Consider the following 45,238-nt stretch of genomic DNA (forward strand, 5'->3'; position numbering starts at 1 on the left):
TTCCACCGCCCCAGCGATGACGCCCACATCGGAGTCGACCTGACGGAGGCCGGAAAGAAGAAGAGCCTGGCCATCTATGTGGTCAGGGATCCACAGGACGTCCCCGGCATAGCTACGCTCGGCCCCGAGCCGCTGAGTCCGGACTTCGATGGGGCCGCGTTCGCGGCGATCCTGAAGTCCAGTCCGCAGCAGATCAAGGGGCTGTTGCGCAGTCAAAGCGTCATCGCCGGAATCGGCAACGCCTACAGTGACGAGATCCTGCACGCCGCCAAGATCTCCCCCTTTGCCATTGCGAAGTCGCTCGATCCGGAGACAGTCGCTCGCTTGTACGACTCACTGCAGGAAATACTGGTCGGCGCCGTCAACGCCGCCGCCGGGAAACCTTCCAGCGAACTCAAGGACACCAAACGCAGCAACTTCCGGGTTCATGCCAGGACAGGATTGCCCTGCCCAGCGTGTGGAGAAACAGTAAGGGAGGTGTCCTTCGCGGACACCTCCCTCCAATACTGCCCCCACTGCCAGACAAACGGTAAGATCCTGGCCGACCGCCGGACCTCACGCTTCCTGAAGTAGCGCTGCAGGCTAGTTGAATTCAGGGCTCTCGGTGCGGCTGCGCTTGAGTTCGAAGAAGTGCGGGTATCCGGCCAACGTAACGGTCGCATCCCAGATCTTCCCGGCTTCTTCGCCGCGCGGAATGCGGGTAAGTACCGGTCCGAAGAACGCGGTCCCATTGACGGCTACCACAGGGGTACCGACGTCTTGTCCCACCAACGAGATACCGGCCTCGTGGCTGGCGCGCAGCTGGGTGTCGTACTCCTCGGACTGCGCAAAACGTGCCAGGTCAGCCGGAAGTCCGGTCTCAGCCAGGGCTTTCTGGATGACGGACGCGCGGTCCTTGTTGCCCTCGTGGTGGATCTGCTCCCCCATGGCGTCATAAAGGGGCTTGACGTAGCTGCTGCCGTGAAGCTCCTGTGCTGCGATGATCACGCGGACTGGGCCCCAGCTGTCGTCCATCATTGCCCGGTAGTCGGCGGGCAAGTCGCGGCCTTCGTTCAGGACCGAAAGGCTCATCACGTGCCACTCGGTCTCAATACCGCGCACCTGCTCCACCTCACCGATCCAACGTGAGGTGATCCACGCGAACGGGCACACAGGGTCGAACCAGAAATCTGCTTTATTGACGGTGTTTTCGGGCGCAGTAATTTCAGAAACAAGCTGTTCGGACACAGGGAACTCCTCGACAAGAGTGGAAACGTGGCAGTTACGGCGGCTCGTGACAGAACCGCTCCTTCTTAGGCCAACGGCGCCTTAGGCGGACTTATTCCTGCGCTTGGCTACCACATCATGGGCAATCATGGTCGGTTGGGCTTTCTTTGCCACAGCATCGGCCGTGATGACAACCGTGGCAATATCGTCCCGGCTGGGGAGATCGAACATGACCGGCAAAAGCACTTCTTCCATGATGGCCCGCAGGCCACGGGCACCAGTGCCGCGTTCAAGGGCCTGGTCCGCAATGGCGTCCAGGGCGTCCTGGTCGAACTGCAACTCCACGCCGTCCAGTTGGAACATCTTCTGGTACTGCTTCACCAGCGCATTCTTGGGCGTGGAGAGGATCTGGATCAGCGCCGGACGGTCAAGGCTGGATACGGTAGTAATAACGGGCAACCGGCCAATGAATTCAGGAATGAGCCCGAACTTCAACAGGTCCTCGGGCATGACCTCGCCGTAGGCATCCACGGTATCCCGGGCCTCGTTCAGTGGTGCGCCGAAGCCGATCCCCTTCCGCCCGGACCGCGAACCAATGATGTCCTCGAGTCCCGCGAAGGCGCCCGCCACGATGAAGAGCACATTGGTGGTGTCGATCTGGATGAACTCCTGGTGCGGGTGCTTCCGTCCGCCCTGGGGCGGAACAGATGCCACAGTGCCCTCAAGGATCTTCAGGAGTGCCTGCTGGACCCCCTCACCGGAGACATCCCGGGTAATCGACGGGTTCTCGCTCTTGCGGGAGATTTTATCGATCTCATCGATGTAGATGATGCCTTGCTCGGCTTTTTTGACGTCATAGTCAGCAGCCTGGATGAGCTTAAGCAGGATGTTCTCAACGTCCTCGCCGACGTAGCCTGCTTCAGTCAATGCGGTCGCGTCGGCGACGGCGAAAGGTACGTTGAGGCGGCGGGCCAGGGTCTGGGCCAGATAGGTCTTACCGCAGCCTGTGGGGCCGATCAGCAGGATATTGGACTTGGCGATCTCCACATCCTCGTGATGGGGTCCCTCGCCCAAGCTGCCGGTCTTGGGTGCGTGTCCGGCCTGGATGCGCTTGTAGTGGTTGTAAACGGCAACCGCAAGGGACCGCTTCGCGGGTTCCTGGCCAATGACGTATTCCTGCAGGAAGTCGAAGATTTCCCGCGGCTTTGGCAACTCGAAGCTGCCGAGATCGGAAACTTCAGCAAGCTCCTCTTCGATGATCTCGTTGCACAACTCGATGCATTCGTCGCAGATGTACACACCGGGCCCGGCAATCAGCTTCCGCACCTGCTTCTGGCTCTTTCCGCAGAAAGAACACTTCAGCAGATCCGTGCTCTCACCAATCCGAGCCATGTGGGAATCCCTTCGTTGCATGCGGGTGATGCGGCTCCGCGCCGTACTCAAGTGTGCGGCCAAGCCGCGGTTGGCACCACCGTGACACCATCCACTCTAGGTCACAATGGGCTGCTTGCGTGGAAACAGAACGCCGGTGCGGTCCATATTTCGCGAACCGCACCGGCGTCGTATTCCGTGTGCTACCGGGCGATTGCCTGTGGCTTGATCTTCCGGGAGTCCAGAACCTGGTCAATGAGACCGTAATTCATGGCTTCGGCCGCAGTGAGGATCTTGTCACGCTCGATGTCGTTGTTGACCTGCTCGGACGTACGGCCTGAGTGATGGGCCAGCGTGTCCTCCAGCCAGGTCCGCATGCGCATGACCTCTGCCGCCTGGATCTCCAGGTCCGAGGCCTGCCCACCCTGGCCGCCTGAGAGGGCCGGCTGGTGGATCAGCACGCGGGCGTTCGGCAGGGCCAGTCGCTTACCGGGGGTACCGGCTGCGAGCAGGACCGCGGCTGCGCTGGCAGCCTGGCCCAGGCATACCGTCTGGATCTCCGGACGGATGTACTGCATGGTGTCGTAGATTGCCGTCATCGCGGTGAAGGAACCACCCGGCGAGTTGATGTACAAGGTGATGTCGCGGTCCGGATCCGTGGACTCAAGGACCAGCAGCTGGGCCATGATGTCGTCGGCCGAGGCGTCGTCCACCTGCACACCAAGGAAGATGATGCGGTCCTCGAAGAGCTTGGTGTACGGGTCCTGGCGCTTGAAGCCGTAGGGCGTACGCTCTTCGAACTGGGGCAGGACGTAGCGGCTGGACGGGAGGTTACCGGCAGACCATCCGAAGTTGTAGTTCATGTTCTTACTCCTGGGTTTTCAGTGGTTCTTTGGTGCCGGATTAGTTTTCGGAGTTCGACTGGTTGGCCGTACCGCCGCCGCCAGCCACAGAACCGGCGTGTGCCGAGATCTTGTCGAAGAAGCCGTACTCCAGGGCCTCAGCGGCAGTGAACCACTTGTCGCGGTCGTTGTCCTTGAGGATGGTTTCAACGGTCTGTCCGGTCTGTTCCGCAGTAAGCTCCGCCATGACCTTCTTCATGTGCAGGATCAGTTCCGCCTGGATCTTGATGTCCGAGGCCGTTCCGCCGATGCCGCCGGAAGGCTGGTGCATCAGGATACGGGCGTTCGGGGTGGCGTACCGCTTGCCCTTGGTCCCGGAGGAAAGCAGGAACTGGCCCATGGAAGCGGCAAGGCCCGTGGCGACGGTAACAACATCGTTCGGAATGAACTGCATGGTGTCGTAGATGGCCATGCCGGCCGTCACGGATCCACCCGGCGAGTTGATGTAAAGGTAGATGTCCTTTTCCGGATCTTCGGCCGAGAGAAGGAGGAGCTGGGAGCAAATGGCGTTGGCGTTCTCGTCACGAACTTCAGAGCCGAGCCAAATAATGCGCTCTTTCAGCAGGCGGTTGTAGATGTAGTTGTCCTGGGCCGCGGGATCGACAGTTGCCATCCGGGGAGCCTCTGATTGCTGTGACATAAGTACTTACCTCTCGCTGGTGCCAGTGACCTCACTGAACTTCACTACTTGGACACTAACCGTTTTCCGGGGCGATTTGTTCGCCGGAATCGCACTGTTCGCTGACGGCGCACGTATGGGTCCGGCACCCACGGACAGCCTTAAAGAAAACCGCCCCCGGATCAACTGATCCGGGGGCGGTCTGCGTCGTGAATTAGAACTTCACTGCTGCGGGGTCATCGTTTGCGACGGTATCGGCTTCTTCCGTCGCCTCGACTGCTGCGGCCTCTTCGGCTGCTGCTTCACCGGCAGGGCGGACGAAGTCCGTCAGGTCAACCTTGTTGCCCTCGGAGTCGACTACCTCGGCCTGGCCCAGCACAACGGCCAGGGCCTTGCGGCGGCGGACCTCGGAAACCATCATGGGAACCTGGCCGCTCTGATCGATGATCTGGGCGAACTGGTTGGGGTCCATGCCGTACTGGCTTGCGGTGGTGACGATGTAGTCGATCAGCTCGTTCTGGCTGACCTCTACTTCTTCCTTGTCTGCAATGGCGTCAAGGATGATTTCGTTCTGGAACGCACGCTCGGTGTTGGCCTTGACCTCGGCGCGGTGCTCTTCGGTGTCGTGGTCACCTTCGCCGTGGGCGTTCTCCGGGTTGAAGTGGGCCTCGATCTGCTCTTCGACCACGGAGTCCGGAACAGGAACCTCTACGAGCTCAACGAGCTTGTCCAGGACCTTGTCGCGGGCCTCGACACCCTGCTCAACAACCTTGGAGTCGGCAGCCTGCTTGGCGAGGTCCTCGCGGAGCTCGGCAAGGGTGTCGAATTCGGAAGCGAGCTGGGCAAAGTCGTCGTCTGCTTCGGGGAGCTCGCGCTCCTTGACGGCCTTGACTACAACCTTCACCTGGGCAGCTTCGCCGGCGTGGTCGCCACCAACCAGCGTGGTGTCGAAGATTGCTTCTTCATCGGCGGACAGGCCGGTGACGGCTTCGTCGAGGCCTTCGAGCATGGTGCCTGCGCCCACCTGGTAGGACAGGCCGGCGGCGGAGTCGATCTCTTCGCCGTCGATCGTGGCGGTGATATCGATGGTGAGGAAGTCATCGTTCTTGGCAGGACGCTCAACGGACTTCAGCGTGCCGAAACGGCCGCGCAGTTCGTCGAGGGACTTGTCGACGTCGGCCTCGGAAGACTCGGCGGCAGCGACCTCAACCTTGATGCCGGCGTAGTCCGGCAGCTCGATCTCGGGGCGGACGTCGATCTCGACCTGGAACTTCAGCTCGCCGTCGGTTGCGGAAGGATCCGGCACCTCGGTGATTTCAACCTCGGGACGGCTCAGGGGGCGAACGCCCGTTTCCTGAACTGCAGCCTGGTACCAGCCGTTGAGGCCATCGTTGATGGCCGTCTCCAGGACGTAGCCGCGGCCAACGCGCTGGTCGATGAGCTTGGAGGGAACCTTGCCCTTGCGGAATCCGGGAACCTGGATCTGCGAAGCAACGGTCTTGTACGCGGCATCGATGCTCGGCTTCAGTTCCTCAAAGGGAACCTCAACGTTGAGCTTGACCCGCGTTGCGGTGAGGTTCTCGACAGCGCTCTTCACAGTCTAAGTACTCCTGATTTTGTGGGTATGGGGTTCTGTCGTGTCCCGGAAACGGACACAAAACACAGAGTCGGGGTGACAGGATTTGAACCTGCGACTTCCTGCTCCCAAAGCAGGCGCTCTAGCCAAGCTGAGCTACACCCCGAATGCACAGGACAGTCTACGGGCAAGCGGGCCGGGAATGCACATTTGACACCGCCGCCGTAATTAGGTTTAGTTGTACCCGGCTTGAACAGCCACCGGGAAGTTGTCCTGAAACAGGATGTTCCTCCTGGGGACGTAGCTTAATGGTAAAGCCTCAGTCTTCCAAACTGATTACGCGGGTTCGATTCCCGTCGTCCCCTCCACGGAAGGGCCCCGATCCACGGATCGGGGCCCTTCGTTTTGCAGTCGCATCCGGCACCGCCACCGGGCACCAAGGTTTTCTACACCTGGCAGCCAGGACACCAATAGAGCTTGCGCGCTCCTATTTCGGTAACCCCCACCAGCGTCCCGCAGGCGCGGCAGGGCATTCCTTGGCGCTTGTAGACAAAGTGGGCATCGGCGTCGGGCGCCAAGGCCTTGCCGCCAGTCCATAGTGACGGAGGCGTCGTAACAATCCGGCCGTCGCGGACGCCGTCGGACATGGTCACCACGGTGTCGTCCCACAAACGGCCGGCGGTTTCGACGTCGATGCCGCTTCCGGGGGTCCACGGATCGACCGCCTGCCTGAACAGCACTTCCGCCCGGTAGATATTTCCCACGCCGGCCAGCACGGACTGGTCCATCATCAGCAGTGCGACGGCGGTCTTGCGCCTGCGCAGCCGCCTGATGAACTCATCGCGGTCACCTGGCCGGTTATGGAGCGGATCAGGCCCCAGTCGATCAAGCACGGCCTCTGCCTCGGCAGCGGTGATCGCCGCGCACGTCGTGGCACCACGAAGATCAGCCCAGCCGTGCTCCGAAACGAGCCGGACACGGACGGCACCCACAGGCGCAGGCGGACCCGCGTATTGGCCGTCGTCCAGTGCCGTGCCGCTCTCCCGTTCACCCATCCGCCGCGGGGCTCCAATACTGGAAGCACCCGTAAAAGTACTGTCACCGCCAAAGCTCCAGGCGCCGTACAGGCCCAGATGGACATGCAGGTACAGCCCGTGGTCGAACCTGAGGAAGAACTGCTTCCCGTGGGCCGCGGCCTCCACCATGGCGTGCCCCGTCAACAGCTTTGCTCCGGCAACGAAACGCCCCTGGGGACTGGAGACTTCCAGGTTTTGCCCGCCAAAAACATCCTGGAATTGGCGGGCCAGCCTGTGGACCGAATGTCCCTCCGGCACTACTGGACGATTTCGCCGGTGGTCTCGTACACAGCGATCTTGCCGATGCGGCGGACATGGCGTTCATCGTTGCTGAAGGGTTCCTGCAGGAAGGCTTCGATGAGTTCCGTGGCTTCTTCCACTGAGTGCTGGCGGCCACCGACGGCGACGACGTTGGCGTCGTTGTGCTCACGGGCCAGTTTTGCGGTGGAGAGGTTCCAGACGAGAGCGGCGCGGACACCCTTCACTTTGTTGGCGGCAATCTGCTCGCCGTTTCCGGAGCCACCCAGGACGATGCCAAGGGCATGGACGCCTGCCTGCTGGTCCGCGACAACGGCCACGGCGGCATTGATGCAGAACGACGGGTAGTCATCCAGTGCGTCGTATTCCTTGGGCCCATGGTCCACCACTTCGTAGCCCTTCGCGGTGAGGTGGTTGACCAAGTGGGCACTCAGTTCCATGCCAGCGTGGTCCGTAGCGATGTGGACGCGGGGTGTTGTCACGGGAAGTCCATTCTTTTTCTGGCGCGCCTGTGCGGCACTGGGCAGCGGCACAGCACTTGCCGGGCGCGGCGTTGAGGGATGCGCTACCAAGGTTACCGCTACCGGGGTTGTTGGGCCTGCCCGTCGTCCTGCGCCCTGTGCGCGGCCCTGTTGAGGATGCCGGCAAGTTTGTCCGCCGAAGCACGGGTCCCGGCACTCAACGCGACCCGGCCACCATTAAGTTTCTTTACCACTACGGCAGGACCACTGCCCACCAGCATGGCAGTGGCGTCGTCGTGGTGCCGCCAACCCCAGCCGCCGTAGTCGGCTGCCTTGACCTCGGCCGCATCAGCGGCAGCGATCTCGACGGCGGGAACGGCCAGGACCCGCACGATGCCGCCGGCGAAGACCTGCAGGCCTCCCCTGTCAGCCCGAACCCTGGCAAACAGGAACCCTGCACCCACCAAGGCTGCCGCGGCTACCAGAGCCCCCAACCACGGGACAGCGACCGCGATCAGGGCAGCCGGAAAGAGTGCCGAGACGATGATCATGACGAACACCGAGCTGCGGGCGTGGACCCACATCCTGAGGCTGTCGCGGGCGAGGTCCGGATCCTCAAGGAGACGCAGTTCCTGCTGGAGTGCGACGTCGTCTTCGCGTGTCCACCGGGGGTCCGGTTTGAAGGCGAACATCATCACCACACCAAGCGCCAGGGCGGCTCCGCTGCCCATGGCGAGCACGATCGGGTCCACATGGGACTGCCGGGCATCTTCCACCCCGGTTTGGCCCACCAATCCAGCAGCCAGAACGGTGGTGACGAACAAGCTGACCATCAGGCCCACGCCCATCATGACCCGACGCATGACCACCGGCCGGGACAGTGGGACAGCCTGGAGGAACACCGCCCAGCCGCAGAAGGTGATGAGTGCTGCGCCGCCTGCCACATAGGCGCCGAAAGGCGCGAAGGACGTACCGCCGTCGGCACTCCACATCACGGCTACCGGGTTCGGAAGATCATTGCGCAGCATCTGGGCGCACACCACAAAGCCGAGCGCGAGCAGCAAGGGGAAGGCCACCGCGAACCTTAGGGCGCGGAAGTCGACGTTTTCCCGGATCTTTCCCATGCTCCAACGCTACTCCGTGGGAGCGACACTGTGGTGCGCGCTCCTTGCCTTCCGTCCTCGGAGTGAAAGAATAACTTCATACCAGCGGCCGGTGGACCGGCCGGTCATCCCGATCCCCGGAGGCACCACTTGCCAGGTTTGAACCTCACGCGCGATGAAGCCGCGAAGCGCGCCGAACTGCTCACCGTCGATTCCTACGACGTCACTCTGGATCTGACCAAGGGGGCGGATGTGTTCGGGTCCACCACCGTGGTTAAGTTCTCTGCCGTACCGGGATCATCGACGTTCATCGATGCCATCACCCACACGGTCCACAGCGTGACGTTGAACGGCACGGACCTCGATCCCGCAGAGGTGTCCGACGGCGTCCGCATCCAGCTGCCGGAGCTGGCGGCGGAGAACGAACTGACAGTCGTGGCCGACGCCCCCTACATGAACACCGGCGAAGGCCTCCACCGCTTCGTCGATCCCGTGGACGGGGAAGCCTACCTCTACACCCAGTTCGAAGTTCCGGATTCCCGGCGAATGTTCGCAGTCTTTGAGCAACCCGACCTGAAGGCCAGCTTCACGTTCAAGGTCACCGCGCCCTCGCACTGGGATGTTGTGTCCAACTCCCCCACCCCGGTTCCCGTCCAGGCTCCGGCGGCCGCGGACGGTGGCGCACGCTCGGTGTGGGAATTCGCTCCCACTCCCCGGCTATCCTCCTATGTCACTGCCTTGATTGCCGGGCCCTACCAGTCGGTCCGCTCGGAGGTCACCAGCTCGGACGGACGGGTCATCCCCCTGGGGGTGTTCGCGCGCAAATCCTTGATGCAATACCTCGACGCGGACAACATCTTCGAACTCACCCGTCAAGGTTTCGAGTTCTTCGAAGCGCAGTTCGGCTGCCCTTACCCCTTCGAAAAGTACGACCAACTCTTCGTCCCGGAATTCAACGCCGGAGCCATGGAAAACGCCGGTGCCGTGACCATCCTCGAAGGCTATGTCTTCCGTGGCAAGGTCACCGGCGCGCAGATCGAGCGGCGTGCCATCACTGTCCTGCACGAGCTGGCCCACATGTGGTTCGGCGACCTCGTCACCATGCGCTGGTGGAACGACCTTTGGCTCAATGAGTCCTTCGCCGAATACATGTCGCACCTGGCCGCTGTGGAAAACACGGAATTCGACCGCGCATGGACCACCTTTGCCTCCGTGGAGAAGTCCTGGGCTTACAAGCAGGACCAACTTCCCACCACCCATCCGATCTTCGCCGAGATCAACAACCTCGAAGACGTCGAGGTCAACTTTGACGGCATCACCTACGCAAAGGGCGCGTCCGTCCTGCGCCAGCTGGTGGCCTGGGTTGGCCCGGAGCAGTTCATGGCCGGTGTCCGGACCTACTTCGGCAAGCACGCCTGGAAGAACACCGAGCTCGCAGACCTCATGGTGGAACTGGAAGCAGCATCGGGCCGCGACCTTGACCAGTGGGGCAAGCTTTGGCTCGAAACGGCCGGGGTGAACACTCTTGCCCCTGAACTGAGCGTCGACGGCGACGGCACCATCACCGGGTTCGCCATCCTCCAGACTGCCATTGAGGAACAACCCACCCTGCGCCCGCACCGCCTCGCTGTGGGCTTCTACACTCTTTCCGGTGACGGCAAGCTTGAACGCACCCACCGCGAAGAACTCGACGTCGACGGACCCCGCACCGAGGTTCCTGCCCTGGTGGGCCTGGCCCGCCCGGACCTGATCCTCCTCAACGACGACGACCTCGCCTACGCCAAAGTCCGGCTCGACCCGGAGAGCCTGGCCACCGCCAAGGCACACCTGAAGGACTTCACGGCCAGCCTCCCCCGGACATTGGTGTGGGGTTCGGCCTGGGATGCTGCCCGCGATGGCGAAACACCCGCGCGTGGCTACGTGGACCTGGTCCTTTCCAACATCGCCCACGAAACCGACTCCTCAGTGATCCTTGTCCAGCTGCGCCAGCTCGCAACCACGTTGACCTACTACGTTGCGGCCGAACACAAGCTGGATACGACCGTTGCGGCCGCCGATAGGCTGTGGGAGCTCGCGTCCTCGGTGGAGGCCGGCTCGGATGCCCAGTTGCAGTTTGCGAAGTCCTACGCGCAGCTCGCCCGCAGCGGTGCGCAACTGGACCGCATCCAGGGGCTGTTGGAAGGAACGGACACACTCAATGGCCTCACCATCGACCAGGACATGCGCTGGGAGCTCCTGACGGCCCTGGTCGCCGGTGGACGTGAAGGCCAGGAACGGATTGACGCCGAGCTTGCCCGGGACAACACTTCAAATGGCCAGAACGCTGCGGCGCAGGCAAAGGCCGCCATCCCCACTGCGGAAGCCAAAGCGGCGGCTTGGGACTCGATCGTGGTCAAGGGAGACCTTTCCAACGCGCTGCAGGCCTCAGCCGTGGCGGGCTTCATGCGGGTGCCCGACACCGCCCTCCTGGAACCCTACGCGGAGAAGTACTTCCAGGCCGTGCCCGGCATCGTCAAGGAGAGGACACACGCCCTTGCCCAGCAGATCGTTGTGGGCCTCTACCCGGCCCAGCTAACAACCCAGGCCACGGTGGACCGGACCGATGAATTCCTTGCCGGGCTCCCGGAGGAAAGCGCGGCCCTTCGCCGCATGATGCTGGAAAACCGCGACGGCGTGGCCCGCGCGCTGCGTGCACGGGCAGCTGACGCCTAAGACGCGCTGCTTGACCCATGCGGACAGTCACTGGCCAGCGCCCGTAGGGCTCTGGCTAAACTGTCCGCATGGGCCTCAACGAACATCATTACGCGCTCACTGTCCGCTGGACCGGAAACCTCGGGGAGGGCACGGCCGGCTACCGGGCCTACTCACGGGACCACGACGTCGAAATTCCCGGCCTCCCAACCCTAAAGGGTTCTGCCGATCCGACGTTCCATGGAGACCGCGAACGTTACAACCCTGAGCAACTGCTGCTCGCCGCGCTCTCCCAATGCCACATGCTGTCCTTCCTCCATGTCGCGGTGAAGCACGGCGTGGTGGTCACGGAATACCAGGACAACGCCGAAGGCCTCATGAAGCTCAATCGGGACGGCAGCGGACAATTCGAAAGCGTCACGCTCAAACCGAACGTCACCATCGCGGATCCCTCGCACGCCTCCTTGATGACGCAACTGCATCATGAAGCCAACCAGGTCTGTTTCATCGCCCGAAGCGTCAACTTCCCTGTTCACCACGAACCAGTCACGACGGCGGCAGCCGCCTAACGCTGCTGCTCCCGCCAAAGTGCCCCGAGCTTCTGTTCGGTTCCGCGGCTGAGGCCGGCTTTGCGCTCCCTGCCCAATCCCCGCCTCCGCTCATCCTCAAGAGTGGCTTCAAGGGTTTCCTGCCACGGCCGCAAACGCATGCCCCGCTCCCGGGCTGCCCGGTTGGAGCGCGCCTGGAAGCCGCCATGGTCCGGCGGCAGCCATAGCGGCAACGAATCGGGACCAGCCCAGTAATTCACGCCTTGTTCGACGAGCCAGCCTGGATCGGGCTGGATGACACCTTCTCCGCCAAATCCTGCCGCAGCCTGGCTTTCGGCAATGTAGTCCCCGAACTTCACTACATCGCCAAGGGCGTTGTACGCCCCGGTGATCCCATCTTCCGCTGCCCGTAGAACCCACGCCGCCAGATCCCTGACATCAATGATCTGGGTGGGAGCGTCCGCGATATCCGGTACCAGCACTGTGCCGGAGCCCAGCGCGAAACGAGCCGGCCAATAGCCGTAGCGGTCACTGGAATCGCCCGGGCCGCCAATCAATCCCGCCCGGACCACATGGGCTTTATCCCCCACCATGGCCGTTGTCTGTTTCTCGATGGCCGACTTCGACTCCCCATATGTCTCCGGCGTGCCGTGCTGGCCCATTGGCAACGGTTCCAGCAGGGCAGCACCCTCATCTGCGCCGGGGGTTGAAGGGTCCGAATACACGGAGCAACTTGAAACGAACGTCCAATGCTTCGCTGCGGCTCCGAGTACTTCCAGGGCAGCCTGCGCCTGCAGAGGATCCCTGGCCACCTCCACCACCGCATCCCAGGCGCCGTCGAGGTCTGCGAAGGCCGCGGCACCCACGGCGCGATCGCCCCTGACCCAGGTGGCGCCGTCGGGCGGGGTGGCCGAAGTACCCCGGGCGAAACAGGTGACATCATGCCCGGCGGCCACAGCCTGCCGGGCGATTTCTGCTGACAGGAAGGCGGTACCGCCAAGGACCAGGATGCGCATACCGTCACGTTACGGCGCTAGGGTTAAAGGTGGACAGAGTGTTCCGCGCCCGGCGAACACGGGCCGACCCCAAGGAGTTATTCCACTTTGACCTTCATCCCCCTTGCGGAAGCCATCAACATCGAACCCGAAAAGATCGACCTCGTTTCAATCCTGATCACAGTGGGCGTAGGCCTGGCTGTGTGGATCGTGGCTCGTTTCATCATCCTGCGCATCACTCGGCGAGTGTCCGCGGGCAGCTCCTTCTTCAAGAAACCGCACTTCAAGTGGGTGCAACCAGCAATCCGCGCGCTGGACCACGAACGCCGCTCACAACGGGCCGAAACCATCGGCTCCCTGCTGACGAGCCTGGTGAGCGTCATTGTGGTGGTGATCGTGATCATCTACGTCCTGAAGTACATGAACGTGGACGTGGCTCCCCTGCTCACCAGCGTCGGAATCCTGGGTGTTGCCATAGGTTTCGGAGCCCAGCAGCTGATCCGCGATTTCCTCGCCGGCATCTTCATTACCATCGAAGACCAGTACGGAATCGGCGACGTGATCGTCACCAGCGAAGTCATTGGTACCGTTGAGTCCGTTGGCCTGCGCATCACCCGCGTCCGCGCCGAAGACGGAGCCATCTGGTACCTGCGGAACGGCGAAATCCTGAGGGTTGGAAACCGTTCCCAAGGGGACTACGTGCCGCTGGAGTCACCGGACGACAACAACGAACCCGGCGCCTCAGCCGCGCCGGTCACAGCGGGCGCGCCCCGCGTCGTCAAAGCCGAGGAGAAGTCCAATGAGTAACACCCAGGGCGGGGAGCCGCAGTCACCTGCGGCGGGTCCCCGGCGCCAGCTGATGCAGAACGATCCCTTCAGCCAGCCCGCCTATACAGACAGCTTCTACGCCGCCGTCGGTGGGCACGAAACGTTCGTGAAGCTCATTGATGTGTTCTACGACGGCGTCGCGACGGATCCGCTCTTGCGCCCCATGTATCCGGAAGAAGACCTTGGCCCTGCCAAGCGCCGCTTCCTGATGTTCCTGGAGCAGTACTGGGGTGGGCCAACCACCTACGGCGAAGAGCGGGGCCACCCGCGCCTGCGCATGAGGCACATGCCCTTCCAGGTGACGCCGGAAGCCAAGGACCGGTGGCTGTTCCACATGCGCACGGCCGTGGACTCGCTGGAACTGTCCCCCTTGCATGAGGGGACGTTGTGGGACTACATGGAGCGGGCTGCCCTGACCATGGTCAACAGCCCCTCAGCGGGTCCCCGAAACTAGCCTGGGAACCCGAGGCCGAGCCCCGCGCCTGTGCGCACCAGCACATGGCCGCGGGGCCCGCTCAGCCGGTACCATCGTCCGTTCCGGAAGACCCGTTGGGCGCCATCGCCCAGGAATCCCAATGCGAAAGCAGCAAACGCGGCTCCGGCGGGCAAAGTGCCCTCGCCGGGAAGCTCCCGGCCCCACACGGCAGCCCTCGCGGTATTGACCACCGCGGCACCAGCCGAGGCCGGAATGACGCCGGCCACCTCGGCGATGCCCGCCTCTGCGGCCGCCTTTAGCTCGGCGTCGGATATTGTGCCCTGGGCCTCCCAGCCGCTGCGCGGCGCGCCCACGCCTGCCCACGATTCAGAAACGGTCGACGGCGGGATGGGCAGTTCCACATCATTGGCACCCGAGCGGGCCAACCGGTCCATGACGGACGCGAGCGTTACCGTCACATCCGCACTCGCAGGTTCAGCCAGCGCCATGGTCCTCAAGCCGAGGATGGTCGGCGTCGATTCACCCAGGATCCGGGGCCGGAGAACGCACACATAGGCGGCAAGGACGTTGCCTGCGGCCTGAAGCCGGATGGCGCCGTCGTCAATGCTTTTTGCCCGGGTGGCGAAGGTCCGCAAATCGGCGAGGTCCCGGGGATCGGCGAAGCGGAAGGACTGGGTCAAGACGTCTGTCACATCATCGACTCTACCGGCATGTCCCCGGTTGAGCGGGGTCGGGGCGGCGTCTAAAGTCGAACCATGACTGAGACGAACGCTGGCCTCCAGGTGGAAGCACCCGCAGAAGACCCCATGGAAGTGCTGATCGGCCTGCTGGACCTCGGCGACTTCGACGGTGCCCGGACCAACGAGGACATCTTCCTGGGCCCGTCCCAGAAACAGCCAAGGCACCGCGTTTTTGGTGGACAGGTCCTGGCCCAGTCGATGATGGCGGGGATGCGGACCGTGGAGCCGGACAGGGTGGCACATTCCATGCACGGCTACTTCCTGCGTCCGGGCGATGCAAACAAGCCCATCACCTTCGGCGTTGAGCGGCTGCGCGATGGCAGGTCCTTCTCCGCCCGACGCGTCCATGCCTACCAGGACGGCGTCCCGATCCTGTCCATGATCGCCTCCTTCCAAGTGGAAGATGAAGGCTTGGATCATCAAGCGTCCATGCCCGAAGGCATTCCGGACCCGGAGACTCTGCCCAGCACAGCGGAGCTGTTGTCGCACTTTGACCACCCGTTGGCCCGCCATATGTCCTCCGAGCGCCCCTTCGATGTACGCCACATCGATCCCGCGCTCTACGTCTTCCCGCCGAGCGAGCATGTGGCTACCAATGCGGTGTGGATGAAAACCATGGGGCCTCTCCCGGATGATCCCAAGCTGCACGTCGCCGCCTTGGCTTACGCCAGCGACTACACCCTGCTCGAACCCATCCTCCGCAAACACGGACTCTCCTGGATGACGCCCGGCATGAGTGTAGCCAGCCTCGACCACGCCATGTGGTGGCACCGGCCGGTCAAGGTGGACGAATGGATGTTGTACGTCCAGGAGTCCCCCAGCGCCCAGGGAGCACGGGGTCTGGCCACCGGCCGTATCTTTAACCGCGACGGCGTGCACGTCGCCACCGTGGCCCAGGAGGGCATGGTCAGGATTCCGTAGGCTGACGAGACAAAAGAAGAGGCCGGTCCAGCAGGGACCGGCCTCTTCGTTTATGTATTAGTCGCGGGTGAGGCGACGGTGCGTCACGCGGTGCGGCTTGGCGGCATCCGGGCCCAGGCGCTCCACCTTGTTCTGCTCGTAGGAGTCGAAGTTGCCCTCGAACCAGTACCACCTGGACGGGTTCTCGTCGTCACCTTCGTAGGCCAGGATGTGGGTTGCCACCCGGTCCAGGAACCAGCGGTCGTGGGAAACCACCACGGCGCAGCCCGGGAACTCAAGAAGCGCGTTCTCAAGGCTGCTCAGGGTTTCGACGTCGAGGTCGTTGGTAGGTTCGTCAAGGAGCAGGAGGTTGCCACCCTGCTTGAGCGTCAATGCCAGGTTGAGGCGGTTGCGCTCACCACCGGAGAGGACACCGGCCTTCTTCTGCTGGTCCGGTCCCTTGAACCCGAAGGCGGAAACGTACGCACGCGAAGGCATTTCGACCTGGCCCACCTGGATGAAGTCATGGCCTTCAGAAACAACTTCCCAGAGGGACTTGTTGGGGTCGATACCGCCACGGGACTGGTCGACGTAGGAGATCTTGACGGACTCGCCGATCTTGAGCTCACCGCCGTCCAGGGGCTCCATGCCGACGATCGTCTTGAACAGCGTGGACTTACCCACACCGTTCGGTCCGATGACGCCCACAATGCCGTTGCGCGGCAGGGAGAAGGAAAGATCTTCGATCAAAACGCGGTCATCGAAGCCCTTCTTCAGGTCCTTGGCCTCGATCACCAGGGAACCCAGACGCGGTCCCGGCGGAATCTGGATCTCTTCGAAGTCCAGCTTGCGCGTGCGCTCGGCCTCCGCAGCCATTTCCTCGTAGCGGGCCAGGCGGGCCTTGGACTTGGTCTGGCGGCCCTTGGCGTTGGAGCGCACCCACTCAAGTTCCTCGGTAAGGCGCTTGGACAGCTTCGCGTCCTTCTTGCCCTGGACCTCAAGGCGGGCCTTCTTCTTCTCCAGGTAGGTGGAGTAGTTGCCCTCGTACGGGTACAGGTGACCGCGGTCAACTTCGGCGATCCACTCAGCCACGTGGTCCAGGAAGTAACGGTCGTGAGTCACGGCAAGGACAGCGCCCGGGTACTGGGAAAGGTGCTGCTCGAGCCATAGAACGCTTTCGGCGTCCAAGTGGTTGGTGGGCTCATCGAGAAGCAGGAGGTCGGGCTTCTGCAGCAGGAGCTTGCACAACGCCACGCGGCGACGCTCACCACCGGAAAGCACGGTGACGTCTGAATCGGCAGGCGGGCACCGCAGAGCGTCCATCGCCTGTTCGAGCTGGGAATCGATGTCCCAGGCATCAGCAGCATCAATGGCTTCCTGGAGCTTGCCCATCTCATCCAGGAGGGTGTCATAGTCCGCGTCGGGGTTGGCCATCTCTTCGGAGATCTCGTTGAAACGCTGGATCTTGCCGTAGATCTCGCCAACGCCTTCCTGGACATTGCCCAGAACGGTCTTCTCCTCGTTCAGCGGCGGTTCCTGCAAGAGGATGCCCACGGTGTAACCGGGGCTCAGGCGGGCCTCGCCGTTGGAAGGGGTGTCCAGGCCGGCCATGATCTTCAGGATGGTGGACTTACCAGCACCGTTCGGGCCCACAACGCCGATCTTCGCGCCGGGGTAGAACGACATGCTGACATCGTCCAGAATAAGTTTGTCGCCAACGGCCTTGCGAGCCTTGGTCATCGTGTAAATGAATTCCGCCATGCCCTTAAATCTAATGGGTAGGCGTACAGAACTCACATTCGTTGCCGGCGACAGCGCTAGCGGGCGTCCCCCACGAAGCATTTTCCGGTGGACAGGACGGGCAGCACCGTGACCACTACACCGCCGTCGCGTATCTGGCCCATGACGCAGGAATTGCCGGACAACGCGGCCGCCTCCATGGCGTCGACATCCAGGCCGGTGGGCGTACGGGTGACCGATACCTCAATCTTGTCCTGGGCGATTCCGGCCGATACCAGGGCCGAACGCAGCGCTTCCCTGTCCGGTTTGGGGTTGCCGGCTACAAGGTTCTTAAGCGTGGTCTCCACTGTCGAGGCGGTGGCAGACACGGCGGGATCAGGGCTTTCCGTGGGTGCCGTGCTGGCACTGGCGCTGTCTGGCGGAGTGGTTTCGCCGCCGGCTGACGGACTGGCGGTGCTGGTGCCCGCGGCTGTGGTGCCGGTTGCCGTCGTCGTGGGCGCAGGCGCAGCGGTGCAAGCGGTCATCATGACTGCCGCGGCGATCATCAGCGACCATCCTGCCAAGCGGACATTGGTGGTGACAGCCTGAGCCGGCCGGCCATGCTTCGGTGTGGTTCCCCTGATTATCACCTAGCCATTGTGCCATTCACAGGAGGCCCGAACGGGCGTACCGTGTGCTGGGAGGTTTACGGGAGGGTTCCAAGGACCCGAATGAAAGGTGGGGTGCACATCATGAGCGGACAAGTCGTGAGTGGACAAGCCGCAGACGCCGTTGCGTCGACCACGATCGTTGCCGGGCAGGAACAGGTGTGGGAAGCCCTGACAGATCCGGCCCTCATCAAGCAGTACTTTCTGGGGACCAACGTCACTACCACCTGGAAAACAGGCGACCCAATAACTTACTCCGGTGAATACAACGGTAAGGAATACGAAGACAAAGGCACTGTCCTGGTATTCGAACCTCCTGTGCGGCTCAAAAACACGCATTTCAGTCCTTCGTCGGGACTTGCGGACACCCCGGAGAACCATCACACCGTTGAGTACGCCCTGGCCGCGGTTCCCGGCGGAACCACCGTTACCATCACGCAGGGAAACAATAGGAGCCAAGAAGAAGTGGCATCCTCCACCGCCATGTGGCAGCAGGTGCTGGGCAACCTCAAGGAATTCCTGGAGTCCAGGTCCTAGGAAACACCCTCCCTGGACTGTGATCCAAGGAGGGTGAATTGTGCCCCAGGAGGGAATCGAACCCCCGACCGGCGGATTAGAAGGCCGCTGCTCTATCCCCTGAGCTACTGGGGCGCACCGACGCGAATGACTACGTGGGCCGCTCGCGCCACAAAGAGTTTACATGCGATCGCTTGGTCACCCGCCATCTCCACGCTGGGTGCATCTATTCCTCAACAACGGGCTTGTCGCCGTAGTTATTCACATAGCGGAGGACACGACTGCCATGACCAATGTCATTCGATGAAGCTGGAGGGGCCGGACAGGCACTTCCCTACATCGTTAAGGACCACCAATGAATGACATGATCACCGTCAGGGGCTTCGTGGCCTCGGACGTGAAGAGTTCCACCACCACCCGCGGCACAGCAACTGCGTCGTTCCGTCTTGGAACCACGGAACGGCGGTACGACCGTTCGACCAACACCTGGGTGGACGGTAATACAAACTGGTACACGGTGCAGTCGTTTCGCTACCTTGCCGGACACGTCGGCTGCAGCATCAAAAAGGGGCAGCGGGTCCTGGTTGTTGGAAAGCTTCGCCTGAGGCAGTGGGAACACGAAGGCCGCGTCTACCACGTAGCCGAAATCGATGCCGAATCCGTTGGCCACGACCTCATGTGGGGCTCCGCGAACTTCACGCGGATGAACGGAACCTCAACGACGCCCTCGGATTCTGTTCCGCCGACGGAAGGACCTGGCACTCCCCCAGGCAACAGCGACTGGGAGGTCCCTGAGGAGGGCCAGGTGCCGCCGGACGAAGAAACCGTACCGTCCGGGTTGGATGAAGCCGACGGCGAAGAACCCCTGGTGAACACATCCACCGGTGAGCTGGTGCGAGCCGGCGTTTGAAAATCTCCTGGCATCCCGTGCCGTGGACGGATGCCGGACAGTAGAACGGGACAAGGGCGGACCCCGAAGGTACTGAAGCCCGGGGTTCGGCCCTGCCGTCGATTACCGCCCTAAAGTGGGGGCATGTCCACTGCTGAACTCATTGAGTCCATACGTTCAAAGCTGCGTTCGGAAGGCGACGCCGATCGCGCACGTGGCGCCCAGGCATACATGAAGTCCGATATGCCTTCCCACGGTGTCCGGGTCCCGGACGTTCGCAGGATTGCCAAGGCCGCCGCCAAGGAGTTTCCCCCGTCGGCGCCGGAGGAACTCCGCAGTGCCGTCTTGACCCTGTGGCGGGAAGCAGCGGCACGGGAGGAGCGCTACGCGGCCATCGATCTCACTGGCCTGCCGATGGTCAAGGACGATCTGCTCATGCTGCCGGTCTACGAGGAAATCATCCGGACGGGTGCCTGGTGGGACCTTGTGGACGGCGTATCGCACCGTATCTGCGCCCTCTTGCTGGCCCACAAGGACGAGATGACCCCGCTGATGCTTCAGTGGGCCCAGGACGCCGACATGTGGATCCGGAGGGCCGCCATCACTGCTCAACTTGGCGCGAAAGCTGCCACAGACACGGCGCTGCTGGCCCGGGTGATCACGGCAAACCTGGCTGATCAGGACTTTTTCATCCGCAAGGCGATCGGCTGGGCACTGCGCGAGTACAGCAAAACCAATCCCGGCTGGGTCAGCGACTTTGTGGAAGAAAACGTGGGAGCATTGAGCCCTTTGTCCGCACGGGAGGCCATGCGGCTCATCAGATGATGGGGCGGTGTCCTGGTTCGTCGCGCTTGCGGAACAAACTCTTGGTTTTCGGATCCACAAAGATCAGGTAGACGGCGAAGAGGAGAGCGATGATGGCGGCAGCGTTCCTGGCGAGCGTGAGAGCCAGGCCGAGGTCCTCGCTCTGCAGGTACGGAAAAACGTCCAACTGGTCAGAGATGGCATAGACCATGAAGAACGACATGATGAAGTAGACAGCCTTGACTTGCCAGTCGTTGCGGATACCTGTTACGGCAAAGAGCGGTATCAACCAAACCACGTACCAGGACTGAATCATCGGTGCCAGGATCACGATGGCGGCAAATGCCAGCGTCAGTCGACGCATCAGGCGGTCGTAATCACCGCGGAAGATCTGCCAGGCGACCGCCCCCACCATGAGCACCTTGCCGGCGTCGTAAACCCACTTGGCCATGCCCCAACCATCCAGGCCGAACACGTTGAAAATCGAAGCAACAACCAAGCCGATCAGTCCCACCGGGGCATACCAAATCCAGATGCTGCCAGGGGCGGAAAGACCATTAATCCAGCCAAAGCCGAACCCGTTGACAAGGCTCAGAGCGTACAACAGTCCAAAACTAAGGCCGGCGGTGAGGAACCAGTACAGGAACTTCCGCGGCCAGGAGGCACCCTTGCCTGCCCATAACAGTCCAATGAAGGGCAGGAACACGATGGTGATGGGCTTGACGGATATAGACAACGTGACCAGCACGATGCCGAGAACAACCCTGCGTGTGGCGCAGTAGTAGAGGCCGGCCAAGGCCAAGCCGATCATCAGTGCGTCATTGTGGACGCTCGCGATGAAGTTGGTGAGAAAGAGCGGATTTGCGGCTGTCAGCCACAGCGCGCGGTGCGGATTCACACCGTGCAGCTCAGCAAGCTTGGGCACGTACACAATGCAGAGCACGATCCCCACCAAGGCAACCAAACGGAACAGCATGATGCTGGCTTCAGGTTGGACGTTGGTCACCCAGACTACGAACTGTTCGATCCACAGGAACAGCTGTCCATAAGGGACCGGTGCTTCCGTCCACATCTTGTCCGCACCCAACTGGAAATAGTTGGGCAGGGCCGAGATGCCGTTCTTGTACGGATTCATGCCCTCGACCATGAGGCGTCCCTGGCCGATGTAGGCGTAAACGTCCCTGCTGAAGAGGGGAACCGTGAACATCATCGGCAGTCCCCAGGCCACAACGGCCTGAAGGGTAGCCTTGCGGGCTTCCAGCCCCCACACCCTGACACGTTGGCCGAGCCGGAGCCAGGCCCGCACAAGCAGCATGCCGCCGACGGAAAGAAGAACGATGGAGAGGGCGACTCCCGCGCCCTCGGTGCGCATCCAGATAAAGAGCGGCAGCCGCCGCAGTTCGGACACCGGAGCAAGCCAACCCACACCCAAAGATCCGAACACCATGAACATCGAACCGATGAAGCCGGCGATCAGGGGCGAACGCGCGTTATCCACCTCGCTGGCTGCAGCAGCATCCGCCGTCGGCGCTGCTGTCCCTGCCTTCTGGGCGGCGGGTACGGGCACCGTCATGTGGTCGTCATCCAATCGTTCGCCCGGTAAATTCGGGACAAAAATTCTGCGTCTTCGGGGCTTCCGCAGCAGGAAGAAACGACACTGCTGCGCTCAAAAATCGTACCATCGGAGCACTTGGAACCGGCTGAAGGATAGGCTAGGCGCGTGCCTATTACTAATGAACGCATCGTCTGGATCGACTGCGAAATGACCGGCCTGGACCTCAAGAACGACGCCCTGATCGAGGTTGCCGCCCTGGTGACGGATTCCGAGCTCAATATCCTGGGTGACGGCGTCGACGTCGTGATCAAGCCGGATGATGCCGCACTGGAACAAATGAACGACTTTGTGCGGGACATGCATACCCGCTCCAAACTTCTGGACGAGCTCCCATTCGGTAAGACCATGGCCGAGGCCGAAGCGCAGGTCCTGGAGTACATCGAGAAATGGGTTCCGGATCCCCGCAAGGCCCCCCTGGGTGGAAATTCCGTGGGGACGGACCGGATGTTCCTGGCCCGGGACATGCCGAACATCGTTGAGCACCTGCACTACCGTGTCATCGACGTCAGCACCATCAAGGAGCTGTCCCGGCGCTGGTTCCCGCGTGCCTACTTCCAGTCGCCCGCAAAGCACGGTGGACACCGTGCGCTCGGTGACATCAAGGACTCCATTGACGAACTCCGCTACTACCGGGAAGCCGTCTTTGTTCCCGCACCTGGTCCCGACACTGCCACCGCCCAGCGCATTTCCAAGGACATCATGGCCAGCGCCGAAACCCTCGGATCCAGCGAAACGGTGTGATCTGCGCCATTTTTAAAGGTTTTTTCGCCAAAACCGGCAAAAGTGGACTTTGCACCCCAAAACAGCAGGTAAGCTATTTGTCGTTGCCTTCGAGGAAAGCCGGTCAAACGGTATAACCGAAAAGGGCACATGGTGGGCTTAGCTCAGTTGGCAGAGCGCCTGGTTGTGGTCCAGGAGGTCGCGGGTTCAACCCCCGTAGCTCACCCCACCGAGATTGGCTGCAGAGCCGGTTTCCACAAAGGCCGCACCGGTTATCCGGTGCGGCCTTTGCTTTTAACCCGAAGCCGGAACGCCCCGGACCTTAGCGACCAACAAAGGAAGAACCGACATGACCGTCCTGCCAGTGACCATTTGGGGCGAACCCGTTTTGCACCGCCGGGCAAGCGAAGTCGAAGTCTTCGACGACGAACTGCGCGCCTTGATCGCTGACATGTTCGAGACTAACGATGCAGCCAACGGCGTGGGCCTCGCTGCGCCGCAGGTGGGCGTGGGCAAACGCATTTTCGTCTACAAGTACGACAACGACGACGACGTCCCGCCGCAGGGCGTAGTGGTCAACCCGGTACTCACCCTTTCCAAAGTCTCCGGCGCACTTCCGGACCCCGATGAGGACGTTGAAGGCTGCTTGTCCTTCCCCGGCGAGTATTACCCTTTGCAGCGCGCCGACTGGACGCGGGTTCAAGGCTTCGATGGAGACGGCAATCCCGTGGAATTTGAAGCGACCGGCTGGTTCGCCCGGATTCTTCAACATGAGTTCGACCACTTGGATGGCAAGCTCTACGTGAACCGCTTGGTGGACCGCTACTCGAGGAAAGCCATGAAACAGGCCAAGAAAAACGGCTGGGGCGTGCCCGGCCTGACGTGGATGCCCGGCGTCGACCCCGATCCCTTCGGGCACTAAGGCATGGAAACCGGCACCCACGCCGAGCTGTTCAAGCTCCTGGACATCAGCGCCGAGGACGCACAGGAGTGTGCCGCCCTTTTGGCGACGCCTCCTGACAGCAACGTCCAACAAGCACTGGACGCCATGAAAGCCCGCCTCGGCACGTATCCGGTGGAAAGCATCACGGCAGTCGACGCACCCGAAGCAGCCTGGATCGAAGCACTGCTTCGCTTCGCCCCGTTGGTCCACGCGTACCACCTTGAGCTGGGCATCGAGCCTGCCGTGTCCGCGGCATCGCTGGCAGATGTGGGCTTGCAGTTGCGGATCAACCGGAGGGTCCATGGCCGTTTCGGACTCGACACTTGGGGTTGGCTGACGCTTCACATGGCCGGCAACCTGCTTCGACTCGGGAGGTTGCAGTTCCATCTGGTTCCTGCGGGCGTTTCGGCTTCAGGCTGGGTGCTGGGTGTGCACATTCCCGAAGACGGTGGCCTCTCCCCCGCCTTGGTGGACGGAAGCTTCGCAGAAGCCCGCGCCTTTTTCTCTCGTCATTTTCCCGACAAGCCGGCAACCGTGGCCACTTGCGACTCGTGGATGCTGGATCCATATCTTTCGGAGAAACTTCCCAACAGCAACATCGCGTCCTTCGCGCGCCGCTTTACCCTTGATCGCTGCACCGACGCACCCACCGACGCTGTGTACTTCACCTTCCGGCAGCGTGGCCTCCAGGATCTGGAAAAACTTCCCCGGGAAACCTCACTTCAGCGCGTGGTCCTGGAACGAATCGACGACGGCGGCACCTGGCAACTTGGGCACGGTCACCTGGCGCTGTAGATAGTCTGCTGCTCAGGGCAGGAGGCCAGGACGCCCTTCATGGCATCCTTCTCAGCCTGGGTGACCCAGAGCCGGTAGGCGGTCTTCACTGAGATCTGCCGGGCAACGTAGTGGCAGCGGAAGTTCTTATTCGCCGGCAACCATGTCGCGGCGTCTCCGGCTCCTTTTTTCACATTCGCCGGGCCATCTGCCGCAATCAGGTTCAGGGGGTCATTGGCGAGGGTTTGCCGCTGCTGGACCGTCAGCTGCTGGGCTCCCTTCTGCCAGGCGTCGGCCAAGGCCACCACGTGGTCGATCTGCACTGCAGAACTCGTTTCCTGTCCCCTCGTGAACTGCACTTGCAGTCCGATGTAGGGTTCGTTCAGTGTTCCGGCGGCTACCTTGCAGGAGGACCCTTCCGCGAACTTCACCGCAGTCATGTCGCGGCGGAGGATGTCGTTCCTGGTATCGCAACCATTGTGGTCGGCGTCGGCCCATGCCTGTCCGAAGGCGGCCCGGTCGTAGTCCGATTTCGGCGCCCGGCCTTTGACCTGCAGGCGCTCCAGGGCATCTGTGGCCTTTTCAGCGGCTACAGGCGCAGCGCCGCGCACAGGCTTCATCCATTCGGGGTTGTAGACCGGAGCTTCGCTTGGCCCGGACTGCGCGGGCTGTGCGACCTCGAACTGGCCGGCAGTAAAGAACCAGGAGAGCCCGGCGACGACGGTAGTGGCGACCAGGGCCAGTACCGTCCATGCTTGGCGTGACCGCCGACGGGCGCGTCTGTAGGCGGACCAGGTGATGCTCAAGGGACTCCATCCAGTGGGGCAAGGTGTGTCATACGAGCGTATGGCAAGGCCCCGACAGTCAGAGTCGGTATCCACAGTGTGTAGGAGAAGTCACACTGTGTTGAGGCAGGAAACAGGCCGGTTTATTGCTCGCGCATCACGCGCTGCAGGTCCTCGGCAGCCACCGCCAGAAGTCCGCGCAGTTGTTCGACGCGCTCGTCAGTAACGTCCCCTGTAACATTAGCCGCGACGGCTTGGTCCAGGAGTTTCTGGGCTTGCTTGTGATTGGCCTTGGCGACGTCCAAGGCGTGTTCCAGAGTGGTCTCATGTTCGATCGTTGATTCGTTTTCCATGAGTCCCATTCTGGTCAGGTTTCCCGGCCGATACCAGTGACCCGGCCGGGAAACCCCTGATAACTGCTGCGTGCTTAGGCGTCAGCTGTTTCCAGTACGGCGATGGGAGCGACGACGTCCCGTGCGGGGAACGACGGCGGGTTCACCCCGGCCATTTCTTCCATGACCCGGACAACCTGGCAGGAGTAGCCGAACTCGTTGTCGTACCAGACGTAAAGTACGAGGTTCTTGTCGTTGGAAATGGTCGCGAGTCCGTCCACGATGCCGGCCCTGCGGGAGCCGACGAAGTCAGTGGAGACCACATCAGGGGAATCGATGTAGTCGATCTGCTTGCGGAGATCCGAGTGCAGGGACATCTCGCGGAGGAAGTCGTTGACTTCGTCCCGGGTGGTGCCGTTCTCAAGGTTCAGGTTCAGGATGGCCATGGAAACATCGGGGGTGGGAACGCGGATGGCGTTGCCGGTGAGCTTTCCCTGCAGTTCCGGCAGTGCCTTCGCTACGGCCTTGGCGGCGCCAGTCTCGGTGATCACCATGTTCAGCGCGGCGGAGCGTCCACGGCGGTCACCCTTGTGGAAGTTATCGATCAGGTTCTGGTCGTTGGTGAACGAGTGGACCGTTTCGACGTGGCCGTGAATGATGCCGAACTTGTCGTTGATGGCCTTCAGCACCGGTGTGATGGCGTTCGTGGTGCAGGAGGCAGCCGTGACGATCTTGTCGTCGTCGGTGATGTCGCGGTGGTTGATCCCGTGAACGATGTTCTTCAGATCGCCCTTGCCCGGCGCCGTGAGCAGGACCCGGGCAACGCCCTTGCTCTGCAGGTGCTGGGAGAGGCCATCGGCGTCGCGCCACCGTCCGGTGTTGTCAACAACCAGCGCGTCCTTGATGCCGTAGGCCGTGTAATCAACGGTTGCGGGGTTGTCCGAGTAGATGACCTGAACCTGCACGCCGTTGGCGGTGATGGTGTTGGCTTCTTCATCCACGCGGATGGTGCCTTCGAAGGAACCGTGGACGGAGTCGCGGCGCAGCAGGCTGGCGCGCTTGACGAGGTCGTTTTCGGCACCCTTGCGGACCACAATGGCGCGCAGGCGGAGGCCGTGGCCGCCACCGGCCTTTTCGATGAGGATGCGGGCCAGCAGGCGGCCGATGCGTCCGAAACCATAAAGAACGACGTCGGTGCTGGTGCGGTCGTCAGCGCCGCGCTTGCCCACGATCTCGGCGAGCTCGGCACGCAAGTACTCGTCCAGGGAGGCGCCATTGCCTTCTGCCCGGTACTTCTCGGTCAAACGTGCAATATCAATGGCCGCGGCGCCGAGCTCCAGCTCGGAGAGGGCGTTCAGCAGGGGTGCGGTCTCTTCGAGCAGGAGCTCGTGGTTGCTCATCCGGCGTGCAAAGCGGTGGGCCTTGAGGATGTTCATGGTGGACTTGTTGATCAAGCTCCGGCCGTGGATGCTGGTGACCACGTTGTTTTCCCGGTACAACCGGCCGATCACCGGAATCATGGCCTCGGCGAGAGCCTCCCGGCCCATCCACTTATCAAGACAAGAATCTGACGTCTGGCTCACAGAACTACCTTCCTTGGGTCAACCACATACGTCCTCGTATGCAGATGGCAGCGGCCGCCCGGAGTAGTCCTGCGGCACATGCGCCGGCGGGCTTCGGTCCACCCACAGCGCCTTGAACGAGAGCAAAGAAAATCCGCCGGCTGCGAACGCAGTCCCGGCGGCAGAACATCTACGTTCAGTAACCATTCTAGGCTGGAAGGGGAAGGCATGGTTGTCGCGGAGGCGTGAAATCACTCACACGCCCGCAATCCGGGGAGTCATAAATGGATGGGTTGACCGATACGCCGGGTTCTGTCATCCCTTTCCGTTGCCGAAAAGGGAGTAGCGGCCATCCATCTACGAACGCCGTTGCCGACGCCCTCCAGCAGCCTACCCGGACACTCGGGCGAGCAGCCCTCGAACGTGTCCTGTCTGGCCTTGCTCCGGGTGGGGTTTACCTAGCCTCCCCGGTCACCCAGGGAGCTGGTGGTCTCTTACACCACCGTTTCACCCTTACCTGCTGCCTCCGGTGCAATACCGGAAACGCAGGCGGTCTGTTCTCTGTGGCACTGGCCTGCGGGTTACCCCGAGTGGGCGTTACCCACCACCCTGCTCTGCGGAGCCCGGACGTTCCTCGAGCCACTTTCGTGACGCGCGACCGCCTGGTCAACCCATCCGCCCTACAGTCTACCGGCGTCCGGGGCGGCCCAAGTCACCGGTAATATCGACTGGTGCTGATTCTGCTGCCGCCATCCGAAGGCAAGACGCCTGCCCGCAAAGGCCCCGCCATCGACTGGGAGTCATTGAGCTTTCCGGACTTGAACCCCTACCGGGCCAAGGTCCTCGAAGCACTGGGGACGGTGAGCGCGCACGAGGACGCCCTCGTGTTGCTGGGCGTCGGCGCGTCGCTGAGTGACGACGTCGAACGCAATACGCGCCTGCACGCCGAACCGGCGGCCCCCGCGCACCAGGTCTATTCAGGTGTCCTGTACGACGCCCTTGGCTTCAAGAGCCTGACACCCACCCAGCGACGCAAGGCGACGGAGTCCATCCTGGTGGTCTCAGCGCTCTGGGGTGCCATCGGCTTTGGTGACCACGTGCCCGCTTATCGGCTGTCCATGGGGACCGCACTGCCCGACGTCGGACGCCTCGCCTCCTACTGGAAGCCCCAGCTTGGCGCCGCCCTCACCAAACGCGTTGAAGGGGAACTGTTGGTGGATTGCCGCTCCAGCACCTATGCCGCTGCCTGGACTCCCCCGGCCGCGCAGACAGTGAACGTCAATGTGTTCAATGAGGCCAACGGCAAACGGACCGTGGTCAGCCACTTTGCCAAGCACACCCGGGGTGAACTGGCGCGGCATCTGCTGACGAGGCGCGGCAAGGCGCCGTCCACTCCGGATCAGCTCTTGAAGGCCGCAAGCGAAATGTGGACTGCTGAACTCGTCGAGGGCACGGCCCGCAAGCCGCACGCGCTGAACATCATTCTGTCCAGCTAGGGGCTAATTCGGTTCAGTTCCACTCCGCCGAACGGACCAGGATCACACCTGAGTCCGGGCAGAATACGATGTCGTCTTCGGCGGCGGCCTTGACCTCGGCAAGGTCTCCGGGGCTGAGCATCATCCCCGAACCTTCGGATTTTCCGTGGAACAGCCGGGCAGCACCGACTCCCCGTTTGGCGATGGTCTTTTCGTAGACCGCAAGCATTCCGGCGTCCAACGCCTCGGCAAAGGCCGCCCGCTGCCCGCGAACCACCGTTTCCTCGGCCGCAATCTCCGCGATTGCTTCGTCCAGTTCGGCGCGGATGCCGCCAAAGGAGCCTTGGATGTCGTCAACGATTGCCTGTTGGGCGGCTTGGCGTTCACGCAGGGTATCCAGGCGCTCCAGGATCTCCAGCTCAACGTCTTCGAGGTCCGAACGGCGCTTGGTGAGCGAGGCGATGTCGTTCTGAAGCGCCACTAGGTCCTTGGACAACCCGGTACCGCTGTTCAGCCTGGTCTCATCGCGCTCGATGCGGGACGCAACCTGTTCGACGTCGGCTTCCGCGCGGCGCAGTTCGGCCTCGGCATCGTGGACGGCGACCTTGGCCGCACCCAATTCCCCGTTGGCCACGCTGAGGGCGTCCGTCAAGTCAGTGATGCGGGGATCGTTTTCCAGCACTTTCCGGCGGCCGGCCAACGATTTGAGCTTGGCATCGAGCCCCTGCAGTTCAAGCAATTTCAATTGTTCTGCTGGTGCTGCTTTCGCCACGCTTACCTCCGCTTGTCGCCACCGGTCCTGGAGATCAGGGCCGGCCCTTTCCTAGACTCTAGTCGCCGCCGGGAGTCAGTATGAAGTCCCAAGGGTCACTGTTGGTACTGCTGACGCGGATATCGACGTCGTAGCCCTGGTCCGAGAGCACGTTGCCCAAGGCTTCGGCGGCGGCAGGAAGCCACAACCATTCGCTGGCAAAATGCGATACGTCAATCAGGTACGGCCGCCCGTTGGTGGCGCCTTCACGCGCTTCCGACGCCGGATGGTGCCGCATGTCCGCGGTCACGTACACATCGGCATGGTTGGCCCGGACGGCGTCGAACAGGCTGTCGCCGGCGCCTCCGCAGACAGCCACGCGCCGCACAAGTCCGTCCTTGTCACCGGCCACCCGCACTCCGCCGGCAACGGCCGGGAGCATTTCGAAGACGCGGGCTGCGAAGTCACCCAGTGTTTCGAGCTCCGGAAGATCGCCTACCCTGCCAATTCCTTCTTCAGGCAAGCCGTTGGACGCCGGAGTCAGCGGCGCCACATTCTCCAGTCCGAAGGCGTCCGCGAGGACGTCAGACACTCCCCCAACGGCTGAGTCGCCGTTTGTGTGCACAGTGAGCAGGCCCGTTCCGGCCTCGATCAACCGATGCACGGCGAGGCCCTTCGCGGACGTCGCTGCCACCGAATTCACGCCTTTGAGCAGCAAGGGATGATGGGTGATCAGAAGTTCAGCGCCCCACTCGATGGCCTCATCAATGACAGCGAGGGTGGGGTCTACGGCAAAGAGGACTTTGGTCACCGGTACCGTGGGACGCCCGACCACAAGGCCAACCTCATCCCAATCTTCGGCAAGGGACTCAGGCCAGAGCTCTTCGACAGCCAACAACACCTGGCCGAGGGTTGGTTCGCCGCTGGCCCCCACTGTTTCGTCGTGTTCTGTTTCGTCTTCTTCGACGGAATCCGCATCAGAAATGCCAGTGTTTACTGCTTCCATATTCCTATTCTTCACTACCGTGCCCGTTCAGGCAGTCCCCCCGCCCCTGAAGTACCTGCCGGGTGCCGTAATTCTCCCGTAAGGTGAAGCGGGAATCATCAGGCTTTCCCAACCATTGAAGAGAACATGAAAACTTTCGTACTTGGCGGCGGCTGCTTCTGGTGCCTGGATGCCGTTTACCAGAAGACCCGCGGCGTCAGCTCGGTGGTCTCCGGCTACACCGGTGGCCATATCCGCAATCCCGATTACTACGAGGTGTGCTCCGGAACCACGGGCCACGCGGAAGTCGTTGCGGTGACGTTCGATGAAACCGTTGTGCCCGAAGAAGTCATCCTGGACATGTTCTTTGCCCTTCACGACCCCACCACCCTGAACCGGCAGGGCTACGACGTCGGAACCCAGTACCGTTCGTCGATGTTCTACACCACCACCGAAGAGAAGATGCTGTTCGAAGAAGCGATCGAACGCGCCCAGACCCTCTGGTCCGATCCGATTGTGACTGAGGTGGTCCCCCTGCCGGACTTCTACGAGGCCGAGGAAGTTCACCAGAATTACTATGCGAAGTTCCCTTACCAGGGGTATTGCCAGGTGATCATTAATCCCAAGCTGGCCAAGGCGAGGAAATATTACTCTGCATGGCTTACTGCTTAGCAAGGTTTCGATCCCGCTGGTTAGGCTGACCTCAGCATTCCCTCTTCAGAGATAGGCGTAAATTTTCATGGCAAGGATCTACGACGACGTCACCCAGCTGGTCGGCCGCACTCCGCTGGTTCGGTTGAACCGGCTGACCGAGGGCCTGGACGCCCAGGTTGCAGTCAAGCTCGAGTTCTACAACCCGGCCAACAGCGTCAAGGACCGCATCGGCGTGGCCATCGTTGACGCTGCGGAAAAGTCCGGTGCCTTGAAGCCCGGCGGAACGATCGTTGAGGGCACCTCCGGCAACACCGGTATCGCACTCGCGCTGGTGGGCGCTGCCCGCGGTTACAAGGTCATCTTGACCATGCCTGAAACGATGTCCACCGAACGTCGCGTCATGCTGCGCGCCTACGGTGCCGAGATCGTCCTGACCCCCGGTTCCGAAGGCATGCGCGGCGCTGTCGAGAAGGCCCAGGAGATCGTCGCCACCACGGAAAACGCCATCTGGGCACAGCAGTTCGCCAACGAGGCCAACCCGGCCATCCACCGTGCCACCACGGCTGAGGAAGTTTGGGAAGACACCGACGGCGAAGTGGACATCTTTGTTGCCGGCGTTGGCACCGGCGGCACCGTCACCGGCGTCGGACAGGTCCTCAAGGAGCGCAAGCCCGGCGTCCAGATCGTGGCTGTGGAACCGAAGGACTCCGCAATCCTCAATGGTGGAGCCCCCGGCCCGCACAAGATCCAGGGCATCGGCGCCAACTTCGTTCCGGAAATCCTGGACACCAACGTCTACGACGAAGTCCTCGACGCCACCCTCGAAGATTCCGTACGTGTGGCACGTGAACTCGGCGCCCGCGAAGGCATCCTGGGCGGCATCTCCTCCGGCGCCATCGTTTGGGGCGCACTCGAGCTCGCCAAGCGTCCGGAGAATGCCGGCAAGCTGATCGTGGCAGTCGTCTGCGACTTCGGAGAGCGTTACATCTCCACCGTTCTGTTCGATGACATCCGCGGCTAACACAACGCCCGCGTACCTTCATTTCCTGTAGAAAGGTCTTTGTGAGCTTCTTCGCAAGACTTAAGGAAGACCTCGACGCCGCCCGGTCCCACGACCCGGCGGCGCGAGGTTCTTTCGAGAACTTTTTCGCATACTCCGGATTGCATGCCATCTGGGCCCACCGCGTCACCCACAAGCTCTGGCAAAACCCGGCACTGAGGTTTCCGGCGCGCCTGATTTCGCAGCTCGCGAGGTTCCTGACCGGGATTGAGATCCACCCCGGGGCCACGATTGGCCGCAGGTTCTTCATCGACCACGGCATGGGCGTCGTCATTGGTGAGACGTCCGAGATCGGCGACGACGTGATGATTTACCACGGTGTCACCCTCGGCGGCCGTTCATTGGCCAAGGTCAAGCGCCACCCCACCATTGGTGACCGCGTCACGATCGGTGCCGGCGCAAAGGTACTCGGCCCCATCACCATCGGCGCGGACAGCGCAGTTGGGGCAAATGCCGTGGTGGTCAAGGACGCTCCTCCGGAGTCAATCATTACGGGCATCCCAGCGACCTGGCGCCACCGGGATGCCAGGTCCGAGACCAAACCGGCAGTGGATCCGGCGGAGTACTACATCGAATACCGGATCTAGCCGGCCAGTCTTTTGTAGAAGTTCAGGAACACAGCGTCAAAGACGCGGTCCGGCAGAATCCTTCGCATGGCCAGAACGCCCCAGGCACCCCTACCTACCGGGTAGCGGGTTCCGGGGCGTTTTGCCGTCGCGGCCCGGACGATGGTCTTTGCCACCACGCTTGCCGGAGTGGACAATACGTGGCCTTCACCTGAAGTCGACGCAAGGGCCGCCGCCACGATGTGTGCCTGATCCGCGTAGGGCCCAGTGCCCGAGGTCGCCAGCAAGCCCTCACCAGCTATGGTGCCCCATTCAGTATCGGTTCCCGACGGTTCAATGATGACGACGTCGATGCCGTGGGGTTTCAGTTCGAGGCGCAACGAATCGCTGATTCCCTCCACCGCGAACTTTGTGCCGTGATACCAGGCGCCAAGGGGCTCGTAGATCTTCCCCCCGATGGACGCAACATTGATGATCCGCCCCCTTCCCGCGGCACGCATTGCGGGGAGGACCAGCTGGGTCATCCTTGCCAGGCCCATGACGTTGACCTCAAACTGCCTCCTGCCCTCAGCCAGCGGAACTTCCTCCAGGGAGCCGTAGCCTGGCACCCGCGTAAACGGTAAAACCCGCCGACGCCAGGGCAAGGGCGGTTTCGAATCCGATGCCCGTTGAGGCGCCGGTGACCACCGCGATACGTCCTGCCATGGCTGGTCTCCTTTAGTCCCCGGCACGGCAAAGGCCGGCCCACCCCAGCGTATCCGGGACGGACCGGCCTGTGCCGGGAAAATGCTGCTAGTGGGTGTCGACCGCCGAGATTTCGGACTTGCCTTCGCCCCAGAGCGTGTGGAACGTACCTTCAGTGTCCACACGACCGTAGGTGTGGGCACCGAAGAGGTCGCGCTGGCCCTGGATCAGGGCAGCGGCAACACGCTTGCGGCGGAGGCCGTCGTAGTACGCCAGTGACGAGGAGAAGACCGGGACCGGGATGCCCAGCTGAACTGCGGTTGCCACTACGCGGCGCCATGCCGGGAGTGCCTCGCCAATGGCCTTGGTGAAGGCAGGGGCGAAGAGCAGGTTGGCGGGCTTCTCGTCGGCAGCGTAGGCCTTGGTGATGTCCTTGAGCAGTTCTGCCCGGATGATGCAGCCGGCGCGCCACAGGGAAGCGATCTCGTCCAGCTTGAGGTCCCAGCCGTACTCCTTGGCGGCGGAGGTCAGCATGTCCAGGCCCTGTGCGTAGGAGACAAGCTTGGAGGCGTACAGAGCCTGGCGGACATCTTCAACGAACGTCTCGGGGATTTCCACCGAAGCCTCTTCGCCGGCCAGCAGTTCCTGGCCAAGCTTGCGCTGTTCGGTCTGCGAGGACAGTGCCCGGGCGAACACGGACTCAGCGATGCCGGAGACCGGGGAACCCAGTTCCAGGGCGGAAATGACCGTCCAACGGCCCGTTCCCTTCTGGCCTGCCGCGTCAACGACGACGTCCACGAAGGGCTTGCCGGTCTTGGCGTCAACGTGGCCGAGGACCTCGGCGGAGATTTCGATCAGGAAGGAGGACAGATCGCCCTTGTTCCACTCAGCGAAGATCTTGGACTGTTCGGCCGGCTCGATGCCCGCACCGGAGCGGAGAAGATCGAACGCTTCGCCGATGACCTGCATGTCGGCGTATTCGATGCCGTTGTGGACCATCTTGACGAAGTGGCCTGCGCCATCGGTGCCGATCCATGCGCAGCACGGTTCGCCGTCGACCTTGGCCGAAATCTTTTCCAGCAACGGACCGAGAGCGTCGTAGGACTCACGGGAGCCGCCGGGCATGATGGACGGGCCGTTCAGTGCACCCTCTTCACCACCGGAAACGCCCACGCCAACGAAGTGGAGGTCCTTCTTGGCCAGCGCTGCTTCGCGGCGGCGGGTGTCCTCGTAGTGCGAGTTGCCGGCATCGATGATGATGTCACCGGCTTCGAGCAGCGGTTCGAGCTGCTCGATCACGTTGTCAACGGGCGCGCCGGCCTTGACCATGATGAGGACGCGGCGGGGCTTTTCGAGGGAGTCGACGAGTTCCTGCAGCGTTTCCGTGCGGATGAAATCGCCTTCAGTGCCGTGCTTTTCCAGCAGGGCGTCGGTCTTTTCCACGGAGCGGTTGTGGAGAGCCACGGTGAAGCCGTTGCGTGCGAGGTTGCGGGCCAGGTTGGCGCCCATCACCGCAAGGCCGGTGACACCGATGTGTGCTGACATCAAAACTCCAATTCGTTCGTGTACAAACAGTCCCAACGCACCCTTTGGGGACACGCAGGAAGCGATTTCAAAAACCAGGGGCTGTAATAAACCATACGTATTTAAACCTTGGGCGGGAAAGCGGCGCCCACGTTGTGGAAGCTGCCGCGTCATAAACAGTCTATGATGCCCGGCAACCACCACGGCGGCAGGAAGACCCTTCCCCACACGGAAACCTGCCCGGGCTCCCGCCGCGCCACTATGCTTACCTCTATGTCAACCAGCCTTCACCACCGCGCCGTTGAGCATTTGGGAACCCGGATTGTGGGTGGCGCCCTTCCCACGGGACACGTGATGCTGGCTGAGCACTTGGAAGATGAACTGAACGTTTCGCGCTCCGTGGTGCGTGAAGCCGTGCGCGTCCTCCAGTCCCTGGGGCTCGTGGAAACGATCAAACGGGTGGGCATCCGTGTCCTGCCCGCCCACCGTTGGAATCCTTTCGATCCCTTGGTCATTCGCTGGCGGCTCGCCGGCGAAGGTCGCGGCGCGCAGTTGCGCTCGTTGGCCGAGTTGCGTTCCGCCGTCGAGCCCGTAGCCGCCGAACTTGCCGCCGGAAATGCACCGGAGAGCCTCAGGCGGGAGCTGGTTGGGATCTCCCTTGCCATGAAGGAAGCGGGCGACGCCGGGGACATGGCAAGGTTCCTGGACCTCGACATCCGCTTCCACGCCCTGGTGCTGTCCGGTTCCGGCAACGAAATGTTCGCCAACCTGATCGGCCAGGTCACCGAGACCCTCACGGGCCGGACCGTTCACGGCCTCATGCCCGAACATCCCCAAAAGCAAGCACTCCAGTGGCACATGGATGTCGCCCACGCCATCGACGCCGGCGATGGTTCAGTTGCGCGCGATGCCGCCGCGAAGATCATGCGCCAGACGATCGCGGAGCTGGCACCCAGCTGGGATGACCAGCCCCGCGTCTTCGTCCCAGTTTCAAAGAGCTAGAGGTTCCTGGAAGTTCAACAACACTTTGCCGGATTCGGCGGAGTTCTTCGCGACTTCAAAGGCCTCCAAGCCGTGGGCGAGATCGAATTCGTGCGTCACCACTGGATCCACAAACAACGACCCGTCCGCCAAGGCAGCGATCACCTCATCGATCTCGTCGTTGAAGCGGAACGAGCCCAGGAGTTCCAGCTCGCGGGTGATGGCGAGCGAAATGAACACCGGCTGGGGTCCGGAGGGCAGAAGCCCTACCATCACAACCTTGCCGCCGCGGGTGGCACCTTTGATGGCCGAGGCAAGTCCGTAGTGGCTCCCTGAGGATTCAATAACGACGTCGGCGTCCACTGCCGCGATGGCGTCCGCTTCGTCCCCCTTTAGGACGGCGTCGGCGCCGACGGACCGGGCAATCTCCAACGGCTTGTCATGCATGTCGACGGCAACAATCCGGGCTGCACCGGCTCGCTTCAGTACCGCAACTGCAAGGGCACCGATCGGACCGCTGCCGATCACGAGGGCCGTCTTTCCCTTAACGTCACCGGCACGGGAAACGGCGTGCCAGGCCACGCTGGCTGGCTCCACCAGTGCGGCGGTGCGGAGGTCAAGATTCTCCGGCAGCGTGCGCAGCATCCGGGTAGGCAAATTGGCATAGCGGCTGAAGGCGCCATCCGTGTGGGGATAACGTGCAGCACTGCCCAGGTAGGTGCAGCCCGGGGAGAGGTTTGGCCGGTCCTCGGGGTATCTTGCATCGCCGGGCGCAGGGGTGGCCGGGTGGACAGCGACGGGCGTTCCTGCGGCGGGGCCCGTCCCGTCAGTTGCCTGTTGGACAACCACGCCAACGATTTCGTGCCCCAGGACCATCGGTTCCTTGAGGATGGACTCCCCGGCGGCACCGTGCAACCAGTAGTGGAGGTCCGAACCGCAGATCCCGCCGTAGGCGATCTCCACGATGGATTCACTCGGTGCCGGCGCTGCCAGCGGGATGTCTTCGATGCGCAGGTCGCCTTTGCCGTGGGCAACTACAGCCGGGCCGGAGGTGGGAAGGGAGACGCTCATCAGACCACCACCGTCATTCCGCCGTCGACGAAGATCGTCTGGCCGTTCACGAAGTTGGACGCCTGCGATGCGAGCCACACCGTGGGGCCAGCGAGGTCGGCCGTGGTACCCCACCTGTTGGCCGGAGTCCGGCCCAGGATCCAGGAGTTGAAGTCGGCGTCGTCCACCAGGTTCTGGGTCATTTCCGTGTGGATGTACCCAGGGGCGATCCCGTTGATCTGCAAACCGGACGCGGCCCATTCAGCGGTCATTGCCCGGGTCAGGTTCCGCAGCCCACCCTTGGCGGCCACATAGGGTGCGATGGTGGGGCGGGCCAGGTCTGTCTGGACGGAACAGATGTTGATGATCTTGCCCTGCCCCCGGGGGATCATATGCCGGGCGGCTTCCCTACCCACCAGGAAAGCGCTGGTGAGGTCGGTGGTGATGACCCGGTCCCAGTCTTTGACGTCGAGGTCCAGCATGGGAACGCGGTGTTGGATACCGGCGTTGTTCACCAGGATGTCCAAGGGTCCAACGTTCTGCTCCACCCAGGTGACCCCTTCTGCCGCGGAATCAGCGTCCGTAACGTCGAAGGCCCGGCTGTGGACCCGTCCCTCCGGGTATTCCGCGGCCATCGCCTGGCGGGCCGCCTCAAGGCGGTCAGCATTGATGCCGTTGAGCACCACCGTTGCCCCCGCGTCCGCGAGGCCCCGGGCAAGGGCGTTGCCTATCCCCCGGCTTGAACCGGTAACCAAGGCAACCCGCCCGGTCAGATCGAAAAGTGCACTCATGGTCTGTTCGTATTCCTTCTTCGGTTGCGCGGGTTCAGTTGCTGTTGGATGGTGTTGCGGCCGGTGTCCGGCCCAGGTTTGCGATGGTTTGCCGGACGACTGCGAGGTCTTTGTCTCCCAGGCCTTGGCGCTTGAGTTCGGCGTATAAGTCGATGGCCGCCGACGCCATCGGCACGGCCGAACCAGCGTCGTCTGCGCTGGCAATGACAAAGCCAAGGTCCTTGTGCATGAACTTGGCCGGCCCTGTCGGTTCATAGTCTTTGGCGGCCAGGCGCGGCCCGACGTTGTCCAGCACCCTGCTTCCTGCCAATCCCCCGGCCAGTACCTCAAAGAGGGCTCCTACATCCATCCCGGAGCGCTCGGCGAGTTCGGCGGCTTCGGCGAGGGCCGCCGTCGTGGTTCCGACGATCAGTTGGTTGCAGGCCTTGGCGAGCGACCCCGAGCCCAGGGGGCCCATTCGCCGGACGGTGGTTCCCATGGTCCTGAAAAGCGGTTCAAGCTGGGCGAAGCTGTCCTCGCTTGCACCCACCATGATGGCGAGCGTTCCACCACGGGCGCCGGCGGTTCCTCCACTCACGGGTGCATCCACCACCACGGCGTTGCCCCTACTTGCCTGCTCAACCAGTTCGCCGAATCGCTGGACTCCCGTTGGGGAGACACTGCTCATGACGACGACGGCGGTACCTGGCTGCGGTGGCCGGGTCCGCCAGGAGTCGAGCAGCTCCACTGCCGCTTCCTCGATATAGGGAAGATCCGGAAGCATGAAGATGATGGCGTCTTCATCGCGCAAGGCGGCAACGCTGGCGGCGCGCTTGACGCCGGGAAGAGCTCCGAAAGCCGTGTCGGAGCGGTTCCAGGCGGTGAGGCTCCATCCAGCGTTGGCTACGTTTGAAGCCATGGGCGCCCCCATCAGGCCCAGGCCAACGAAACCTACTCGTTTCGGGGTCATGGCAGGTAACACCTCACTTCGTTGTGGTCATCTATGGAAATTCTGTTCAATATCCTAGCCGCCATTCAGTATGATGAACACTATGACGACTGATGAACTTACCATCGCCATCGCTGTACCGCTCGAAGCTGAGTATGTAGAGCAGATCCGCGCTGTAGATCCCTCCGTAACGGTTCTCTACGAACCCGGACTTCTCCCCCCGGAGCGGTTCCCCGCGGACCACGCCGGCGACCCTGCCTTCAAAAGGACGCCGGAACAGGAGGCACGCTATTGGGCCATGCTGAACCGCGCCAACGTCCTCTATGGCTTCCCCAACGAAAGCCCCGCGGGACTGGCGCGGATCGCAAAAAGCAACCCCCACCTGCAATGGATCCACGCCATGGCGGCAGGAGCCGGCGGCGCTGTGAAGGCCTCTGGCCTGGACACTGAAACACTCCGGAAATTCCACGTCACCACCTCGGCCGGCGTCCATGCGCTGCCCTTGGCGGAGTTCTCGGCATTCGGAATCCTCAACGGGTTCAAGCGCAGCGCCGAGATGGCACAGGACCAGGCCGCCAAATTCTGGCCGGAACTGCGGACACCCACCAAGCTGGCCAACGGCTCCAAGGTAGTGATTGCCGGCCTCGGGGAAATCGGCATGGAAACGGCCCGCATCGCACGGGCACTGGGGATGAGGGTCAGCGGCACCAAGCGCAATGTCGGGACCATTGAGGGAATCGAGGAAGTCACCAACAATGACGGCCTCCCATCCCTTGTGGCCGACGCCGACGCAGTGGTCAACACTCTGCCGGGGACGCCCTACACGGAGAAGTTGTTCAACAAGGACATCTTCTCTGCCATGAAACCCGGAACTGTTTTCGTCAACGTGGGTCGCGGCACGGTAGTGGATGAGGACGCCTTGCTCGAGGCGCTCGACAACGGCCAGGTTGCCTACGCTTGCCTGGACGTCTTCGCCGTTGAGCCACTGCCACAGGACAGTCCATTGTGGAACCACCCGCGTGTCCTGGTGTCACCGCACACCTCCGCTTTGAGTGCCGCTGAGAACAGGCTCATCGCCGAACGCTTCTGCAGCAACCTGCGCACCTTCCTCGACGGCGGCGAACTCCCGCACCTGGTCGACCCGGTCCACTTCTACTAAACCGGACTACCACCCAGTGGCGCTCAGCCACGCCTCAAACTGAACCGGCGACATGGTCGCTGCTGCTCCGGCAGCAACGCCAAACCTCGAACCTGCCACAGGTTCACGCCAAAACAGCGCGGCGCCCCTCCTGATGGAGGGGCGCCGCGCTGTGCTGTTCAGGGATTGGGCTACTTGGCGTCTTCTGTACTGACCAGATCGCGACCGGCAGTCTCAGGGGTGAAGAACGTAGTGACGAACGAGATCAGGGCCAGGACCAGAGAGTAGATGGCCAGGACCAGCCAGGAGTGGTTGGTGGCGGCCAGCATCAGCGCGCCCAGCAGGGGCGCAAGGCCACCAGCCAGGACGGCTGATATTTCGCGGCTCATGGCGACACCCGTGAATCGGTACTGCGAACCGAACAATTCCGGAAGGAGCGGGCACTGCGGTCCAAGCATCGACTGGACACCGATGGCAATGCCCACGGCCATGACCACCCACACAAGGGTTACATTGCCAAGAGTGACGAGGTAGAAGGCAGGAACGGCAATGACGGCTTGGAACAACGCACCGTAACGGTAGACCGGAACACGTCCGTACTTATCCGACAACGCGCCGAAAGTCACCACCAGGACAGCTGCGAATCCGGCGGCGATCAGCAGCCCTACCGGACCGATGGAGTTGTTGCCGGCGAAGACACCTGCGGGCATGCTCATGAACGAAACCAGCAGGGCGGAGTAGATCGACGAGTTGCCGTTCTCCCCCATTCGCAACCCAATGCCAATCAACACATTCTTCTTGGAATGCTTCCACAAAGCGCCGATCGGGTTCTTGACCACGTTCTTGTGCTTTTCCAATTCCTGGAAAGCGGGCGTTTCCTTCAGCTTGAGCCGGATGAAGATTGCAATGACGATCAAGATGAAGCTGGCAAGGAAGGGCACACGCCACAACCAGCCCTGCAGGACTGACTTGTCGGCCAGAGCGATCAGCGCGAATGTTCCAGCGCCCAGCAGAGTGCCGAGCTGGATACCGACGAACGGCAAGGAAGCGAAGAAACCACGACGACGACGCGGCGCTACTTCTGAAATCAGCGTGGTGGCACCGGCCTGCTCCGCCCCGGCGCCCAGACCCTGGATGATGCGCAGGGTGACAAGGAGAACAGCACCAAGCATTCCAGCCTGTTCAAAGGTGGGCAGGAGTCCGATGGCGAAGCTCGCCGTTCCCATCAAGGCAATCGTCAGGATCAGGACCATCTTGCGGCCGAACCTGTCACCGATATAGCCGAAGATCAGGCCGCCGAAGGGCCGGGCCGCAAACCCGACACCGTAAGTGGCGAACGAAGCAATCAACGCACCATCAGGGCCCAGCGGCGAAAAGAACAGCGGCCCGAAGATCAGCGCCGAGGCCAGGCCATAGATGTAGAAGTCGTAGTATTCCAGGGCGGAACCTACAGAGCTGGCCAGCGTCGCACGCCGGAGCTGCTCCGGTTCAACGACGGCTTCGTCGGCCTCCGCCGCAAACTTTGTCTTAGTACGAGTAGTCACAAGCACTCCCTCAAAATCACCCCGGGCCCCCGTTGGCCCAGTGAGATAGTGATGGCATCACCGCCAAGATCACTATGATGAACAGAGTACAGCTTGCTGAACAGCTTGCCAAGATTAAAATCAGATTTATAGGGATCAGCCCATGGGGTTACCCAAGGACCGCGCCAACTCCTTGAGTTCCTTGACCATCAAGGCCCCTTGCTCCTCCGAATACGTCGCCTTCAACGCAGTCACGGACAGGCCCAGGCTGGGTCCATGCGCCCCATGCGTGGGTACGGGAACCGCCAGGCAGACGACACCTACTGTGGATTCTTCATCCTCGAAGGCGAAGCCCTGTTTGCGGATGGTGGCAATCTGCGCCTTGAGTTGCTCGGCGGTCCGAAGGGAGTTCGCGGTCATGGTGGGCAGCTCCATGCCATCGGGAAACATTGCCTCGATGTCGTGATCGTGCAGTTGCGCCACCAGGGCTTTACCGACGCTGCAGAGCGAGACCGGCATTTTGTCCCCGATATTCGAGGTCAGCCTGACCGCCGGGTGGCCCTCGTAGCGCGCCAGGTAGATCACGTGATCGCCGTCGAGCATGGCAATCCGGACCGTCTCGCCGGAGAGCGTCGGAGCCTGCTCGCAGTACTTGTAGAACTCCTGCACCTCATCGAGGCGGCTGAGGTATGCCGCTCCCAGCTCCACCAATTTTCTCCCGAGGGCAAAGTCGGCACCCTGCCTGGTGATGAGACGGGCTTCCTCGAGCGCCAGCAGAAGGTTGGACGTGGAAGATTTCGGAATGCCCAGCTCCCGGGACAAATCGCTCAGCGTCAAACGGCCGGAGGGGGAATCAGCCAGGGCTTCAAGGACGGCGGCAGCGCGGGTGACGGCGGGGGCCGGCGACGAAGCGCCCAGCCCCTCGGAGCGGGTGGTTCGGGAATCGGCCATGATTCTCCTTCGTCATTGCAAATCGGTGTTCAATCTACTGAACAATACCCATCATACTGGCATGCGGATCCTCATGGACTGTTCGGCTTTTCAAACCCAAAAGTTGGCTGTATATTCATCTTCGAGCTCTCCACCGCGGCATCCCCCAATAGTCGCGGTGGAGAGCTCATCCATTTCCGGCATACGGCAGCGCCCGCGCCGACATCGCTAGGCCGCCACCGCGCCTTGGTTCCTAAGGCACCAGCCTCCTCCTGAACCGTCGCGCACCAATTCCCACGTGGCGAGGGCGGACCGGGCATTGCCTCCCAAGCGAACCTGGACTTGCAGGACCTCAACATCCACCCGGCCCATCCCACGAGGCATACGCTTGGATTCCTCCCACCAGGCGACCCTTTCAAACCAGCGGACAGGCTCTACGGCGATCCTCCACTCGCGGCCTCCCCTGACGACGACGGCAGGCTCGCCTTGCGCTGTTGTGCGGATGTGTACGTGCTCCATGGAACAGACCGTAGAGTGTGGCCCTGACATTTAAGGACAACACCGAAATAACCGGACGACGAACAAAAACCCCGCCTCCAAGCATGGAGGCGGGGTTTGTTTGGTGGGTCCTACCGGGATCGAACCGATGACATCCACGGTGTAAACGTGGCGCTCTACCAGCTGAGCTAAAGACCCAAATTGCGGCTTCAGCACCTTGGAACTTCCTCAGCGCTTCAACCAACGAACAATGACTCTACATGATCAACCGCCGGAAACACCAATCGGGTCAGGAGCGTCCAAAAGATCAGGCAAGGCACGTGCAAGGTAGACCAATGCGCCACTGACACCCAGCTCGAGTTTCACCGTGGCGAATTCGTCACCACGGGTGCCCCCCCTGTTGATAATGACCACAGGCTTTCCGGATTTTGCTGCATGGCGGACGAAGCGGAGACCGCTCTGCACGGTCAGCGACGAGCCTGCCACCAAAAGTGCTTCCGCGTCATCAACCATGGCGTAGGCGCGCGCCACGCGGTCCTTGGGGACGTTCTCCCCGAAATACACAAAGTCAGGCTTCAGTATTCCGCCGCAGATGGGGCACACGGCCACCACGAACGAGGTGATGAGCTCGGGATCTTCCACTGTCGCGTCCGCATCCGGCGCCATCTCAACCAGGCCGGACTGCACAGCAGCTTCGACGAATCCGGGATTAATCTCCTCCAGGATGGCCGCGATCAATCCCCTGCTGAAGGTATGGCCATGCGAGAGGCAAATCACCTGGTCAAAACGACCATGCAAATCCACAACGTTAATGCTCCCCGCATCCTCATGCAGCCTATCCACGTTCTGGGTGATCAGGCCGGTAGTGAGTCCCCGCCGCTCCAGTTGGGCGACGGCAGCATGTCCTGCATTGGGATCGGCGTGCCGGAGATGGGACCAGCCGATGTGGTTGCGTGCCCAATATCGCCGCCTATTGGCTTCGCTCCCAATGAACTCCTGGTAGGTCATGGGGTTTCTTGGCGCGGACCCCGGCCCCCGGTAATCCGGAATGCCGGAATCGGTACTCAAGCCGGCCCCTGTGAGCAATGCCAAGCGCTTGCCCTGAAGGACGCGCACTGCAGGACCCATGGCTTCCTGCTCCCAAGCGTCGAGCTGAACCTCGGCTGCGGGCGCCATGCTGGCAAAACCAGTCATTCCGACTCCAGGCCCGCGGTTACTCATGACGCCTGAACCGCCAGCTCAGAGAGAGCACGACGATACCCGGCGAAGTCCCTCGCCTGGCCCCTTGGATTGACCACGACGTAACGGACAATGCCCTCCGCGTCGATGATGAAGGTGCCCCTCAAGGCCATACCGCTGACCTCATCGAACACGCCGTAATCCTTGGCAACAGCTCCGTGAGGCCAGAAGTCCGCCAAAAGGTCGAACTCGAAGCCTTCGCGCTCAGCGTAGGCCCGCTGGGCGAACTTGCTGTCAACCGAAATCGCAAGCACGGTCGCGTTCGAATCCTCGAACTGCGCAATGTTGTCGCGGATCTCACATAGCTCACCCGTGCAGATGCCCGAGAAAGCAAAAGGGAAGAAAACAACAACAACATTGACGCCCCGGTAGTCCGTCAACCGAACAGGCTCACCGTATTGGTTCAGCAGTTCGAAGTCTGGCGCGGTCTGCCCTTGCTGGGGAACACCGACCGAAACCGGCGCCTGCTGGACTTCGGTCATTTGTTCTTCTTAGGCACCAGCCGGGTGGCGCTCCAGTCCTTCGAGACACCTGCAGAAGTAGTCAAGTGAAGGCCGGAGGTAGGTGCGGCGTCCTGGATATCGGCGGGAGAAACATAATTATCCCGTCCCGACTTGGGGGTCAGGACCCAGACAACTCCGCCTTCTTTGAGTGTGGTGAGCGAATCCATGAGGGCATCAACGAGGTCGCCGTCGCCATCGCGCCACCAGAAGATGACTGCGTCAACGACGTCGTGATCGTCTTCATCCAGCAATTCGGAGCCCGTGACATCTTCAATATCGTCACGCAAGTCGAAGTCGACGTCGTCGTCGTAGCCGCGCTCCTGAATCAGATCCCCACCTTTGAAACCCATTCGTTCCGCCACATTTACCGATGTGGCGGCGTCGGCCTCGCTCACGTTTCCTCCTTTTGAAGTGACTTCCATTACTAACAGCCAACACCCTTTGGGCGCCTGCTTCAAGCCATTGTCCCTGCACCGGGGCACATTCCGCACCACCTCGGCTGTTTTGGGGCCGTGGCAAGCGCGTGCTTTACGTCACGCAGGCCGTTCGGATGTGACATACAACGCCCTGCAGGGCCTGCGGCTACGCATACCAGCGCCGCGAAAGCTAGAGTGGCCATGAGCGCTCTGGCTGCAGGGCGATCGCCCCGCAGAATTCTACTGGGCAGCCAAGCGCTCACAAGACCTGCCCGGCGCATCCGACCGGGCTGTTGAAACCGAGATGCCGCACACGACGCGTTCACGACGGGCAGTCACCCTGCCAGACCTGAGGCGCCGATGCATGCGCCAAAAGGAAGGTTGGACGTGGCTGCAGGAGAAGAGACCTCACACATCCTCAGCGGGTTGACTGCCCAGCTGCCTGATCGTGATCCGGAAGAGACCGCGGAGTGGATTGAGTCCCTTGATGCGTTGATCGCTGAGC

General features: G+C 62.1%; 47 protein-coding genes, 5 tRNA genes, 1 other RNA gene and 1 pseudogene (1 of these 54 only partly in view). 21 read left to right on the forward strand and 33 right to left on the reverse strand.

Features of this window, described 5'->3' with window-relative positions; all coding sequences use genetic code 11:
- Positions 1–573 carry the 3' portion of an Fpg/Nei family DNA glycosylase gene (locus PJL15_RS01135; RefSeq protein ID WP_281449373.1) on the forward strand. It extends 303 nt beyond the left edge of the window, so only the last 573 of its 876 coding nucleotides appear in the window; its start codon lies off the left edge, out of view; it ends in the stop codon at positions 571–573.
- 9 nt (positions 574–582) lie between these two features.
- Here the strand turns inward: PJL15_RS01135 and PJL15_RS01140 are convergent, their stop codons facing one another.
- From PJL15_RS01140 to PJL15_RS01165, 6 genes are all read right to left on the reverse strand, one after another.
- Entirely contained in the window at positions 583–1,227 is a 645-nt protein-coding gene (locus PJL15_RS01140; RefSeq protein WP_281449374.1) for a DsbA family protein, read from the reverse strand.
- Between the two features lie 81 nt (positions 1,228–1,308).
- On the reverse strand, positions 1,309–2,598 hold the full coding sequence (gene clpX, locus PJL15_RS01145; RefSeq protein ID WP_281449375.1) for an ATP-dependent Clp protease ATP-binding subunit ClpX: 1,290 nt from the start codon (positions 2,596–2,598) through the stop codon (positions 1,309–1,311).
- A gap of 182 nt (positions 2,599–2,780) precedes the next feature.
- Entirely contained in the window at positions 2,781–3,440 is a 660-nt protein-coding gene (locus PJL15_RS01150) for an ATP-dependent Clp protease proteolytic subunit (protein ID WP_018777832.1), read from the reverse strand.
- A 40-nt stretch (positions 3,441–3,480) separates the two neighbouring features.
- Positions 3,481–4,092: an ATP-dependent Clp protease proteolytic subunit gene (locus PJL15_RS01155; RefSeq protein WP_018777833.1), complete on the reverse strand. Its 612-nt coding sequence runs from the start codon at positions 4,090–4,092 to the stop codon at positions 3,481–3,483.
- Between the two features lie 220 nt (positions 4,093–4,312).
- Positions 4,313–5,695 carry a trigger factor gene (tig, locus tag PJL15_RS01160; RefSeq protein WP_281449376.1) on the reverse strand — a complete coding sequence of 461 codons (1,383 nt, stop codon included), beginning with the start codon at positions 5,693–5,695 and terminating at the stop codon, positions 4,313–4,315.
- Positions 5,696–5,765: 70 nt separating this feature from the next.
- Positions 5,766–5,840: transfer RNA gene (locus PJL15_RS01165), tRNA-Pro, on the reverse strand.
- A 128-nt stretch (positions 5,841–5,968) separates the two neighbouring features.
- Between PJL15_RS01165 and PJL15_RS01170 the strand changes: the two genes are divergently transcribed.
- Positions 5,969–6,042 (forward strand) — tRNA-Gly (locus PJL15_RS01170).
- A gap of 78 nt (positions 6,043–6,120) precedes the next feature.
- On the opposite strand, the gene PJL15_RS01175 is transcribed toward PJL15_RS01170, so the two are convergent.
- From PJL15_RS01175 to PJL15_RS01185, 3 genes are all read right to left on the reverse strand, one after another.
- The gene (locus PJL15_RS01175) at positions 6,121–7,008 is read right to left on the reverse strand and encodes an Fpg/Nei family DNA glycosylase (protein ID WP_281449377.1); all 888 of its coding nucleotides are present in this window, start codon (positions 7,006–7,008) and stop codon (positions 6,121–6,123) included.
- Positions 7,008–7,490: a ribose-5-phosphate isomerase gene (locus tag PJL15_RS01180; protein ID WP_281449378.1), complete on the reverse strand. Its 483-nt coding sequence runs from the start codon at positions 7,488–7,490 to the stop codon at positions 7,008–7,010. Before PJL15_RS01180 ends, PJL15_RS01175 begins: the two co-directional genes overlap by 1 nt.
- Positions 7,491–7,588: 98 nt before the next feature.
- Positions 7,589–8,593: a hypothetical protein gene (locus tag PJL15_RS01185; RefSeq protein WP_281449379.1), complete on the reverse strand. Its 1,005-nt coding sequence runs from the start codon at positions 8,591–8,593 to the stop codon at positions 7,589–7,591.
- 129 nt (positions 8,594–8,722) lie between these two features.
- Between PJL15_RS01185 and pepN the strand changes: the two genes are divergently transcribed.
- On the forward strand, positions 8,723–11,284 hold the full coding sequence (gene pepN / locus PJL15_RS01190; RefSeq protein WP_281449380.1) for an aminopeptidase N: 2,562 nt from the start codon (positions 8,723–8,725) through the stop codon (positions 11,282–11,284).
- A gap of 68 nt (positions 11,285–11,352) precedes the next feature.
- Entirely contained in the window at positions 11,353–11,832 is a 480-nt protein-coding gene (locus PJL15_RS01195) for an OsmC family protein (protein ID WP_281449381.1), read from the forward strand.
- On the opposite strand, the gene PJL15_RS01200 is transcribed toward PJL15_RS01195, so the two are convergent.
- On the reverse strand, positions 11,829–12,827 hold the full coding sequence (locus PJL15_RS01200) for an NAD-dependent epimerase/dehydratase family protein (protein ID WP_281449382.1): 999 nt from the start codon (positions 12,825–12,827) through the stop codon (positions 11,829–11,831). The two genes, PJL15_RS01195 and PJL15_RS01200, sit on opposite strands and share 4 nt — an antisense overlap.
- Before the next feature lie 87 nt (positions 12,828–12,914).
- Between PJL15_RS01200 and PJL15_RS01205 the strand changes: the two genes are divergently transcribed.
- Both PJL15_RS01205 and PJL15_RS01210 read left to right on the forward strand, forming a co-directional pair.
- Positions 12,915–13,613: a mechanosensitive ion channel family protein gene (locus PJL15_RS01205; RefSeq protein ID WP_281449383.1), complete on the forward strand. Its 699-nt coding sequence runs from the start codon at positions 12,915–12,917 to the stop codon at positions 13,611–13,613.
- Positions 13,606–14,088: a globin gene (locus PJL15_RS01210; protein ID WP_281449384.1), complete on the forward strand. Its 483-nt coding sequence runs from the start codon at positions 13,606–13,608 to the stop codon at positions 14,086–14,088. Before PJL15_RS01205 ends, PJL15_RS01210 begins: the two co-directional genes overlap by 8 nt.
- On the opposite strand, the gene PJL15_RS01215 is transcribed toward PJL15_RS01210, so the two are convergent.
- Positions 14,085–14,762, reverse strand: coding sequence for a hypothetical protein (locus PJL15_RS01215; RefSeq protein ID WP_281449385.1), 678 nt, complete (start codon positions 14,760–14,762; stop codon positions 14,085–14,087). The genes PJL15_RS01210 and PJL15_RS01215 overlap by 4 nt on opposite strands.
- Before the next feature lie 63 nt (positions 14,763–14,825).
- Between PJL15_RS01215 and PJL15_RS01220 the strand changes: the two genes are divergently transcribed.
- On the forward strand, positions 14,826–15,731 hold the full coding sequence (locus PJL15_RS01220) for an acyl-CoA thioesterase (RefSeq protein ID WP_281449386.1): 906 nt from the start codon (positions 14,826–14,828) through the stop codon (positions 15,729–15,731).
- 57 nt (positions 15,732–15,788) lie between these two features.
- Here PJL15_RS01220 and ettA read toward each other — a convergent pair whose 3' ends face one another.
- Entirely contained in the window at positions 15,789–17,471 is a 1,683-nt protein-coding gene (gene ettA, locus PJL15_RS01225; RefSeq protein WP_281449387.1) for an energy-dependent translational throttle protein EttA, read from the reverse strand.
- A gap of 56 nt (positions 17,472–17,527) precedes the next feature.
- The gene (locus tag PJL15_RS01230) at positions 17,528–17,797 is read right to left on the reverse strand and encodes a DUF6993 domain-containing protein (protein WP_281449388.1); all 270 of its coding nucleotides are present in this window, start codon (positions 17,795–17,797) and stop codon (positions 17,528–17,530) included.
- Here PJL15_RS01230 and PJL15_RS01235 point away from each other — a divergent pair.
- Together PJL15_RS01235 and PJL15_RS01240 are read left to right on the forward strand one after the other, a co-directional pair.
- Complete coding sequence (locus PJL15_RS01235; protein WP_281449389.1) at positions 17,787–18,038, forward strand: hypothetical protein; 252 nt, start codon at positions 17,787–17,789, stop codon at positions 18,036–18,038. The genes PJL15_RS01230 and PJL15_RS01235 overlap by 11 nt on opposite strands.
- Before the next feature lie 143 nt (positions 18,039–18,181).
- Entirely contained in the window at positions 18,182–18,634 is a 453-nt protein-coding gene (locus PJL15_RS01240; protein WP_281449390.1) for an SRPBCC domain-containing protein, read from the forward strand.
- 41 nt (positions 18,635–18,675) lie between these two features.
- Here PJL15_RS01240 and PJL15_RS01245 read toward each other — a convergent pair.
- Positions 18,676–18,748: transfer RNA gene (locus PJL15_RS01245), tRNA-Arg, on the reverse strand.
- 220 nt (positions 18,749–18,968) lie between these two features.
- On the opposite strand from PJL15_RS01245, the gene PJL15_RS01250 reads away from it, so the two are divergent.
- Positions 18,969–19,523 carry a single-stranded DNA-binding protein gene (locus PJL15_RS01250; RefSeq protein WP_281449391.1) on the forward strand — a complete coding sequence of 185 codons (555 nt, stop codon included), beginning with the start codon at positions 18,969–18,971 and terminating at the stop codon, positions 19,521–19,523.
- Between the two features lie 123 nt (positions 19,524–19,646).
- Positions 19,647–20,327 (forward strand): DNA alkylation repair protein, encoded by a 681-nt coding sequence (locus PJL15_RS01255; protein ID WP_281449392.1) that lies wholly within the window; start codon positions 19,647–19,649, stop codon positions 20,325–20,327.
- Here PJL15_RS01255 and mptB read toward each other — a convergent pair.
- Complete coding sequence (mptB, locus tag PJL15_RS01260; protein WP_281449393.1) at positions 20,320–21,879, reverse strand: polyprenol phosphomannose-dependent alpha 1,6 mannosyltransferase MptB; 1,560 nt, start codon at positions 21,877–21,879, stop codon at positions 20,320–20,322. The genes PJL15_RS01255 and mptB overlap by 8 nt on opposite strands.
- A 147-nt stretch (positions 21,880–22,026) precedes the next feature.
- Here mptB and orn point away from each other — a divergent pair, with 147 nt between their 5' ends.
- The 4 genes from orn to PJL15_RS01280 all read left to right on the forward strand — a co-directional run bounded on the left by orn (position 22,027) and on the right by PJL15_RS01280 (position 24,379).
- A complete protein-coding gene (gene orn, locus PJL15_RS01265; protein ID WP_281449394.1) occupies positions 22,027–22,662 on the forward strand; it encodes an oligoribonuclease in 636 nt (211 codons plus the stop codon).
- 132 nt (positions 22,663–22,794) lie between these two features.
- Positions 22,795–22,870, forward strand: a tRNA-His gene (locus PJL15_RS01270).
- Between the two features lie 120 nt (positions 22,871–22,990).
- Positions 22,991–23,563 carry a peptide deformylase gene (gene def / locus PJL15_RS01275; RefSeq protein WP_281449395.1) on the forward strand — a complete coding sequence of 191 codons (573 nt, stop codon included), beginning with the start codon at positions 22,991–22,993 and terminating at the stop codon, positions 23,561–23,563.
- Positions 23,564–23,566: 3 nt separating this feature from the next.
- Entirely contained in the window at positions 23,567–24,379 is an 813-nt protein-coding gene (locus tag PJL15_RS01280) for an acyltransferase domain-containing protein (protein WP_281449396.1), read from the forward strand.
- Here the strand turns inward: PJL15_RS01280 and PJL15_RS01285 are convergent.
- The 4 genes from PJL15_RS01285 to rnpB all read right to left on the reverse strand — a co-directional run bounded on the left by PJL15_RS01285 (position 24,364) and on the right by rnpB (position 27,711).
- Positions 24,364–25,164, reverse strand: coding sequence for an HNH endonuclease family protein (locus PJL15_RS01285; protein ID WP_281449397.1), 801 nt, complete (start codon positions 25,162–25,164; stop codon positions 24,364–24,366). The genes PJL15_RS01280 and PJL15_RS01285 overlap by 16 nt on opposite strands.
- A gap of 122 nt (positions 25,165–25,286) precedes the next feature.
- Positions 25,287–25,496: a hypothetical protein gene (locus PJL15_RS01290; protein WP_281449398.1), complete on the reverse strand. Its 210-nt coding sequence runs from the start codon at positions 25,494–25,496 to the stop codon at positions 25,287–25,289.
- Between the two features lie 74 nt (positions 25,497–25,570).
- Complete coding sequence (locus PJL15_RS01295; protein WP_281449399.1) at positions 25,571–27,058, reverse strand: glyceraldehyde-3-phosphate dehydrogenase; 1,488 nt, start codon at positions 27,056–27,058, stop codon at positions 25,571–25,573.
- 264 nt (positions 27,059–27,322) lie between these two features.
- Positions 27,323–27,711, reverse strand: an RNA gene (gene rnpB / locus PJL15_RS01300) — RNase P RNA component class A.
- A gap of 57 nt (positions 27,712–27,768) precedes the next feature.
- Between rnpB and PJL15_RS01305 the strand changes: the two genes are divergently transcribed.
- Positions 27,769–28,533, forward strand: a complete 765-nt coding sequence (locus PJL15_RS01305; protein WP_281449400.1) for a YaaA family protein — start codon at positions 27,769–27,771, stop codon at positions 28,531–28,533.
- Between the two features lie 13 nt (positions 28,534–28,546).
- On the opposite strand, the gene PJL15_RS01310 is transcribed toward PJL15_RS01305, so the two are convergent.
- A complete protein-coding gene (locus tag PJL15_RS01310; protein WP_281449401.1) occupies positions 28,547–29,284 on the reverse strand; it encodes a zinc ribbon domain-containing protein in 738 nt (245 codons plus the stop codon).
- Between the two features lie 58 nt (positions 29,285–29,342).
- Positions 29,343–30,269 carry a Nif3-like dinuclear metal center hexameric protein gene (locus tag PJL15_RS01315; protein WP_281449402.1) on the reverse strand — a complete coding sequence of 309 codons (927 nt, stop codon included), beginning with the start codon at positions 30,267–30,269 and terminating at the stop codon, positions 29,343–29,345.
- Between the two features lie 126 nt (positions 30,270–30,395).
- Here PJL15_RS01315 and msrA point away from each other — a divergent pair, with 126 nt between their 5' ends.
- From msrA to epsC, 3 genes are all read left to right on the forward strand, one after another.
- Positions 30,396–30,920 carry a peptide-methionine (S)-S-oxide reductase MsrA gene (msrA, locus tag PJL15_RS01320; protein ID WP_281449403.1) on the forward strand — a complete coding sequence of 175 codons (525 nt, stop codon included), beginning with the start codon at positions 30,396–30,398 and terminating at the stop codon, positions 30,918–30,920.
- 67 nt (positions 30,921–30,987) lie between these two features.
- Positions 30,988–31,923: a cysteine synthase A gene (cysK, locus tag PJL15_RS01325; RefSeq protein ID WP_281449404.1), complete on the forward strand. Its 936-nt coding sequence runs from the start codon at positions 30,988–30,990 to the stop codon at positions 31,921–31,923.
- Positions 31,924–31,964: 41 nt separating this feature from the next.
- Positions 31,965–32,549: a serine O-acetyltransferase EpsC gene (epsC, locus tag PJL15_RS01330; RefSeq protein WP_144659071.1), complete on the forward strand. Its 585-nt coding sequence runs from the start codon at positions 31,965–31,967 to the stop codon at positions 32,547–32,549.
- On the opposite strand, the pseudogene PJL15_RS01335 reads toward epsC, so the two are convergent.
- Together PJL15_RS01335 and gndA are read right to left on the reverse strand one after the other, a co-directional pair.
- Positions 32,546–33,233: pseudogene (locus PJL15_RS01335) on the reverse strand (SDR family NAD(P)-dependent oxidoreductase). The gene epsC and the pseudogene PJL15_RS01335 sit on opposite strands and share 4 nt — an antisense overlap.
- A gap of 87 nt (positions 33,234–33,320) precedes the next feature.
- The gene (gene gndA / locus PJL15_RS01340) at positions 33,321–34,757 is read right to left on the reverse strand and encodes an NADP-dependent phosphogluconate dehydrogenase (RefSeq protein ID WP_281449405.1); all 1,437 of its coding nucleotides are present in this window, start codon (positions 34,755–34,757) and stop codon (positions 33,321–33,323) included.
- A gap of 252 nt (positions 34,758–35,009) precedes the next feature.
- Between gndA and PJL15_RS01345 the strand changes: the two genes are divergently transcribed.
- A complete protein-coding gene (locus PJL15_RS01345) occupies positions 35,010–35,738 on the forward strand; it encodes a FadR/GntR family transcriptional regulator (RefSeq protein ID WP_281449406.1) in 729 nt (242 codons plus the stop codon).
- Here PJL15_RS01345 and PJL15_RS01350 read toward each other — a convergent pair.
- From PJL15_RS01350 to PJL15_RS01360, 3 genes are read right to left on the reverse strand one after another with little or no spacing between them, the layout of a single operon-like run.
- The gene (locus PJL15_RS01350) at positions 35,727–36,788 is read right to left on the reverse strand and encodes an L-idonate 5-dehydrogenase (protein ID WP_281449407.1); all 1,062 of its coding nucleotides are present in this window, start codon (positions 36,786–36,788) and stop codon (positions 35,727–35,729) included. The genes PJL15_RS01345 and PJL15_RS01350 overlap by 12 nt on opposite strands.
- Positions 36,788–37,558, reverse strand: a complete 771-nt coding sequence (locus PJL15_RS01355; protein ID WP_281449408.1) for an SDR family oxidoreductase — start codon at positions 37,556–37,558, stop codon at positions 36,788–36,790. The genes PJL15_RS01350 and PJL15_RS01355 overlap by 1 nt, the downstream gene beginning before the upstream one ends.
- Positions 37,559–37,592: 34 nt before the next feature.
- A complete protein-coding gene (locus PJL15_RS01360) occupies positions 37,593–38,507 on the reverse strand; it encodes an NAD(P)-dependent oxidoreductase (protein ID WP_281449409.1) in 915 nt (304 codons plus the stop codon).
- Between the two features lie 70 nt (positions 38,508–38,577).
- On the opposite strand from PJL15_RS01360, the gene PJL15_RS01365 reads away from it, so the two are divergent.
- Positions 38,578–39,645, forward strand: coding sequence for a D-2-hydroxyacid dehydrogenase (locus tag PJL15_RS01365; protein ID WP_281449410.1), 1,068 nt, complete (start codon positions 38,578–38,580; stop codon positions 39,643–39,645).
- A 170-nt stretch (positions 39,646–39,815) separates the two neighbouring features.
- Here the strand turns inward: PJL15_RS01365 and PJL15_RS01370 are convergent, their stop codons facing one another.
- The 7 genes from PJL15_RS01370 to PJL15_RS01400 form a co-directional block, all read right to left on the reverse strand.
- Positions 39,816–41,174, reverse strand: coding sequence for an MFS transporter (locus PJL15_RS01370; protein WP_432443780.1), 1,359 nt, complete (start codon positions 41,172–41,174; stop codon positions 39,816–39,818).
- A 129-nt stretch (positions 41,175–41,303) separates the two neighbouring features.
- Entirely contained in the window at positions 41,304–42,098 is a 795-nt protein-coding gene (locus PJL15_RS01375) for an IclR family transcriptional regulator (RefSeq protein ID WP_281449412.1), read from the reverse strand.
- Between the two features lie 207 nt (positions 42,099–42,305).
- The gene (locus tag PJL15_RS01380) at positions 42,306–42,596 is read right to left on the reverse strand and encodes a hypothetical protein (protein WP_281449413.1); all 291 of its coding nucleotides are present in this window, start codon (positions 42,594–42,596) and stop codon (positions 42,306–42,308) included.
- Between the two features lie 101 nt (positions 42,597–42,697).
- Positions 42,698–42,773: transfer RNA gene (locus tag PJL15_RS01385), tRNA-Val, on the reverse strand.
- A gap of 66 nt (positions 42,774–42,839) precedes the next feature.
- Positions 42,840–43,769 carry an NAD-dependent protein deacetylase gene (locus PJL15_RS01390; RefSeq protein WP_432443781.1) on the reverse strand — a complete coding sequence of 310 codons (930 nt, stop codon included), beginning with the start codon at positions 43,767–43,769 and terminating at the stop codon, positions 42,840–42,842.
- A gap of 23 nt (positions 43,770–43,792) precedes the next feature.
- Positions 43,793–44,296, reverse strand: coding sequence for a peroxiredoxin (locus PJL15_RS01395; RefSeq protein ID WP_281449415.1), 504 nt, complete (start codon positions 44,294–44,296; stop codon positions 43,793–43,795).
- Positions 44,293–44,712 (reverse strand): DUF3052 domain-containing protein, encoded by a 420-nt coding sequence (locus tag PJL15_RS01400; RefSeq protein WP_281449416.1) that lies wholly within the window; start codon positions 44,710–44,712, stop codon positions 44,293–44,295. Before PJL15_RS01400 ends, PJL15_RS01395 begins: the two co-directional genes overlap by 4 nt.
- Positions 44,713–45,238: the final 526 nt, after the last annotated feature.

The organism is Paenarthrobacter nitroguajacolicus, from assembly GCF_029952445.1.
Classification (GTDB): Bacteria; Actinomycetota; Actinomycetes; order Actinomycetales; family Micrococcaceae; genus Arthrobacter; species Arthrobacter nitroguajacolicus_B.

Excerpts from the sequence above, each read along its gene's own strand:
- PJL15_RS01220 (WP_281449386.1), top strand. The coding sequence starts at position 14,826 with ATGACTGAGACGAACGCTGGCCTCCAGGTGGAAGCACCCGCAGAAGAC.
- clpX (WP_281449375.1), bottom strand. The coding sequence starts at position 2,598 with ATGGCTCGGATTGGTGAGAGCACGGATCTGCTGAAGTGTTCTTTCTGC.
- PJL15_RS01355 (WP_281449408.1), bottom strand. The coding sequence starts at position 37,558 with ATGAGTGCACTTTTCGATCTGACCGGGCGGGTTGCCTTGGTTACCGGT.
- PJL15_RS01380 (WP_281449413.1), bottom strand. The coding sequence starts at position 42,596 with ATGGAGCACGTACACATCCGCACAACAGCGCAAGGCGAGCCTGCCGTC.
- PJL15_RS01195 (WP_281449381.1), top strand. The coding sequence starts at position 11,353 with ATGGGCCTCAACGAACATCATTACGCGCTCACTGTCCGCTGGACCGGA.
- ettA (WP_281449387.1), bottom strand. The coding sequence starts at position 17,471 with ATGGCGGAATTCATTTACACGATGACCAAGGCTCGCAAGGCCGTTGGC.
- cysK (WP_281449404.1), top strand. The coding sequence starts at position 30,988 with ATGGCAAGGATCTACGACGACGTCACCCAGCTGGTCGGCCGCACTCCG.
- PJL15_RS01365 (WP_281449410.1), top strand. The coding sequence starts at position 38,578 with ATGATGAACACTATGACGACTGATGAACTTACCATCGCCATCGCTGTA.
- msrA (WP_281449403.1), top strand. The coding sequence starts at position 30,396 with ATGAAAACTTTCGTACTTGGCGGCGGCTGCTTCTGGTGCCTGGATGCC.
- PJL15_RS01390 (WP_432443781.1), bottom strand. The coding sequence starts at position 43,769 with ATGACTGGTTTTGCCAGCATGGCGCCCGCAGCCGAGGTTCAGCTCGAC.
- PJL15_RS01395 (WP_281449415.1), bottom strand. The coding sequence starts at position 44,296 with ATGACCGAAGTCCAGCAGGCGCCGGTTTCGGTCGGTGTTCCCCAGCAA.
- PJL15_RS01375 (WP_281449412.1), bottom strand. The coding sequence starts at position 42,098 with ATGGCCGATTCCCGAACCACCCGCTCCGAGGGGCTGGGCGCTTCGTCG.
- PJL15_RS01345 (WP_281449406.1), top strand. The coding sequence starts at position 35,010 with ATGTCAACCAGCCTTCACCACCGCGCCGTTGAGCATTTGGGAACCCGG.
- PJL15_RS01315 (WP_281449402.1), bottom strand. The coding sequence starts at position 30,269 with ATGGAAGCAGTAAACACTGGCATTTCTGATGCGGATTCCGTCGAAGAA.
- def (WP_281449395.1), top strand. The coding sequence starts at position 22,991 with ATGACCGTCCTGCCAGTGACCATTTGGGGCGAACCCGTTTTGCACCGC.
- PJL15_RS01350 (WP_281449407.1), bottom strand. The coding sequence starts at position 36,788 with ATGAGCGTCTCCCTTCCCACCTCCGGCCCGGCTGTAGTTGCCCACGGC.
- PJL15_RS01250 (WP_281449391.1), top strand. The coding sequence starts at position 18,969 with ATGAATGACATGATCACCGTCAGGGGCTTCGTGGCCTCGGACGTGAAG.
- PJL15_RS01155 (WP_018777833.1), bottom strand. The coding sequence starts at position 4,092 with ATGGCAACTGTCGATCCCGCGGCCCAGGACAACTACATCTACAACCGC.
- PJL15_RS01360 (WP_281449409.1), bottom strand. The coding sequence starts at position 38,507 with ATGACCCCGAAACGAGTAGGTTTCGTTGGCCTGGGCCTGATGGGGGCG.
- PJL15_RS01255 (WP_281449392.1), top strand. The coding sequence starts at position 19,647 with ATGTCCACTGCTGAACTCATTGAGTCCATACGTTCAAAGCTGCGTTCG.
- gndA (WP_281449405.1), bottom strand. The coding sequence starts at position 34,757 with ATGTCAGCACACATCGGTGTCACCGGCCTTGCGGTGATGGGCGCCAAC.
- PJL15_RS01240 (WP_281449390.1), top strand. The coding sequence starts at position 18,182 with ATGAGCGGACAAGTCGTGAGTGGACAAGCCGCAGACGCCGTTGCGTCG.
- mptB (WP_281449393.1), bottom strand. The coding sequence starts at position 21,879 with ATGACGGTGCCCGTACCCGCCGCCCAGAAGGCAGGGACAGCAGCGCCG.
- PJL15_RS01290 (WP_281449398.1), bottom strand. The coding sequence starts at position 25,496 with ATGGAAAACGAATCAACGATCGAACATGAGACCACTCTGGAACACGCC.
- PJL15_RS01150 (WP_018777832.1), bottom strand. The coding sequence starts at position 3,440 with ATGAACTACAACTTCGGATGGTCTGCCGGTAACCTCCCGTCCAGCCGC.
- PJL15_RS01210 (WP_281449384.1), top strand. The coding sequence starts at position 13,606 with ATGAGTAACACCCAGGGCGGGGAGCCGCAGTCACCTGCGGCGGGTCCC.
- PJL15_RS01280 (WP_281449396.1), top strand. The coding sequence starts at position 23,567 with ATGGAAACCGGCACCCACGCCGAGCTGTTCAAGCTCCTGGACATCAGC.
- PJL15_RS01185 (WP_281449379.1), bottom strand. The coding sequence starts at position 8,593 with ATGGGAAAGATCCGGGAAAACGTCGACTTCCGCGCCCTAAGGTTCGCG.
- PJL15_RS01200 (WP_281449382.1), bottom strand. The coding sequence starts at position 12,827 with ATGCGCATCCTGGTCCTTGGCGGTACCGCCTTCCTGTCAGCAGAAATC.